This window comes from Thalassolituus sp. (genome assembly GCF_034111725.1).
Lineage (GTDB): Bacteria > Pseudomonadota > Gammaproteobacteria > Pseudomonadales > Oceanobacteraceae > Thalassolituus.
Genome location: NZ_JAWUWR010000003.1, coordinates 1 through 57,415 on the forward strand (window position 1 = coordinate 1; position 57,415 = coordinate 57,415).

General features: G+C 46.9%; 61 protein-coding genes (1 of these 61 cut by a window edge). 26 read left to right on the forward strand and 35 right to left on the reverse strand.

Annotated features, from left to right (window positions below; translation table 11 throughout):
- Positions 1-387: 387 nt before the first annotated feature.
- The 4 genes from ilvN to rluD all read right to left on the reverse strand — a co-directional run bounded on the left by ilvN (position 388) and on the right by rluD (position 4,638).
- Positions 388-879, reverse strand: coding sequence for an acetolactate synthase small subunit (gene ilvN / locus UXZ23_RS00465; protein ID WP_015487966.1), 492 nt, complete (start codon positions 877-879; stop codon positions 388-390).
- Between the two features lie 2 nt (positions 880-881).
- Complete coding sequence (locus UXZ23_RS00470; RefSeq protein WP_320818703.1) at positions 882-2,606, reverse strand: acetolactate synthase 3 large subunit; 1,725 nt, start codon at positions 2,604-2,606, stop codon at positions 882-884.
- A gap of 338 nt (positions 2,607-2,944) precedes the next feature.
- On the reverse strand, positions 2,945-3,676 hold the full coding sequence (gene pgeF / locus UXZ23_RS00475; RefSeq protein WP_320818704.1) for a peptidoglycan editing factor PgeF: 732 nt from the start codon (positions 3,674-3,676) through the stop codon (positions 2,945-2,947).
- Positions 3,676-4,638 carry a 23S rRNA pseudouridine(1911/1915/1917) synthase RluD gene (gene rluD / locus UXZ23_RS00480; protein ID WP_320818705.1) on the reverse strand — a complete coding sequence of 321 codons (963 nt, stop codon included), beginning with the start codon at positions 4,636-4,638 and terminating at the stop codon, positions 3,676-3,678. Before rluD ends, pgeF begins: the two co-directional genes overlap by 1 nt.
- 134 nt (positions 4,639-4,772) lie before the next feature.
- Between rluD and UXZ23_RS00485 the strand changes: the two genes are divergently transcribed.
- Positions 4,773-5,594 carry an outer membrane protein assembly factor BamD gene (locus tag UXZ23_RS00485; RefSeq protein ID WP_320818706.1) on the forward strand — a complete coding sequence of 274 codons (822 nt, stop codon included), beginning with the start codon at positions 4,773-4,775 and terminating at the stop codon, positions 5,592-5,594.
- A gap of 88 nt (positions 5,595-5,682) precedes the next feature.
- On the opposite strand, the gene UXZ23_RS00490 is transcribed toward UXZ23_RS00485, so the two are convergent.
- Positions 5,683-7,305, reverse strand: coding sequence for an NAD+ synthase (locus tag UXZ23_RS00490; RefSeq protein ID WP_320818707.1), 1,623 nt, complete (start codon positions 7,303-7,305; stop codon positions 5,683-5,685).
- Positions 7,306-7,390: 85 nt separating this feature from the next.
- Between UXZ23_RS00490 and UXZ23_RS00495 the strand changes: the two genes are divergently transcribed.
- The 9 genes from UXZ23_RS00495 (at position 7,391) to UXZ23_RS00535 (ending at position 17,520) form a co-directional block, all read left to right on the forward strand.
- Positions 7,391-8,908: a HAMP domain-containing sensor histidine kinase gene (locus UXZ23_RS00495; protein ID WP_320818708.1), complete on the forward strand. Its 1,518-nt coding sequence runs from the start codon at positions 7,391-7,393 to the stop codon at positions 8,906-8,908.
- Between the two features lie 158 nt (positions 8,909-9,066).
- Positions 9,067-10,428 carry a sigma-54 dependent transcriptional regulator gene (locus UXZ23_RS00500; protein ID WP_320818709.1) on the forward strand — a complete coding sequence of 454 codons (1,362 nt, stop codon included), beginning with the start codon at positions 9,067-9,069 and terminating at the stop codon, positions 10,426-10,428.
- 103 nt (positions 10,429-10,531) lie between these two features.
- Positions 10,532-11,089, forward strand: a complete 558-nt coding sequence (locus UXZ23_RS00505; RefSeq protein ID WP_015487975.1) for a GspH/FimT family pseudopilin — start codon at positions 10,532-10,534, stop codon at positions 11,087-11,089.
- 112 nt (positions 11,090-11,201) lie between these two features.
- Positions 11,202-11,723: a PilX N-terminal domain-containing pilus assembly protein gene (locus UXZ23_RS00510; protein WP_041588510.1), complete on the forward strand. Its 522-nt coding sequence runs from the start codon at positions 11,202-11,204 to the stop codon at positions 11,721-11,723.
- The gene (locus tag UXZ23_RS00515) at positions 11,720-15,130 is read left to right on the forward strand and encodes a PilC/PilY family type IV pilus protein (RefSeq protein WP_320818710.1); all 3,411 of its coding nucleotides are present in this window, start codon (positions 11,720-11,722) and stop codon (positions 15,128-15,130) included. The genes UXZ23_RS00510 and UXZ23_RS00515 overlap by 4 nt, the downstream gene beginning before the upstream one ends.
- A 16-nt stretch (positions 15,131-15,146) precedes the next feature.
- Positions 15,147-15,635, forward strand: coding sequence for a GspH/FimT family protein (locus tag UXZ23_RS00520; RefSeq protein ID WP_041588511.1), 489 nt, complete (start codon positions 15,147-15,149; stop codon positions 15,633-15,635).
- Positions 15,623-16,198 carry a type IV pilus modification protein PilV gene (pilV, locus tag UXZ23_RS00525; RefSeq protein WP_051052422.1) on the forward strand — a complete coding sequence of 192 codons (576 nt, stop codon included), beginning with the start codon at positions 15,623-15,625 and terminating at the stop codon, positions 16,196-16,198. Before UXZ23_RS00520 ends, pilV begins: the two co-directional genes overlap by 13 nt.
- A complete protein-coding gene (locus tag UXZ23_RS00530; RefSeq protein WP_041588512.1) occupies positions 16,195-17,052 on the forward strand; it encodes a PilW family protein in 858 nt (285 codons plus the stop codon). The genes pilV and UXZ23_RS00530 overlap by 4 nt, the downstream gene beginning before the upstream one ends.
- A 27-nt stretch (positions 17,053-17,079) precedes the next feature.
- Positions 17,080-17,520: a type IV pilin protein gene (locus tag UXZ23_RS00535; protein WP_015487981.1), complete on the forward strand. Its 441-nt coding sequence runs from the start codon at positions 17,080-17,082 to the stop codon at positions 17,518-17,520.
- A gap of 110 nt (positions 17,521-17,630) precedes the next feature.
- On the opposite strand, the gene ispH is transcribed toward UXZ23_RS00535, so the two are convergent.
- The 12 genes from ispH to rplU form a co-directional block, all read right to left on the reverse strand.
- Positions 17,631-18,578, reverse strand: a complete 948-nt coding sequence (ispH, locus tag UXZ23_RS00540; protein WP_320818711.1) for a 4-hydroxy-3-methylbut-2-enyl diphosphate reductase — start codon at positions 18,576-18,578, stop codon at positions 17,631-17,633.
- Positions 18,568-19,011 (reverse strand): peptidylprolyl isomerase, encoded by a 444-nt coding sequence (locus UXZ23_RS00545; protein WP_320818712.1) that lies wholly within the window; start codon positions 19,009-19,011, stop codon positions 18,568-18,570. Before UXZ23_RS00545 ends, ispH begins: the two co-directional genes overlap by 11 nt.
- A gap of 51 nt (positions 19,012-19,062) precedes the next feature.
- Positions 19,063-19,575 carry a signal peptidase II gene (gene lspA / locus UXZ23_RS00550; protein ID WP_320818713.1) on the reverse strand — a complete coding sequence of 171 codons (513 nt, stop codon included), beginning with the start codon at positions 19,573-19,575 and terminating at the stop codon, positions 19,063-19,065.
- A complete protein-coding gene (gene ileS, locus UXZ23_RS00555; protein WP_320818714.1) occupies positions 19,575-22,469 on the reverse strand; it encodes an isoleucine--tRNA ligase in 2,895 nt (964 codons plus the stop codon). Before ileS ends, lspA begins: the two co-directional genes overlap by 1 nt.
- A 23-nt stretch (positions 22,470-22,492) precedes the next feature.
- Positions 22,493-23,446 (reverse strand): bifunctional riboflavin kinase/FAD synthetase, encoded by a 954-nt coding sequence (ribF, locus tag UXZ23_RS00560; protein WP_320818715.1) that lies wholly within the window; start codon positions 23,444-23,446, stop codon positions 22,493-22,495.
- A gap of 168 nt (positions 23,447-23,614) precedes the next feature.
- Entirely contained in the window at positions 23,615-25,189 is a 1,575-nt protein-coding gene (murJ, locus tag UXZ23_RS00565; protein WP_320818716.1) for a murein biosynthesis integral membrane protein MurJ, read from the reverse strand.
- A gap of 92 nt (positions 25,190-25,281) precedes the next feature.
- Positions 25,282-25,548, reverse strand: coding sequence for a 30S ribosomal protein S20 (rpsT, locus tag UXZ23_RS00570; RefSeq protein ID WP_320818717.1), 267 nt, complete (start codon positions 25,546-25,548; stop codon positions 25,282-25,284).
- A gap of 122 nt (positions 25,549-25,670) precedes the next feature.
- Positions 25,671-26,510: a 3-deoxy-8-phosphooctulonate synthase gene (gene kdsA / locus UXZ23_RS00575; RefSeq protein ID WP_320818718.1), complete on the reverse strand. Its 840-nt coding sequence runs from the start codon at positions 26,508-26,510 to the stop codon at positions 25,671-25,673.
- Positions 26,511-26,567: 57 nt separating this feature from the next.
- Positions 26,568-27,707, reverse strand: coding sequence for a glutamate 5-kinase (gene proB / locus UXZ23_RS00580; protein WP_320818719.1), 1,140 nt, complete (start codon positions 27,705-27,707; stop codon positions 26,568-26,570).
- Positions 27,708-27,771: 64 nt separating this feature from the next.
- Positions 27,772-28,974 (reverse strand): Obg family GTPase CgtA, encoded by a 1,203-nt coding sequence (gene cgtA / locus UXZ23_RS00585; RefSeq protein WP_320818720.1) that lies wholly within the window; start codon positions 28,972-28,974, stop codon positions 27,772-27,774.
- Positions 28,975-29,051: 77 nt separating this feature from the next.
- Positions 29,052-29,312 (reverse strand): 50S ribosomal protein L27, encoded by a 261-nt coding sequence (rpmA, locus tag UXZ23_RS00590; RefSeq protein ID WP_015487992.1) that lies wholly within the window; start codon positions 29,310-29,312, stop codon positions 29,052-29,054.
- Positions 29,313-29,402: 90 nt separating this feature from the next.
- Positions 29,403-29,714 (reverse strand): 50S ribosomal protein L21, encoded by a 312-nt coding sequence (rplU, locus tag UXZ23_RS00595; protein ID WP_320818721.1) that lies wholly within the window; start codon positions 29,712-29,714, stop codon positions 29,403-29,405.
- A gap of 210 nt (positions 29,715-29,924) precedes the next feature.
- On the opposite strand from rplU, the gene UXZ23_RS00600 reads away from it, so the two are divergent.
- The 3 genes from UXZ23_RS00600 (at position 29,925) to trxC (ending at position 33,300) form a co-directional block, all read left to right on the forward strand.
- On the forward strand, positions 29,925-30,893 hold the full coding sequence (locus tag UXZ23_RS00600) for a polyprenyl synthetase family protein (RefSeq protein ID WP_320818722.1): 969 nt from the start codon (positions 29,925-29,927) through the stop codon (positions 30,891-30,893).
- Positions 30,894-30,934: 41 nt separating this feature from the next.
- The gene (gene dsbD / locus UXZ23_RS00605) at positions 30,935-32,761 is read left to right on the forward strand and encodes a protein-disulfide reductase DsbD (RefSeq protein ID WP_320818723.1); all 1,827 of its coding nucleotides are present in this window, start codon (positions 30,935-30,937) and stop codon (positions 32,759-32,761) included.
- Positions 32,762-32,856: 95 nt separating this feature from the next.
- Positions 32,857-33,300, forward strand: coding sequence for a thioredoxin TrxC (gene trxC / locus UXZ23_RS00610; protein WP_320818724.1), 444 nt, complete (start codon positions 32,857-32,859; stop codon positions 33,298-33,300).
- Here the strand turns inward: trxC and UXZ23_RS00615 are convergent.
- The gene (locus UXZ23_RS00615; protein ID WP_320818725.1) at positions 33,297-34,436 is read right to left on the reverse strand and encodes a response regulator transcription factor; all 1,140 of its coding nucleotides are present in this window, start codon (positions 34,434-34,436) and stop codon (positions 33,297-33,299) included. The two genes, trxC and UXZ23_RS00615, sit on opposite strands and share 4 nt — an antisense overlap.
- A 229-nt stretch (positions 34,437-34,665) precedes the next feature.
- On the opposite strand from UXZ23_RS00615, the gene UXZ23_RS00620 reads away from it, so the two are divergent.
- The gene (locus UXZ23_RS00620; RefSeq protein ID WP_320818726.1) at positions 34,666-34,908 is read left to right on the forward strand and encodes a YdcH family protein; all 243 of its coding nucleotides are present in this window, start codon (positions 34,666-34,668) and stop codon (positions 34,906-34,908) included.
- Positions 34,909-34,988: 80 nt separating this feature from the next.
- On the opposite strand, the gene lipA is transcribed toward UXZ23_RS00620, so the two are convergent.
- From lipA to UXZ23_RS00645, 5 genes are all read right to left on the reverse strand, one after another.
- Positions 34,989-35,954: a lipoyl synthase gene (gene lipA, locus UXZ23_RS00625; protein WP_320818727.1), complete on the reverse strand. Its 966-nt coding sequence runs from the start codon at positions 35,952-35,954 to the stop codon at positions 34,989-34,991.
- Positions 35,944-36,627, reverse strand: coding sequence for a lipoyl(octanoyl) transferase LipB (gene lipB, locus UXZ23_RS00630; RefSeq protein WP_320818728.1), 684 nt, complete (start codon positions 36,625-36,627; stop codon positions 35,944-35,946). Before lipB ends, lipA begins: the two co-directional genes overlap by 11 nt.
- Positions 36,628-36,900: a DUF493 domain-containing protein gene (locus UXZ23_RS00635; protein WP_320818729.1), complete on the reverse strand. Its 273-nt coding sequence runs from the start codon at positions 36,898-36,900 to the stop codon at positions 36,628-36,630.
- Between the two features lie 144 nt (positions 36,901-37,044).
- Positions 37,045-38,184 carry a D-alanyl-D-alanine carboxypeptidase family protein gene (locus UXZ23_RS00640; RefSeq protein ID WP_320818765.1) on the reverse strand — a complete coding sequence of 380 codons (1,140 nt, stop codon included), beginning with the start codon at positions 38,182-38,184 and terminating at the stop codon, positions 37,045-37,047.
- A gap of 219 nt (positions 38,185-38,403) precedes the next feature.
- Positions 38,404-39,588, reverse strand: a complete 1,185-nt coding sequence (locus tag UXZ23_RS00645) for a hypothetical protein (protein ID WP_320818730.1) — start codon at positions 39,586-39,588, stop codon at positions 38,404-38,406.
- A gap of 48 nt (positions 39,589-39,636) precedes the next feature.
- Here UXZ23_RS00645 and UXZ23_RS00650 point away from each other — a divergent pair, with 48 nt between their 5' ends.
- Positions 39,637-39,915, forward strand: a complete 279-nt coding sequence (locus UXZ23_RS00650; RefSeq protein WP_320818731.1) for a hypothetical protein — start codon at positions 39,637-39,639, stop codon at positions 39,913-39,915.
- A gap of 10 nt (positions 39,916-39,925) precedes the next feature.
- Here UXZ23_RS00650 and UXZ23_RS00655 read toward each other — a convergent pair whose 3' ends face one another.
- Entirely contained in the window at positions 39,926-40,381 is a 456-nt protein-coding gene (locus tag UXZ23_RS00655; protein WP_320818732.1) for a YchJ family protein, read from the reverse strand.
- Positions 40,378-41,388, reverse strand: coding sequence for a DUF3549 family protein (locus UXZ23_RS00660; RefSeq protein ID WP_320818733.1), 1,011 nt, complete (start codon positions 41,386-41,388; stop codon positions 40,378-40,380). The genes UXZ23_RS00655 and UXZ23_RS00660 overlap by 4 nt, the downstream gene beginning before the upstream one ends.
- 118 nt (positions 41,389-41,506) lie before the next feature.
- Between UXZ23_RS00660 and UXZ23_RS00665 the strand changes: the two genes are divergently transcribed.
- Complete coding sequence (locus tag UXZ23_RS00665) at positions 41,507-41,848, forward strand: YqcC family protein (protein WP_320818734.1); 342 nt, start codon at positions 41,507-41,509, stop codon at positions 41,846-41,848.
- A complete protein-coding gene (locus tag UXZ23_RS00670) occupies positions 41,839-42,093 on the forward strand; it encodes a hypothetical protein (protein WP_320818735.1) in 255 nt (84 codons plus the stop codon). The genes UXZ23_RS00665 and UXZ23_RS00670 overlap by 10 nt, the downstream gene beginning before the upstream one ends.
- On the opposite strand, the gene UXZ23_RS00675 is transcribed toward UXZ23_RS00670, so the two are convergent.
- Positions 42,074-42,700, reverse strand: coding sequence for a DedA family protein (locus tag UXZ23_RS00675; RefSeq protein WP_320818736.1), 627 nt, complete (start codon positions 42,698-42,700; stop codon positions 42,074-42,076). The genes UXZ23_RS00670 and UXZ23_RS00675 overlap by 20 nt on opposite strands.
- A 56-nt stretch (positions 42,701-42,756) precedes the next feature.
- On the opposite strand from UXZ23_RS00675, the gene UXZ23_RS00680 reads away from it, so the two are divergent.
- Positions 42,757-43,626, forward strand: a complete 870-nt coding sequence (locus tag UXZ23_RS00680; protein ID WP_320818737.1) for a class I SAM-dependent methyltransferase — start codon at positions 42,757-42,759, stop codon at positions 43,624-43,626.
- A gap of 52 nt (positions 43,627-43,678) precedes the next feature.
- Here the strand turns inward: UXZ23_RS00680 and UXZ23_RS00685 are convergent, their stop codons facing one another.
- Both UXZ23_RS00685 and UXZ23_RS00690 read right to left on the reverse strand, forming a co-directional pair.
- Entirely contained in the window at positions 43,679-44,665 is a 987-nt protein-coding gene (locus UXZ23_RS00685; protein ID WP_320818738.1) for a GGDEF domain-containing protein, read from the reverse strand.
- Positions 44,655-45,593, reverse strand: a complete 939-nt coding sequence (locus tag UXZ23_RS00690; RefSeq protein WP_320818739.1) for a GGDEF domain-containing protein — start codon at positions 45,591-45,593, stop codon at positions 44,655-44,657. The genes UXZ23_RS00685 and UXZ23_RS00690 overlap by 11 nt, the downstream gene beginning before the upstream one ends.
- Before the next feature lie 117 nt (positions 45,594-45,710).
- On the opposite strand from UXZ23_RS00690, the gene UXZ23_RS00695 reads away from it, so the two are divergent.
- The 8 genes from UXZ23_RS00695 to UXZ23_RS00730 are packed head-to-tail and all read left to right on the forward strand — an operon-like array spanning position 45,711 to position 53,167.
- The gene (locus tag UXZ23_RS00695; RefSeq protein ID WP_320818740.1) at positions 45,711-46,967 is read left to right on the forward strand and encodes a glutamate-5-semialdehyde dehydrogenase; all 1,257 of its coding nucleotides are present in this window, start codon (positions 45,711-45,713) and stop codon (positions 46,965-46,967) included.
- A complete protein-coding gene (gene nadD / locus UXZ23_RS00700; RefSeq protein ID WP_320818741.1) occupies positions 46,951-47,595 on the forward strand; it encodes a nicotinate-nucleotide adenylyltransferase in 645 nt (214 codons plus the stop codon). The genes UXZ23_RS00695 and nadD overlap by 17 nt, the downstream gene beginning before the upstream one ends.
- A gap of 6 nt (positions 47,596-47,601) precedes the next feature.
- Positions 47,602-47,952, forward strand: coding sequence for a ribosome silencing factor (gene rsfS / locus UXZ23_RS00705; protein WP_320818742.1), 351 nt, complete (start codon positions 47,602-47,604; stop codon positions 47,950-47,952).
- A complete protein-coding gene (gene rlmH, locus UXZ23_RS00710) occupies positions 47,949-48,416 on the forward strand; it encodes a 23S rRNA (pseudouridine(1915)-N(3))-methyltransferase RlmH (RefSeq protein WP_015488016.1) in 468 nt (155 codons plus the stop codon). The genes rsfS and rlmH overlap by 4 nt, the downstream gene beginning before the upstream one ends.
- Positions 48,417-48,425: 9 nt before the next feature.
- A complete protein-coding gene (mrdA, locus tag UXZ23_RS00715; protein ID WP_320818743.1) occupies positions 48,426-50,279 on the forward strand; it encodes a penicillin-binding protein 2 in 1,854 nt (617 codons plus the stop codon).
- Entirely contained in the window at positions 50,279-51,424 is a 1,146-nt protein-coding gene (gene rodA / locus UXZ23_RS00720; RefSeq protein ID WP_320818744.1) for a rod shape-determining protein RodA, read from the forward strand. The genes mrdA and rodA overlap by 1 nt, the downstream gene beginning before the upstream one ends.
- 13 nt (positions 51,425-51,437) lie before the next feature.
- On the forward strand, positions 51,438-52,400 hold the full coding sequence (gene mltB, locus UXZ23_RS00725) for a lytic murein transglycosylase B (protein ID WP_320818745.1): 963 nt from the start codon (positions 51,438-51,440) through the stop codon (positions 52,398-52,400).
- A 26-nt stretch (positions 52,401-52,426) separates the two neighbouring features.
- Positions 52,427-53,167, forward strand: coding sequence for a septal ring lytic transglycosylase RlpA family protein (locus tag UXZ23_RS00730; protein WP_320818746.1), 741 nt, complete (start codon positions 52,427-52,429; stop codon positions 53,165-53,167).
- A gap of 95 nt (positions 53,168-53,262) precedes the next feature.
- Here UXZ23_RS00730 and ccoM read toward each other — a convergent pair whose 3' ends face one another.
- The 7 genes from ccoM to UXZ23_RS00765 all read right to left on the reverse strand — a co-directional run.
- Complete coding sequence (gene ccoM, locus UXZ23_RS00735; RefSeq protein ID WP_320818747.1) at positions 53,263-53,433, reverse strand: cytochrome c oxidase subunit CcoM; 171 nt, start codon at positions 53,431-53,433, stop codon at positions 53,263-53,265.
- Between the two features lie 191 nt (positions 53,434-53,624).
- On the reverse strand, positions 53,625-53,924 hold the full coding sequence (locus UXZ23_RS00740; protein WP_320818748.1) for a hypothetical protein: 300 nt from the start codon (positions 53,922-53,924) through the stop codon (positions 53,625-53,627).
- A gap of 43 nt (positions 53,925-53,967) precedes the next feature.
- Positions 53,968-55,128 carry a glycosyltransferase family 1 protein gene (locus UXZ23_RS00745; RefSeq protein WP_320818749.1) on the reverse strand — a complete coding sequence of 387 codons (1,161 nt, stop codon included), beginning with the start codon at positions 55,126-55,128 and terminating at the stop codon, positions 53,968-53,970.
- Between the two features lie 70 nt (positions 55,129-55,198).
- Complete coding sequence (locus UXZ23_RS00750) at positions 55,199-55,897, reverse strand: GAF domain-containing protein (protein WP_320818750.1); 699 nt, start codon at positions 55,895-55,897, stop codon at positions 55,199-55,201.
- A gap of 303 nt (positions 55,898-56,200) precedes the next feature.
- Positions 56,201-56,635: an HPP family protein gene (locus UXZ23_RS00755; RefSeq protein ID WP_320818751.1), complete on the reverse strand. Its 435-nt coding sequence runs from the start codon at positions 56,633-56,635 to the stop codon at positions 56,201-56,203.
- Positions 56,636-56,669: 34 nt separating this feature from the next.
- Positions 56,670-56,921, reverse strand: a complete 252-nt coding sequence (locus tag UXZ23_RS00760) for a DUF4404 family protein (RefSeq protein WP_320818752.1) — start codon at positions 56,919-56,921, stop codon at positions 56,670-56,672.
- 93 nt (positions 56,922-57,014) lie between these two features.
- On the reverse strand, positions 57,015-57,415 hold the 3' portion of the coding sequence (locus UXZ23_RS00765) for a hypothetical protein (protein WP_320818753.1). It continues 109 nt past the right edge of the window; 401 of the gene's 510 nt are visible here — the last part of the coding sequence; its start codon lies off the right edge, out of view — the gene reads right to left on this strand; it ends in the stop codon at positions 57,015-57,017.

Here is a 57,415-nt window from a genome sequence, read left to right on the forward strand (position 1 = left end):
AAGCGATGACCAAGAGTACGTAGCGGGTTTGATGGTTTATGCGGATGACGCCGCAGTTTTCTTTCGCAAGGGACAGGCCCTAATTAATGCGAAATGTATGTTTTCTGTAGGAGGTACTCAGGGAGCATCAGCGAGCAGTGCCGAATTACGATGCAAAGCCACAATCGGGAGTACGAACAAAAAACGTTCGTTGACTCCCTCCTACAACATCCTTCGAATCCATCCGATTTAAAGCATATCGTCTCGTGCCTCTGGAAAAAGAAAACCCGCGGCGTCAGCCGCATAAACCAAAGCCAGCCTGCGCCAGCAGCTACACAAACCGAAAACCCTAAACGAAAAAACCCGCTTAGGCCAAAACCTAAACGGGTTTTTTCAATCAAGCAAAGCTTACAAGCTCAGGATCTTCTCACCACGAGAAATCCCCGACACTCCAGTGCGTACTGTTTCCAAGACACAACCAGGGCCGATGGCTTCAATAAAGCCTTCAAGCTTGTCGCTCGTGCCAGTCAATTGAATGGTGTAAACGCTGGCGGTTACATCCACAATCTGGCCACGAAAGATGTCGGCTGTACGTTTGATTTCCGCACGCTGAGCACCGACCGCTTTCACTTTAATCAACATCAGTTCGCGCTCGATATGAGCACCTTCTGATAGGTCGACCAGCTTAACCACTTCGATCAGCTTGTTCAGATGCTTAGTGATCTGTTCAATTTTGCGCTCATCACCATGGGTAGTCATGGTCAGACGCGACAGTGTCTCGTCTTCAGTTGGGGCGACAGTCAAGGTTTCGATGTTGTAGCCGCGCTGTGCGAACAAGCCAACAACACGCGACAGTGCACCCGGTTCGTTTTCTAACAGGATAGAAATAATGTGTCTCATGATCAGGTACGCTCCGTCTTGCTCAGCCACATATCGCGCATCGTACCGAGTGGTACTTGCATTGGATAAACATGTTCCTCTGGGTCAACTGCAACGTCGAGGAAGACCAGACGGTCATTGTATTTGCCAAAGGTATCTTCCAAGGCCTGTGGTAACTCATCGCGACCTTCAACCTTAATACCAACGTGTCCGTAAGCTTCTACCAACTTAACGAAATCAGGTAATGACTCCATGTAAGAATGAGAGTGACGCCCTTCATAGTTCATGTCTTGCCACTGACGAACCATGCCCAATGAGCCGTTGTTCAGACACAAGATTTTTACCGGAATACCGTACTGCAAGCAGGTCGATAGTTCCTGAATGTTCATTTGGATCGAACCCTCACCCGTAACACATACCACCATGTCGTCTGGGAAGTTCATCTTGATGCCCATTGCTGCAGGGAAACCAAAGCCCATGGTGCCCAAGCCGCCGGAGTTGATCCAACGATTTGGCTTATCGAACTTGTAATACTGCGCAGCAAACATCTGGTGCTGACCTACGTCAGAGGTCACGTAAGCATCGCCGTTGGTCTTCGCCCAAATCGCTTCAATCACTTCTTGTGGCTTCATCAACTGCGATTCGTTCTTATCGTAACGACCAGCATGACGCTCACGCCATTCGTTGATTTGCTTCCACCAAGAGGCAATCGCATCGGCATCCGGTACTTCGTTTGCTTCGTCTAGCAACGCCATCATTTCATCCAATACGTTACCTACTGGGCCAACGATTGGCACATCAGCAATAATGGTTTTGGAGATAGACGATGGATCGATATCAATATGAATGATCTTAGCGTCTGGGCAAAACTTAGAGGTCGCATTGGTTACGCGGTCGTCAAAACGTGCGCCAACCGCCAAAATTACATCGGCGTTGTGCATCGCAGTGTTTGCTTCGTACGTACCATGCATACCCAACATGCCCAAGAAACGTGCGCCAGTACCCGGGTAGCAACCAAGGCCCATCAAGGTATTGGTGCATGGAAAATCTAGACGATCAACCAAGGCTCGTAACTTGTCAGAACTGCCGTCGATAATGACACCACCGCCCGCATAAATTACCGGACGCTTAGCTTTTAACAGCAGCTCAACGGCTTTTTTGATCTGACCTGAGTGACCACGTTGCGGCGGCGTATACGAACGCAACTTAATTTTCTTCGGATACGAGTATTCATAACGCTCGTTCGGCATGGTCATATCTTTCGGGATATCGATCACAACCGGACCCGGACGACCTGTGCTGGCAATGTAAAACGCCTTAGCAACAAGCTCTGGAATATCTTCCGGACGACGAACGCTAAAGCTGTGCTTCACGATCGGACGTGACACACCTAGCATGTCGGTTTCTTGGAAAGCATCGTCGCCCACCAAATGGCTCATTACCTGTCCAGCAATGACGACCATTGGAATGGAGTCAGTGAACGCTGTAGCAATACCAGTAATGGTGTTGGTCGCGCCTGGGCCAGACGTCACCATAACAACGCCGGGCTTACCGGTCGCGCGCGCATAACCGTCGGCCATATGGGCAGCTGCCTGCTCATGACGAACCAATACGTGTTTCACGGCACTTTGTTTATAGACGGCATCGTACACGTGCAGCAAAGAGCCGCCCGGATAACCATAAATATATTCAACGCCTGCTTCGTGCAGTGCACGAACCAACATTTCTCCGCCGGAAAGTAATTCCACCGTACTATCCTCTTAGACATGCTCTAATTGAGCTTAATAACTATTGTGTGCGATACGAGCCGACACCATAAACACTTTACAGGTAGGCTATCTCAGGCTGGATGAATCACTTTTAGTTCATCATCAGATCTCTTTGCCTGGTCGAGGACGCCGAGTCTGGACTGGGCGGAGGATAGCCGCACCAGAGGCTGTAATTATCAGAGGGCAAGGCACTGGGTGGAGGCACGTGCAGCTCTGATAAAAGCGGCGGTAATTCTAGCATTACCGCAGGGATTGTCCAGACTGAAGGACTATCCTGTCATGCTTAAAAGTGAATAAATCAGAGAAACTCTGTTTTATTAAGACTCAATCCAGATAAGACTTGCCTGACGACCGCTATCGCCGTCGCGACGATAGGAGAAATAGTGCTCTGAGTCCGTCACCGTACAGTCCGAATTTGCCGAAATAGAGCACACGCCAGCGGCTAATAATTGCTCTGCAGCTAAGCGTTGCAGATTACCCAACCAACGATCTCCAGCACCGGCGATAAAGCAATCGCTACTTGCCCAGCCAAAAGCCGCTTTGACCTCTGGCCCAATTTCGAATGCAGACGGCCCAATACATGGGGCTAAATGCACCAACACTCGTTTGGGATCAGGAAACTGCGCTAATGTGTGCAGCAAAATACCATCTGCCAAGCCGCGCCAGCCGGCATGAGCGGCAGCCACTTGACGGCCATCATCACGACAAAACAACACGGGCAAACAGTCAGCGGTCAATACGGCACACGCCAACCCAGATTGCTCAGTAGATGAAGCATCCGCAACCGGCACAACAGCGCCACCATAGGCTTGAACAACCCAATTGCTATGCACTTGGGTTAACCACTGCACCGAGCGAACACCTGCTAGCTTACGCAATAAGGTACGTCGATTCGCCAATACTGAGGCTCTGTCGTCACCGACATGCGTAGCCAGATTGAAACCATCGTACGGCGCTTGCGATACGCCGCCAGCACGCGTCGTTAGTCGAGCTTGTACACCCGCGGGAAGCTCCCAATCAGGAGTAATAATTCCCGCAGTACTCGTCATTATTCGTCGTCACCTTCGCTATCGTCCGCCAAAGTATTCAGCAAAAGAACGAAATCATCGGGTAACTCAACCTCCCACTCCATAATATCGTGAGTGCGAGGGTGCATTAACGTCAGCTTTTTCGCGTGCAAGGCTTGGCGCCCAAATTTCTGCAACATATCGCGCAATACTGGGCCAATACCTTTGGTTAAACGCTGACGCGCAGCATAAACAGCATCGCCAACTAACGGATAACCAATATGAGATAGATGCACACGAATTTGATGCGTGCGGCCAGTCTCTAACTTACAACGCACATAAGTATGAGTGGCAAATTTATGCAGCACACGATAATGGGTGACTGCTTCTTTCCCCATGGGATTAACCGCCATACGCGTACGCTGTGTACCGTGGCGACCGATAGGTTCATCAACTTTACCGCCGCCGGTCATTACACCCTGCACCACGGCTTCGTATTCACGCCCCATACTGCGATCTTGCAACTGTGCCACTAAGCTGGTTTGTGCTTGTAGGGTTTTAGCAACAACCATCAAACCGGTCGTGTCTTTATCTAGGCGATGAACAATGCCAGCGCGCGGAATTTGAATAAGATTAGGGCAATGGAATAACAGGCCATTCAATAATGTCCCTTGGTAATTCCCAGCAGCAGGATGGACAACCAAACCCGCTTGCTTATTGATCACCAAAATATCGTCATCTTCGTAGACAATATCCAAATCAATTTCTTCTGGCAGCCAGGTACCTTCAGCTTCTAACTCGGCTTCCAACGCCAGCATTTCGCCGCCCGTTAGTTTGTCGCGGCCACGCCAAGTGTTGCCATCCACGGTGAGCTGACCGTCTTTAATCCACTGCTGCAAACGTGAACGAGAATAATCAGGAAATAGCTTGGCAGCGACCTGATCTAGACGCTTATTTCCGTCTTCGTATGGAACTTCTGCGGATTGTGATATCTGATTGGACATAGGTTCTCTAATACCTGACGGGGAAATCCATAACTTGTTGTTAGGATCTAACCCGAATTAATGGAGCGAACCGGCTCAGGTATGTTCTAATACGGCGCTTTGTTACAGTATATCGACATTTAGGAACGCACTCCATGAAGTCCAGCTGGCTGTTGGTGATTTTTACCCTTTTTCTGTCTGCTTGCTCGTCCAATCCAGATAAAGACCGCGAACTGACTGAGCGCGAATATTATGAACAAGCGCGCGAAGCCTTGGATGATGGCAGCTTAGTCGTCGCCGCTGATCGTTTGCAGAAATTAGAATCGCACTACCCGTTCGGGCGTTATGCTGAACAAGCTCAACTTGAGCTCATCTACATCAACTACAAGATGTCGGATCTAGACTCAGTACTGGCGACCTCAGAGCGCTTTATTCGCCTGCATCCACTGCACGAACAAGTGGATTACGCCTATTACATGCGCGGCTTAGCGACCTATGAAATGGGCTTCGCCTTTGTAGAACGCTATTTGAGTGATGACCTTCCAAAACGCGATACTCAACCGTTAGAAGATGCCTTCAACCACTTTGCCGAACTACTTGATCGTTATCCAAATAGCCGCTACGTCGATGATTCGCGCAAACGCATGATGTTTATTCGCGAGCGCCTAGCCGCTTATGAAGTGGGTGTTGCACGTTATTACATGAAACGTCACGCCTTTTTAGCCGCTGCCAACCGCTGCGAAGATATTTTGCTACATCACCAAAAAACGGCTGCCGTAGCGGATGGACTAGCCATTATGGTTGAAGCCTACGACGAACTGAAAATGACCTCAGAATCAAAACAAGCGTTAGCGCTATTAAAGCAGAATTACCCGGACCATCCACAACTGAAAAACGGCAAGTTCAAAAACAGTGGCTTAGCCATGGTTGATCGTCGTTCGTTGTTGAATGTGATTACGTTTGGGTTGTTGGATTAAGGGGTTTTAGCCGCGGGCTCTTCTCGCAAGGGGGCTCCGGGGGAAGCCCTCGGGAAAAGAAAAACTGCGGCGTCAGCCGCAAACACAGCTATACCCCAGCCTTCCAGCCATTGGTCACCGGATACCGTCGATCCCGACCAAACCCACGGCGTGTCACTCGCACACCAATCGGTGCTTGGCGACGTTTGTATTCGGTAACATCCACCAGCCGTATTACACGCATGACATCTTCGCGTTCATACCCTGCCGCAACAATGCTATCTGCACTATCATCATGCTCAATGTAGCGTTCAAGTATTGAATCCAAAACAGGGTATGGTGGTAGGCTGTCTTCGTCTTTTTGATCCGGTGCTAATTCTGCCGACGGTGGACGATCAATCACGCGCTGAGGAATAATCGGTGAAATGCTGTTGCGATAATCGGCAAGAGCGAAAACTTTGGTTTTGTAGACATCTTTTAAAGCGCCATAACCACCCGCCATGTCACCATAAAGCGTGGCGTAACCGACGGCCATTTCGCTCTTGTTACCCGTTGTCAGCACCATGTAGCCGGTCTTATTCGACAGCGCCATGAGCAATACGCCACGACAGCGCGACTGTAGGTTTTCTTCTGTGGTATCCACCGCTAATCCAGCGAAGTTATCGCTTAGTCCAGCCATAAATTCGCGATACATAGGCTCGATAGAGATAGACTCGTATCTAATCCCCATCGCTTCTGCTTGCAAGCTAGCGTCGGTTTTACTCATATCGGATGTATAAGTGAACGGCATCATGACGGCACGGACGCGTTCAGGCCCGAGCGCATCAGCCGCAATGGCTAAGGTTAACGCTGAATCTATACCGCCCGACAAACCCAACACAACGCCCGGAAAACGATTTTTATTCACATAATCGCGAACACCCAAAACTAACGCCTGATAGAGACTAGCCAGATCGTCTTCGCGTGCTAATTGTGAAGCTGAAATAGCACTTAACTGGTGATCTTTAAGTTGGACATAGCCCAGTGCCGATTGCCAAGATGGCATCTGTAATACACAGTGCGCGTCGGCAGAAATTGCGAATGAACTGCCATCAAACACCAGCTCATCTTGGCCTCCCACTTGATTCACATACAGCAAAGGTACCTGACAGCGTGTCGCGTGCCGCTGCATTAATTCAACACGCTCTTCTAATTTGCCCATATGAAATGGTGACGCATTCAAATTAAGTATGAGCGTTGCACCCGCAGCAACCGCATCATCCACCGGCCCATCAAACCAAACATCTTCACAAACCGTTAAACCCAGCTGGTGACCTCTGAATGGAATAACACAAGAATCTATGCCTTCAGCGAAATAGCGCTTTTCATCGAACACTTGATAGTTTGGCAAATACTGCTTGGCATAACGCCCTAGCGCCTCTCCCTGATACCAAACACCGGCGCAATTGTAGAGTGCACCGTTATCCATCCAAGGATAACCAATCGCAATAGCTATCTCATTGCTCGCTGCTGCTATCTGCTCTAGAGCGGAATCTATACGCCGCTGCAAACTTGGACGCAAGAGCAAATCTTCTGGCGGATAACCAGTAAGCGCCAACTCGCTAAACACAATAAGATCGGCTCCCGCAACAGCAGCTTCTGCCGCTTGCTGGCATATCAAGGCTGTATTACCCGGAATGTCGCCGACTAAAAAGTTGCATTGTGCCAGCGCGATGTTAAGTGACTGAGTCATGTGTTCAGGTTACCCTCGGTTATTTGCGCGTATTGTCGAAAAATACGGGCTTGGAAGCAAACGCAGAAGCATATTTGGTGGAACGATGTGGATTATTAAGTCGAGTGAATTCATTGTACGCGGCAATCGCCTGTTGCGCATGTACAGCTACTACTCCTTATTTTTAGCTCTACTTATGATGATTGTTGATGGTCTTGATAAGAAAGATGTCATTCTCGGTCAGCAAGCACCCTACTTATTCTTAGTGCTCGCATCTATCTATATTTTTGCGGCCAGCATTTTCGCCGCAATAGCCAGTCGTAATCCCGACCCTCAAGCCGCCACCAGCTATGTGTTTCTTGAAGTCGCCATATTGGCCGGCATGATGTATGCCTCGGGCGGATTAGATACAGGGTTCTCCAGCCTGTTACTCGTACCACTGGTCATATCTAACTTACTGGCGCCCGGCGTACTAGGATATGGCGTTGCGGCTTGGGCAAGTATTGCTGTCTTTTATTCCCAACATATATGGCCAAGCAATTTTGCACCGCAGGAAGTAGTAAACACTGGGTTATTTGGTGCACTTTGTTTTGCACTCGCATGGTTAACTCAGGCCTTATCAAAGCGCCTGCAAAGTGCGCTGAGCTTAGCTTCCGATCACGCCAAACATATTCGTCGCTTGCAACGTTTCAGCCAGCGAGCGCTGATGAATATGCCAGGGGGCATTATTGCTTGCGATCCATCTGGGCTTATTCTTTTTCATAACCCTCAAGCATATGCATGGTTTGGCATCGTCGATAATATACTGCTGCCGGCCAGCCTTATCGACATCAAAGACAGTAAGCGTGTTGATGTTAACGGAGAGCAACTATTAGTTACTCGTGTCGACATTCCTGAAAGCCAACAAGACTATCTACTCTTCATCGAAGATTCTGCACGCATTGAAGCAGAAGCCCAACAGATCAAACTCGCATCCCTCGGACGCCTAACTGCAAGTATTGCTCATGAAATTCGCAACCCTTTAAGCGCCTTGCGTCAGGCGTCACAGTTACTCGCCGAAACGCCGTATTTAAAATCAGAAGAACAACACTTAACACATATTGTCGAACAGCATTGTATGCGTATAAATCGCACCATTGAGGACATATTACAGCTCTCTCGCGGTCATCAAGCCTGTATCGAAGTGTTGCGACTCAAGCCATGGCTGGTGCATTTTCATGATCAGTTTGAGCATCTTGAACCAGCACAAGACTATTCGCTAAGAATTGAATGCGCGGATGACATTCTGGTGCCATTCGACGCCGATCACTTACAACAAATTCTGCATAATTTAGCGGCCAATGGGCTACGTTATGCGCGCAAAGCTAACCATGGCGACGCGCAATTGCAATTGCGAGTTTCGACTAATAGCACCCGAGTATTTCTTGATGTTCTCGACAATGGCTTTGGTGTTGCAGAAAGTATTCGCAAGAATTTATTCGAGCCATTTAATACCGGAGAACACAACGGAACGGGTCTAGGCCTCTATTTGTGTCGCGAATTGTGCCAAGCTAACCAGAGTCGAATCGAATATATTCAGCAGTCGCAAGGATCCTGCTTTCGCATGACTATGCGCAAAGCCTAATAATCTGAGCCCAAAAGAGACGATTAAATAAAAGATTCAAGTAAGTGCTAGTTCACACTTGCCGTTGATGACTTTCGTTATAATCCATACACTGCGTACGCGTTTATTAGTATCAAAAGGCATCACGCAAAAGACGAAACTCAAAGGAAAATACTGGTATGCAAGCTGTACACACAGCACTCATCGTCGATGATGAACCCGATATTCGTCGCTTAATTGCTATCACCCTCGAACGCATGGGCTTGGTCTGCTATCAAGCAGAAAACGTAAGTGCAGCGCTCGCCTTGCTAGAGGAGAGACAATATCACTTCTGCATAACCGATATGAAACTCCCCGATGGTGATGGTCTGGAGCTTACCCAGCTGTGCAATCGCAAATATCCCGACATGCCCATTGCTATGATTACGGCCTACGGCAATATGGATCTCGCCGTCAATGCCCTCAAGTCAGGCGCATTCGACTTTGTCGCTAAGCCGATTGATACCGAACGTCTGCGTCAGCTGGTAAAAGCTGCACTGCAATTAACGCGAGTACCAACAGCAGGCATAGTGCCAGCAACAGAACTACTAGGGTCAACCCCATGCATGCTGGCGCTAAAAGATAAAATTCGAAAAGTTGCTCGCACGCAAGCACCGGTATTTGTTTATGGCGAGTCGGGCACAGGAAAAGAACTTGTCGCACAATTAATTCATTGCCAAAGCGCCCGCGCCGATAAGCCTTTTATCGCAGTCAACTGTGGTGCCATCCCAACCGAATTAATGGAAAGCGAGTTCTTTGGGCATACAAAAGGAAGCTTCACTGGAGCAACCAGCAATAAGAGTGGTTTTTTTAAAGCTGCCGACGGCGGTACCTTATTCCTAGATGAAATTGCCGAACTGCCCTTGGATTTACAGGCTAAATTACTCCGAGTTGTGCAAGAAAAAACGGTTCGCAGCGTCGGTTCGGAAAATGAAGAACATATTGATGTCCGCATAATAACGGCCAGTCATGAAGACCTTGCCACTATGGTGAGCAACCACCAATTTCGCCAAGACTTATATTTTCGCCTTAATGTTATCCAACTAGACGTCCCCCGCCTATCCGAGCGTAAAGACGATATTGAAGAATTAACCCACCACTTTATTACCAAGTACGCCAACGAGTGGAGCATGCCCAGTACGAAGTTGAGCGAAGAAGCGCTGGCCGCATTGTTGGAATATTCGTTTCCCGGCAACGTGCGTGAACTAGAAAACATCTTGCAGCGTGCATTCACCATGATGGAAGGCGATATTATTCGCTTAGATGATTTGTATTTTCCCGCAAATATCGCCGCCGAACTGGATTCTGTTACTGACGACACACCTAAAGAGCACGCTCCCATTGCGACCAACAACCTTGAAGGTTACCTCGAAAACATTGAAAAACGCGCGATAGAAGAAGCTCTCCTAGCCACTCGCTGGAATAAAACGGCAGCGGCAGAAAAGCTTGGTATTAGCTTCCGAGCGCTGCGCTATCGTTGTAAGAAATTAGGCATAGATTAAAGCAAAGAAAGATACGATGTGCTCCTGAGTGAATTAACACAAGCAAGCTGTAGAATACTCTAGAGATTAAGGATGATCTCTAATGCCAAAAAGGAGAGTGGCAATGTGCAAAGGAGCTGTGCGTAACGGATTCACCTTACTAGAGTTGTTAACTGTGTTGGCCATCAGCTCACTACTGATGGGCATAGCGATACCCAAAACAACCCAAGTCTACCAACGATCAGTTGCACAAAATCAAATTACCCAACTGCGGCAAATACTGAACTACACTCGCAATCAAGCGATAATTTATCATACTCCAACGACATTATGCCCCCTCACTATTGAGCAAAAATGCGGTAATAATTGGAATGATGAACTAACCGTGTTTCAAGATAGAAACAGTAACAGCATTCTTGAGGACGGTGAAAACATACTATTCATACTGCCAAAAAACGAAAATAGTAACGGCCACCGTACCTACAACAATAGTCGGATCAACTTCAATGAAAAAGGATTTGCAGGCTTTGATGCAGGGTCTCTAAGCTACTGTCACACTGGTCAGCAAACATATGGCGTTTGTTTCACTATTTCAAGAATAGGTCGTGTTAGAACAGGACTCGACGCAAACAATGACGGGCTACCCGAAACGCCAAATGGTCGAAACATTCCATGCTCCTAACCGTCCAATCAATGATTGCAGCCACTTATCAGAAAGCCATAGAGTATTTCCCGCACCCGTATAATCTGTAGTATGAGAAAAAAGTCATCGGCTACTGAGCTACGGAGCATATATGCAGTCAATTCATCGACAACAAGGGTCAGCACTGATATTCAGTTTGATTATCCTGACATCCATTACCTTAGGCGTAATCGTGTCGATGCAAAATTCAACTCTGCAGCTGCGCATGGTCAATAGCATGCAACACAGTCAACAAGTGTTTAGTGCAACATATGACTATCTCAATTTAGGGGTGACTTACATGGGGAAAAATCTCAATGAAACCCGCAACACGCTGGGCGTTATTCTTCAGAACGAAGATGCACCGAGCAACTTTGTGTCTCTCGCTAGCAATACCGCTTGGGTGACGCCAAACATGCCTGCCGCCGTTTCCTCCATTTCAGATCAGATTAAGTTAAACCAACTTTCTTCTGATGCTTTCGTATCGGAAACATATCTGAAAGGCAATGGTGGTAACTCGACAGGCACGCAGAGCACGTATTACTTTGACTTTTCGGCAACCGGCACTGACCCTTCAGGGCGAGTAGCTTCTACACAACAAGTTGTATTTAGCATTACAGGGCCATCACTATGAAATATTTAAATATGAAAAAAGTAATAAATACCTTGCTGAATATGAGACATATTGCATCTTTTATAGTACTTATTTCGGCCCCTCTTTTTTCAATCGCCGACGATACAGAAATATATAGAACCGACGCAACTCAGGGAGTGCAGCCTAACGTTATTTTCGTTTTCGATACATCCGGAAGTATGGGTTTTCTTCCGGATTCCAATGACAAAGCACAAGGCACTAAAAAATCACGAATGGACATCGTGAAACAAGCTGCTATTGATGTGATAGGTGATCCAACACTAGCTAACCTAAATATAGGTATTATGAGATTTGACAGCGTAGAATCCGGAGCTTCTCCTATATCTGGTGTCAAGTACTATAAAAGCTCCGTCCAAAATAATAACAACCAGAATTATAAAGACGGTGGCGGATATGTTTTATCTCCCATATCTGACATCAATGACAGTAAACATCGCAATTCGATCTTATCAGCGATCTCCGGGCTTGAAGCCGGTGGTACTACTCCCCTTGTAGAAACATACTCCGAAGCTATTCGTTACATGCGCGGAGACGATGTCAAATTTGGCAAAAAGTACGGTAAAACTGAATATGTAGAAGGTGGAACTGTTCTCGTCCAAGGTCCTTCGCGTACCGAGGATATCAAAGAATGTCGAAAATGTAGTCAATGGACGGGATGGGGCTTCCTAGGGGCATGTTTTTTCGGACAAATTACTACCGTTAATGATAGCTACTGCAGCGACACTTACAACAATAGCTATAAATGGGTTGTTACTGGAACAAATACAATCCCAGGAGAGTTCTACGAGGAAGAAAAAACAGCAGGCTATGCTGAAACTAGCACCGCACAATACTTCTACATGAGCCATCCAGATTCATATAATAAAGATACTGGAAAATATATTTCACCAATAACAAATAGCTGCCAAAAAAATCATATATTTCTATTTACCGATGGTGTTTCTCAGTCTGATAACGAAGCGGATGACGATATTAAATCATTGCTAACGAAATTAGATTCCTCGATTTATACTAATAAAGACGGTATCAGTACAAACTGTAAGACCTATGGCGACAACTATGAAGGCGACATCACAAACAGTTGCATGGAAGAGCTAGCACTTGCCGCTTATGAAGGGGATAACATAGCCGATTCATTACTCCTAGCTGACTCAGATCCAAGTACCGAGTCGCAACAATCGATCACGACACATACTATCGGTGGTTTTTTGAATACTGACTCAAAGAGCGTGAAACCAATATTGGAAAGAGCAGCCGACTACTCTGACGGCATATATTCAGAAGCCTCGGACTCAGAAAAACTTAAATTAACATTACAAAATCTATTTGAGCGTGTTTCAGCTGATGCAACCGGAGGAAGCTCGGCGCCCGTTGTAGCGGTTAACGCTTTAAATCGCTTAGAAAGTTCAGAAGAGCTTTATTACACAACATTTGAACCTAAAGTTGTAACCGGTTGGTCTGGTAACCTAAAGCGCTACAAACTCGGCAGCGATGGTGAAATTCTCGACAAAAATGATAAGTCAGCAGTTGATGCAAATACAGGCTACTTTGCCAAAGAGGCTACCAGCATATGGTCATCAGAAGTCGATGGTAATATAGTCACTAAAGGGGGAGCGGCTAGTCATCTAACCCTCGACCGCAAGGTATACACCTATTTGGGTGGTGCATCAAAGACTATTGACGACTCTTTAGTAGACGTTAACCTTTCCGGAGTTATTGTAGCGGCAACGGGAATGACACCAGATATATTTGATACGGAACTGTCTGGCACCGACTTTTTAAACATGCTTAAGTGGGCGTCGGGTATAACAACCATTGATGGAGTAGAGGTTGCACGCCAAGAAATAGAAGATCCGTTGCACAGTCAGCCTATCATTCTAAATTATGGTACCTCTACCAACTATAATAGCACTCTATTCTTCGGTACTAACTCCGGCTATCTGCATGCAATTGATACATACAGAGATCCAAGCAAAAATCCAAAAGAGCGTTTTGCCTACGTTCCTTACGAGTTATTACCAAATATAAATATGTACTACAGTAAGAAAAATGAAATCGGTAAAACGTATGGTCTCGATGGCCCTGTTTCTTCGCTTATTTTTAATCAAACAGATGTTGATGCCGGTACTCCAAAAAGACGTTTCATAGTGGGTTCAACCGATAAAGCATACTTATATTTAACAATGAGGCGCGGCGGCAATATTAATTATGCTATCGATGTTACTGATCGCGATACTCCAAAATACTTGTGGCAAATTTCAACGGCGAGCTCAGGGTTCGAGGAATTAGGACAAACGTGGTCAGGCATGACACCTGTGTTCATTAACCCGAAAGCCATTGGCGTTGATAGCACTAAAAAATCAATACCTGTCCTAGTATTTGGTGGCGGCTATGACCCAGAAGAAGACCTTACTAGTGAATCCGTGCGTCTAGGTCAAAGTACTGGCAATGCAATTTTTATCGTCGATGCAATGACAGGCGCATTACTTTGGAAGGCATCGTCTACACTCGCTGCGGATCTTACGATCAGTCAGATGACAAACAGCATTGCTTCTGATATCACGCCAGTCGACAATAATGGTGATGGTAACGTAGACATTTTATATGCTTCTGATATTGGTGGGCGGCTATGGCGCATTGATCTATTTTCTGATGGTACGCAAAAAGGCACGCTCTTGGCCGACTTAAATACAGGCAACTCAGTAACGAATAACACTCGTTTTTATACAACTCCTGTTGTTGCTTACCAAGGCAATGAAAACAAAGGACGATATGTGATTACGCTTGGATCAGGATATAGAGCACATCCATTAGTAACCAACAACCAAGATCGATTCTTCGTGCTATTTGATCAAATAACCAGCACCGATGAAACCAGTACTAAAAATGCATTATCAACTTATAAAACAAAGAAAACATCTGATCTTGCCAACTATAGTAATATTGCGAGTGCTAGTGATGATGCGAAAAATACTGGCTTTTACTACAAACTAACGGAAACAGGCGAAAAATCACTGTCTGATAGTATCGTAGCGAATAATAGAATCTATTTTTCTACTTACTTCCCAAATTCGACCTCTAACACTAGTGATCTCGACTCTTGCAAGGCAGTAACAGGGAATGCAAGGCTTTATGAAATTAATCTTGGAGAATACAATCCAAATAAACCCCTTGAAGATTTAAGTATCGAAGTAACCGAATTAAAACAGTCTGGTATCCCTGCTGAACCTAAAATCGTATTCCCTCCCGCAGATGAGAACGGAACGGGAGGAGAAGATGGTGGTAGTGGTGACGATTGTGCAAATATGGCGATTCTAGTTGGTAGTGAAGTAATTAAATCTGATTCTTGCGGCTCTGTTTCAAAGAGTTATTGGAGCGAATTATGACGGCAAGGGTTTTTCAATGCCTAAACTAATTAATCACCGAGGCTTCACCCTCATTGAATTGATGATTGTTATATCAATTATCGCTATCACTGCGATAGCGATAAGCCCTGCGCTGAAAAGTATGACAGCTAATAGTGTTGCAGAAAGACTGTTAGGCGAGTTGAGACTTGATCTAATGTTTGCTCGCAATCAGGCAATTTCATTGTCGAGGCCCATGGTAGTAACTCCTATTTCGAATAAATGGAGTAATGGATGGCAAGTATTTGATGGCGCAACCTTGCTACGCCAACGAGGTAGCGACGCAAATCCAATAACCGAAGTTGGTTATATTGCTTCTAATGATTTTAATAACGCAACACCTGTTGGTTTTGACCGCCGGGGTAGAGCAACAGCAACAGGCGATTTTACAATTGATGTAGTTAATTGTTCAGGGTCTCGTGAATACACTATCAGCATAAACCAAATAGGCCAAATTGTTGTCGTGGAGGGTGCATGCCTCAATTAACAAAGAATATGGCAGGTTTTAGCCTGATAGAGATTCTCGTAACCGTCGCCATTACAATTATTGGTTTAGTCGGACTTGCCTCTCTACAATTGCAAGTAACAAAATCCGTTGGCGATTCTGGTAATCGCTCTCAAGTAATTTGGATGCTTGAAGATCTATCAAATCGTATGAAAGCAAACCGTATTGCTCTTGCCGATTATAATACTGATGGAGATACCATCAGCTGTGATAATGCTCCAAAAATTTGCAGCGCCTACCACGATGGCAGTGCACGAGTGGAAGCAGATCTATCTTGCAGCAACACCGAACAGGCCCAATCCGACTTGTGGGAAGTCGCCTGTGGTTTTAATCCCGATGTTGATACTTATATAACAAAGAGTAGCGCGGTCGATTTTATTGCTGCTCCCCTCTTGAGTACTCAACTCAATGGCGGAGAAATTACTGTGACAATTAGCTGGGACACTCGAACCTCCGGTGTTAATGCGGACGGCGAATTGGTTTATGCCAACACAGATAGCCTAGCGAATTCGCGCACTAGCCTAACAATGGTGTACAACCCATGATGATACTCCGACACCAAGCTGGTATGACTTTAATAGAATTAATGATTGCCGGTTTACTAGGAATCATAATTACTTTTTTCGTGGTTAATATCATGGTGAACAGTAACTCTATTGCTTTGAACTCAAATACTGCAGGTCAATCACAAGAAGGCGGCCGTTTTATTATGAGCTGGCTTCAAGCTGAAAGCCGAAGAGCGGGATACTCTTCAATACCTGGATCAACTGAACAAATAAACCCATTTGCAGATAGATGTATTGCGGGTGCCGCTATTCCTCCCGCCGATGGAGGAAACTGCACGTACGAATCGACGGTGGGTATAGGCGATAATGATAGGCTCGCCATTCAATGGGTTTATAATCCCTCATCAACAACGGCTAGAGATCAACAAGATTGCACCGGAGCTGCCATAGTATTAGCAACCGAAACGTTACTTGTTGATGTTTACTGGATAGTAACCGGTGGGGCTAATAGTGGATATGACGACACCTTAAACTGCGTAACCTACAACGCAGACACAGGGATAGCATTGAATAATTCTCAATCTATCGCGGCTGGTATTATCGGAATGCAGGTTTTATACGGTGTTTCTACCGTGGCCACTGCAACGGATGAAACCAATGTATCGAGATATGTTAACGCCAGCCAAGTCGACCCTGATGCCAACATCGATGATGATGATGTCTGGGGCAGCGTGCAGGCGGTGAGAATAGCTCTGTTGACGCGGGCCTTTAGTGATTCTGGCCTTTCCGAAGAAAAACGCAGTTATATTTTACTTGATGCTAATCCTTACAGTTATGACGATAGAATTTCTCGTTACATTCAATTGTCCACGACAGCTTTGCCAAATAATTAGTATTCATATTTAACGGACAACATCAGAATGAATCAAAAAATAGCCGGCTTCACTCTAATGGAGCTGATGATTACGCTAGCCATCATTGCTATCATTGCCACCGTTGCGATGCCAAACTATTCTCGATATGTCCAGCGGGGAGGTCGCTCTGATGCTATAGCATCTATGCACGCTATCATGGCAGCCCAAGAACGTTATTATGGTGATAATGTTTCTTACACCAATGATCTGAAAGATCTTGGATATACAGATTCGACATTTACAACACCAAAAGCGTTTTACGTTATTTCCGCGCGCGTCTGTAGTGATAGTGAGGACAACGATACCCCACTAGCCTTCCCTTTAACACAATGTGTAGAACTCATAGCCACGGCTCAAAACAACCAGGCTAGTGATGGAAATCTTGTGATTAACTCATATGGACGACAGGACAGAAGGCTACCGGATGGAAGCCTCACTGACTGGTAATAAACTAAACGCTGTATACAGAAAGGCTTACAGCCTTTCTACAACATAGCCAAGTAATAAAAAAGGACGCCTAGGCGTCCTTTTACGTATCGACAGAAAGTCTCTAAAAATTAATCAAGGCTGACCATCTTCAGCTCTTTAGGCAGAGAGAATACGACATTTTCTTCCTGGCCTTGCAGCTCTTGTGGAGAGCTTCCGCCCAGCGCAATTAGCTTATCGACTACTTCTTTTACTAACACTTCAGGGGCTGACGCACCGGCAGTGATACCCACCGATTGCTTACCTTCTAACCATTCAGGTTTAATTTCAGAAGCATTATCAATAAGATAAGCTGCAGCTCCCATACGCTCACCCAGTTCGCGCAGGCGATTAGAATTAGAGCTATTTGGCGAGCCAACGACCAACATTAAATCACAGCTTTCGGCTAACGTTTTGACTGCATCTTGACGATTTTGCGTGGCATAGCAAATATCATTTTTGCGCGGACCCGTAATCTCAGAAAATTTCGCACGCAAAGCGTCGATGACACGCGCAGTGTCGTCCATCGATAAGGTAGTTTGCGTGACATACGATAACTTGTCAGGGTTATTGACTACCAGTGCGGCAACATCTTCTTCGTCTTCCACAAGGTAAATATGACCACCATTAGCGTAATCGTACTGACCCATGGTCCCTTCAACTTCAGGATGCCCCTTGTGGCCAATGAGAATGCACTCTCGCCCTTCTGCACTATAACGACTCACCTCAAGATGAACCTTAGTTACCAGAGGACAGGTCGCATCAAAGACTTTTAGTCCGCGTTGTTCTGCATTCTGACGCACGGCTTGTGATACACCATGCGCGGAAAAAATCACAATGCTGTTGTCTGGAACTTCATCAAGCTCATCAACAAAAATAGCACCGCGGTCGCGTAAGTCGTTCACCACAAATTTATTATGCACAACTTCATGACGAACATAGATAGGTGGTTCGAACAATTCTAATGCACGATTAACAATATCAATCGCGCGATCAACCCCAGCACAAAACCCGCGAGGATTTGCTAGTTTAATCTGCATTATAAACCTCCAGAATTTGTACTTCGAATAGGAGGGTTTTACCGGCTAATGGATGATTAAAATCAACCGATACCAAATCGCCAATCACGTCACTGATCAAGCCGGGCAACTCAGCACCTTGGGCATCCGCAAACGACACCATCAGACCAGGTGCCACAGGCATATCAGCAGGAAACGTCGAGCGTTTCATTTCTTGAATATTTTGCGGATTTAGCTGCCCAAACGCTTCTTCAGGCGGAACCGTAAATACTTTGTGATCGCCCGTCGTTAAGCCGATTAAGTAGGCTTCAAAACCCGGCAATAAATTACCATCACCAATAGTAAGCATTGGCGCTTCGCGCTCAAATGTTGAATCGACGGTTTGTTCATCACTGAACTTCAATGCAAAATGCAATTTAATGCGACTACCTGCTGCAATAATACCCAGTGACATACCATGCTCTCCTACTACTAAACAGATAAGGGATTAACACTCAGCCCTTGATTATTTCTCGCCTTTAAACATGTCACGAATGACATCGACACCCATTAAAATGGCGCCTAAAGTTATGGCCGAATCAGCAATGTTAAATGCCGGAAAATACGCGTTTTCCCAATGCACTGAAATAAAATCAATAACATGGCCAAACAATATTCGATCAATTAAATTACCAATAGCTCCACCCAATATTAAAGTAAGCGCCAAAGGTAATAACACGGCAGTACGCGGTAGACGCTTCAACCAAATAACCAACATGATTGATACACCAATGGATACTGTGGTGAAAAACCAGCGCTGCCAGCCAGACTCATCGGCTAAAAAGCTAAAGGCGGCACCCCTGTTATAAAGTAAGGTGAAATCCAACACAGGCAATACAAATACCGGATTGGCATATTCCAGTAGCGCCTCTGCCGTCTGTTTGGTGATCATATCAACCACGATCACCAATACAGATAACAATAACCACACCAAAGTACTTTTTAACGGCATGGCTTCCGGCGCATTATTCATAGTCATTATGCGAAGTGACGGATTTCGCCATCACCCTCAACGTTTTCGATACAACGACCACACAAGCTTGGATGCTGCGCATTCGCACCAATATCGGCACTGTGATGCCAGCAGCGTTCGCACTTCTCGTCGACAGAAGCCAATACACCCACTCGAATACCATCCAATTCGGTCTTTTCGCCACCTTCAGATGCTAGTGGCGCCAGCGTCACTTTAGAGGTTAATAAAACAAAACGTAATTCGTTGCCCAGTTTATTAAGTGCTGTGGTCTGCTGGTCGTTTGCAAATAATGTGACCTCAGCCCCTAAGCTCGCACCAATGACTTTCTCGGTACGTGCTTTTTCCAACACACCATTAACGGCGTCTTTAACGTCCATCAGGTTACGCCAATAAGCGTCGTTAAATTCGTTCGCCGCTATCGTTGGAAAACCGGTATACCACTCGGCTAATTGTGCAGATTCTTCACGTTCACCCGGTAATACCTGCCAAATTTCTTCAGCGGTAAATGATAAAATCGGGGCAATCCAACGTGCCATGGCCTCTACCACATGATAGAGGGCGGTTTGCGCACTGCGACGTGCGAGACCATCACTCTTACAGGTGTACTGACGATCTTTAATCACATCAAGATAAAAACCGCCTAATTCTGTCACACAGAAATTCATCAGGGTTTTCGTCAGAGTTTTTAAATCGTAGCGTTGATACAGAGCAACAATTTTATCTTGCAGGCGCTGAGTGTAATCCACCATCCAAGCATCAAGTGGCAATAAGTCTTCGCCAGACACCATGTCCGTTGCTGGATTAAAGCCATTGATATTCGCCAACAAAAAACGACAGGTGTTACGCACACGGCGATAGGCATCGGCATTGCGATTTAAGATAACGTCAGATACTGACATTTCACCACTATAGTCAGTGTCTGCAACCCACCAACGTAAGATATCACCGCCGAGTTTATTCATTACAGTTTGTGGATCGACAGTATTACCAATCGATTTCGACATTTTCTTGCCGTCGCCATCCACTGTAAAGCCATGGGTTAGCGCCGTTTTATAGGGTGCTTTGCCATAAGCTGCGACGCTGGTTAACAGCGAGCTTTGGAACCAACCACGATGTTGATCTGAGCCTTCTAAATATAAATCGGCAGGCATTTGCAATTCAGCACGCTTCATCAATACCGCGGTATGGGTAACACCCGAGTCGAACCAAACATCGAGAGTATCTACGACTTTAACGTAGTCGGCAGCTTCGTCGCCCAAAAGCTCGCTAGCTTCTAGCTCGAACCAAGCTTCAATACCCGCTTGCTCAACTTTCTTGGCAACTAATTCAATTAATTCAGGCGTACGCGGATGTAATTCACTGGTGTCTTTATGCACAAATAATGCAATTGGCACGCCCCAAGTACGCTGACGCGATATACACCAATCTGGGCGATCTTTCATCATTCCTTCGATACGAGCCTTACCCCAGCTAGGACGCCACTCAACGGTATTCTCAACTTCATTCATTGCCTGATCGAGCAAGCCCGCTTGGTTCATACTGATAAACCACTGTGGGGTTGCACGGAAAATAATCGGCGTTTTATGGCGCCAGCAATGTGGGTAGCTGTGAGTAATGTTGGCTTTTTTAACCAAAGCACCACGTTCAGCCAATAAACCTAAAACTCGGAAGTTACCTTTATCGGCCGTACTTAAACCAGTCAATTCCAATGCTTCGAGTGCGGCATTTGCAATAAAATTACCACTGCCATCAACCAGCATTTCATCCGACTTAACACCGTAAACCGCAGACACCACATAATCGTCTACACCGTGCATTGGCGCGGTATGCACGGCACCCGTACCTGAATCGGCGGTAACGTGATCACCAGTAATGACGGGGACAAATTTATCACTGCCTTCAGCACTTGGCATAAAAGGATGTTTAACCACGAATGGCGCACTGGCTTGTTCCGGCAATTGACCAAACGCCGCACCACGAGCAGTCGCAAGCACTTCGACATCATCAACACCTAAGCCATAACGTTGCACAGCGTCATCGACTAAGTCGGTTGCTAACACTAGTACTTCGTCGGCTTCTTTCAACAGCACTAACGAATATTCTAAATTCGGATGAACAGAAACCGCTTCATTTGCCGGCAAGGTCCAAGGTGTCGTCGTCCAGATAACGATACTGATGGTTTTTTCTGCAACTGCAGCGTCTGCACCAAATGCCGCAACCAGCGTTGCGGTATCTTTAAATGCAAACTTCACATCAATAGCGATGGATTTTTTATCTTGGTATTCCACTTCGGCTTCAGCCAAAGCTGAACCACAGTCACTGCACCAGTTAACCGGCTTAAAGCCTTTGTGCAAATGACCGTTATCAATGATTTTGCCAAGCGTACGGATGATGTCGGCTTCGAAATTAAAATTCATAGTCAGATATGGATTTTCCCAATCACCTAACACCATTAAACGTTTAAAATCGCGACGCTGACCATCTACTTGCTCTGCGGCATACTCGCGGCAATGCTTACGGAATTCGCTGGCGGTAACGTTAACGCCCACCTTGCCCACTTTTTCTTCCACTTTTAATTCAATTGGCAAACCATGACAGTCCCAACCAGGAACATAAGGCGCATCTTTACCGCTCAAGGTTTGTGACTTAACGATAATGTCTTTCAGAATTTTATTAACGGCGTGACCAATATGAATGTTGCCATTCGCGTATGGAGGGCCATCGTGCAGAATAAACTGATCACGCCCAGCTCGTGCCTGACGAATTTTGTGATACAAGCCCATAGCTTCCCAGCGCGCTAGCATCTCCGGCTCGCGTTGTGCCAAATTACCGCGCATAGGAAACTCGGTATCTGGTAGATTCAGGGTCGCTTTGTATTGGCTTTCCACTTTATCGTTCATAATTGGTCACTTAATCTGAAATTCTAAAATCGGAATGAATTCGAGCGCGCTGCAAAAAAATGGCGCGCTGCGTTTTTATCGGCTTCAATCGCATTCTTTAATGCGGTTAAGTCAGCAAATTTTTGTTCGTCGCGAATTTTATGTTGAAATTCGACCGTCAAATGCTCTTGGTATAAATTGCCAGAAAAGCCCAATAAATGGACTTCCAACGACGGTTCTGGCACGCCCGCGACGGTTGGTTTAACACCTACATTAGCCACCGCTAAATAATGTTCACCTTTTTCTTCATGGGTCACGTGTACCGCATACACACCGTGCAAAGGTAACTTTTCGCGATGAATCATCACATTGGCTGTTGGGGTTCCTATCGTTCGCCCTAACTGGCGCCCCCAAGCAACACGACCACTCATACGATAATCACGGCCCAGTAACTGGGCAACACGACGAAGATTATTCGCTACTAGCTCACGGCGAACCCGAGTGCTACTCACACGCTCATCATCGTATTCGAACGTTGGTGTATCTTGCACACCAAAACCATGCAGCTCACCCGCACCAACTAACGCAGAGTAATCACCACTGCGATCACAACCAAAACGGAAATCATCACCAACAATAAGATGACGAATATCCAATGCCGCGAGCAAAATATCATTGATAAAGGCATCGGCGGACATTGAGCGTAGTGCTTGGTTAAATGGCAGACACAAAACGTAATCAACGCCATGCGCCGCTAAGTCTTGCAGTTTTTCGCGTAAATTCGCCAACCGAGCAGGTGCCGATTCAGGTGCAAAAAACTCGCGTGGTTGCGGCTCAAATAACATCACCAGTGTGGGCATCTGCAACCGATCGGCGACATCGCGCAACGACTGCAAAATATTTTGGTGGCCAAGATGCAAACCATCGAAATTGCCAATGGTGGCAACGCAGCCACCAAAGTCTGAAGGTATGTTGTGTAGGCCACGTAAAAGGCGCATCGGCGCTCCCAGACCAGTGAAAATTACGGGTTAAAACAAAGGGCCGAATTATAGCCAACCTAAGCGGCTGGGGACAGTCGTTTCGACCTTTCTAGATGCCGCAACAATGACATCCGAAGGGCATCTTAGGCCATACAGAAAGACGACGCCCCAGAACAGTAGGTGAACTTAGAACAACTGCCCGCGAAGGTGACGCATACGCATGCCGGCACCAATTAATACGGCGAAATAAACCGCCACACCGGCTCCAACCACCGCCGACATCCACCCAATACGCTGCCATGTGCCCCATACTAGCCACTGTTCAGCATCACCCATCATCCACCAAACCGGCGCTCTCAATAAGCCATTCGAAGCGACCAGCAAGGCAATGAACTTCTTCCAACCCGGTTGTAAGGTATATGCTCCCTGCTTGCGCAAGCCGCGATAGAGCATGTAGACGTTGTAATACGCCGACAAAGACGTCGCCAACGCCAAACCGGCGTGCTGAAAGGGGCCAACTAAGGCAAGGTTGAGGACCATATTCACCACCATCGCCTGAATACCGATTTTAACTGGAGTCTTAGTATCCTGACGGGCGTAGTAGCCGGGGGCTAAAATCTTAATCATCATAAAAGCGAGCAAACCAACAGCGTAAGCTTGCAAGCTCAAGGTCATTTTACCGACGTCGTAAGCAGTCACTTCTCCATGATAAAAAATGGTCGACATCAATGGCATCGCGAGTACAACAAGCGCTAAAGCCGCCGGAGTAGCCAGCAAAAAGACCATGCGTACCGCCCAATCTAAGGTACGAGAAAAAGCTTGCTGATTATTATCAGCATGACGCCCCGACAGAGCCGGTAAAATCACCACGCCGATCGCGATGGCAAAAATCCCCAACGGCAAATTATTTAAGCGGTCGGAGTAGTACAACCAGCTCACACTACCGTCTTCCAGAAAGGACGCCAGCAAGGTATCGAGCAGCAAGTTGATCTGACTTACTGATACGCCAAACAAGGCCGGAATCATCAGAGTAATAATCCGCCCGACCCCTTCGGCCTTGGGCTCGTAACGCGGCGCCACCAATAACCCCAAACGCGCAACGAACGGTAATTGAAATACCAACTGCATAAGGCCTGCTATAAACACCCCCCACGCCAACGCATAAAGCGGCTCAGCAAACCAATCCGTCATGACTAAAGTCGAAAAAATCAAACAGAGATTGAGTAGCACCGGCGTAAACGCAGGAATAGCAAAGCGCCCGTAGGCATTCAATACGCTGCTGGCGAACGCCGTCAGCGAGATAAAGAGCAAGTAAGGGAAAGTAATACGCAGCAAATCGGCCGTTAAGGCGAACTTTTCCGGATCGGAGCGAAAACCGGGAGCGAAAATCCAAGGCAGATAATCCGACAACGCCAGAGCTGCGACAGTCACACCCAGTAAGGCTAAACCTAAAACACCAGACACTTGGGCAATCAGCAAGCGTACTTCATCAAGGGTGCGCTGCTTACGATATTCACTCAGCACAGGAACGAAGGCAACTGAAAAGGCGCCCTCGGCGAATAAACGGCGAAAGAAATTAGGGATTTTAAAAGCGACAAAAAAAGCATCGGCGCGCGCACCAAAATACTGGGCAACCACCACATCACGAACCAAACCTAAAACTCGACTTAATAGCGTCATCACGCTGACGATAGACGAAGAGCGCAATAAGCTTCGACCCGCTACCTTATCCGTACTTTTTTCCGAACTGTTTTCTGTCATGCCAATCTCCGTTACAACACGCCGCCCCAGCGCTTTAGCACGCAAACAAAAAAACCCGCCATTGGCGGGTTTTTGCTTCGAACTGAAAAAAATTAACCTTTCAGTGCGAAAACCTTAGCATTCAAACGGCTTTTGATGCGACCAGCGGTGTTCTTATGAAGAATACCTTTGTTCACCATCTTGTCGATGTAAGGTTGTGCTTTAGTAAACGAAGCTTGTGCTTGATCGTAATCAGAAGTTGCAACAGCTGAATGTACTTTCTTGATGTAAGTACGAACCATTGTACGGAATGCTACGGTACGAGCGCGACGATTGATAGCCTGACGGGCGCGTTTACGAGAACCAGCGGAATTTGCCACAGTCGGCTCCTCAAATTGGGTTGATGTTAAATCTCAGAGGGCCGAGATTATCCAGACATACGGCGCAACTGTCAACAGCAGTTACCACATCGAATGACGAATAGCTCAAGCCCAGGTGTTTATTAGTCAATAATGACTTTTTCAAATGACTTCACTAGATCATCCACTGCTTTCATTTGAGCTAAGTAAGGCTCTAATTTATCAAGTGGCAATGCACAAGGTCCGTCACATTTAGCCTCTGCAGGGTTTGGATGAGCTTCAAGGAACAAACCACCAATACCTAACGCCATACCAGAACGCGCTAATTCAAACGCTTGCTGGCGACGACCATCAGCAGAATCGGTACGACCACCCGGACGCTGCAACGCATGCGTTGCATCGAAAATAACCGGAGCCATGGCTTTCATATCATTCATACCCAACATATCAACAACTAAGTTGTTGTAGCCGAACGACGAGCCACGCTCACATAACATCACACGCTGATTACCGGCTTCGGCGAACTTGGTGATGATATGACGCATTTCATGCGGCGCTAAAAATTGTGGTTTTTTTACATTGATGGCAGCGCCAGTTTTGGCCATCGCGACTACAAGATCCGTTTGACGGGCCAAAAACGCCGGCAACTGAATCACATCGACGATTTCTGCAACCGGAGCAGCCTGATAAGGTTCATGTACGTCGGTAATAATCGGCACATTAAAGGTCTTTTTGATTTCTTCAAAAATCTTTAAACCTTCATCCATACCAGGACCGCGATATGAGTTGATCGAAGAGCGATTCGCCTTATCAAACGAGGCTTTAAATACGTACGGAATACCTAATTTCTCGGTAATTTTGACGTATTGCTCGCATATACTCATCGCCAAATCGCGGCTTTCTAAAACGTTCATGCCGCCAAATAATACGAATGGCGCGTCGTTACCGACTTCAATTCCGCCAACGTTAACTGTTTCGATCATGAGAAACTAGCTCCCTTTATCCTATAGGCTTGGTCACACCAAGCAGTAAAAAATTAATTACAGAACCACCAAATTGTCGCGGTGAATCATTTCCGGTTCTGCCACAAAACCTAACGCTTGCTCTAAACCAGACGTCGGCGTGCGTAAAATTTTCAGCGCCTCGTCACGGCTGTAGTTTACCAGACCCTTGGCTACAAGTTCGCCCTGCTGATTGCGACATGCGACAACCTGCCCACGACTAAAACGCCCGTTAGCCGCAACAACGCCAATCGGCAGCAAACTGCGGCCACCGTCACGCAGCGCTTTAATCGCGCCGTCATCAAGCACCAGCTCGCCGTGAGTCTGCAAATGACCAGCAATCCACTGCTTACGCGCAACAACAGGTTCTTTGTCCGCCAACAACAGGGTACCCAATACTTCACCGGCGCGTAAACGTGTGAGCACATTCTCAATGCGACCACCTACGATCAAGGTATCGGCACCCGAACGCGCTGCCAGTGTCGCGGCTCGCACTTTAGTCACCATGCCACCACGACCCAATGCACCACCACCGCCAGCCATAGCGGCAAATTGCGGATTCGAGGCTTGGCCTTCGGCGATTAACTCTGCATCTGGGTTACTACGTGGATCAGCGGTGAACAAGCCTTGCTGGTCAGTCAAAATAACCAACAAATCGGCTTCAATTAAATTTGCAACGAGTGCGCCCAGCGTATCATTGTCACCAAAGCAAATTTCGTCAGTCACAACCGTGTCGTTTTCATTGATCACAGGCACAACGCCAAGATCCAACAAGGTACGCAGCGTAGAACGGGCATTGAGATAACGCTTACGATCACTTAAATCGTCATGCGTAAGAAGAATTTGCGCGGTGTGGCGCTTATGCCTGGAAAATGCAGTTTCATAGGCGTGCACCAACCCCATCTGCCCAACGGCTGCAGCGGCCTGCAATTGATGGATTTGCTCTGGGCGTTTTTTCCAGCCTAGGCGCGTCATACCTTCGGCAACAGAGCCCGATGATACCAGCACGACCTCATGCCCTTGCGCCAGCAAGGCGGCAATTTGATCCACCCAGCTTTGCATACCGGAACGATTCAGACCCTGACCATCGTTTGTCAAAAGGGCACTGCCGATTTTAATAACCCAGCGTTTAGCGCCTGCAAGACGCTTGCGGGATTCTTGCCACTGCTCCGCGCTCATCTATGTGATCTGCTCATTGATGGAGTAAAAAAGACGTATTTTCTCGCGACCGATAACAAATTTGTTATTCGGTCATCCACACCACTTCAACATCATGATCATCATCGTCGTCATCATCGCGTTTAGCCGCTTTACGCGCTTCACGTTCAAGACGATGCTTTTCATACAAGGCTTCAATATGTTCACGCGCTTCAATCTCAACCTGCTCGCGCTCAGCCAGCATTCTTTCTGCGAATTCTTCATCTTCTTCAGCACGTACTTTACGCGCTTCGATGTATTCCATAATGTCGCAGCTTAACGGGAATGTACCCTCTTTGATAATCGCAGCAATGCGATATACCGGACCTTCCCACTGCAACTTATCAACCACGGCCTGACAGCGAGCTTCACGCTCTTCTTCTGGCACCATATCGAGTTTATTCAATACCAACCAACGATCACGTTGAGCTAAACCCGGTGAGAATTGTTGCAACTCATTAGAAATCGCCATGACATTATCAGCCGGATCAGAATCATCAAACGGTGCCATATCAACAATATGCAGCAGTAAGTGAGTACGCACTAAGTGCTTCAAGAAACGCGTACCCAGACCTGCACCTTCCGATGCACCTGGAATTAATCCCGGAATATCGGCAATCACAAAACTGCGATGTTGCTCGATAGATACCACACCTAAGTTTGGTACCAACGTGGTAAATGGATAATCAGCGACTTTCGGCGTAGCAGCGGATACTGAACGAATAAAGGTCGACTTACCGGCATTCGGCAAGCCCAACAAGCCAACATCAGCGAGCACTTTTAGCTCAAGCTTAACGTTACGTGACTCACCAGTCTGACCCGGTTTCGTTTGACGCGGCGCTTGGTTGGTACTGGATTTATAACGGGTATTACCCAAACCATGGAAACCGCCGCGCACAATCATTAGGCGCTGACCAATTTCGGTTAGATCCCCAAGTGTCTCACCAGTATCTTCGTCAATCGCAGTCGTACCGACAGGCACAGGCAAAATCAAATCTTCGCCTTTAAAACCAGTACAGTTACGACTTGAACCATTTTTACCGTTTTGAGCACGATGGCGACGCGCATAGCGATAGTCGATCAAAGTGTTCATGCTGTCATCGGCTTCTAGAAAGACCGAGCCACCATCACCACCATCACCACCGTCTGGTCCACCCTTTGGGATGAATTTCTCACGACGGAAGCTCATACAGCCATTGCCGCCATCACCCGCTTCAACGGTAATACGTGCCTCATCGACGAATTTCATGCCTTTCCTCTCTTAAAATGCAAACAAAAACGCCCCAACTGCGCGCAGTCAGGGCGTTTGAACAAGGTTCTTACAACTTACGCTGCTGGAACGATGCTTACAGTCTTACGTCCGTTCGCACCTTTCACTTCGAATTTCACTGCGCCAGCGGCGGTAGCGAATAAAGTGTGGTCACGACCGATTTTTACGTTCTCTCCAGCGTGGAAACGAGTGCCACGTTGACGAACGATAATGCTACCTGCTTTAGCAGCTTGACCACCAAACAGTTTGACACCTAAGCGTTTACTTTCGGAATCACGACCGTTACGGGTACTACCACCAGCCTTCTTGTGAGCCATAATCTTTCTCCTTCTGTGGGGTCACTGCAACACTGCGGATGCGGCGGTTTGGCCAACCAACACGGGCCCCGGAATTCAAATTAAATGATATTAGCCAGCGATGCTGGTGATTTTCAACTCTGTGAACCACTGACGGTGGCCCATTTGCTTCATGTGGTGCTTACGACGCTTGAACTTCAAGATCTTCACTTTTTTGTGACGACCATGGTTGATGATCTCAGCAATCACTTTCGCACCTTCAACAACCGGAGCACCGATCTTAACGTCATCGCCGTTACCGATCAGCAGAACTTTTTCTAGCTCAATGCTTTCACCAGTTGCAACTTCCAGTTTTTCAACTTTCAGTGTTTGCCCTTCTTCTACACGGGATTGCTTACCGCCAGTTACTACGACTGCGTACATTGTACGTATCTCCGCTTCATTACTTGGCTGCTACTTTAACGGCCTGCTTCTACTGGTAACGCTCTGGTTTCCATATGGCAGGGAGCAGAATTTCGGGGCGCGAGACTATACCGCAGCCTACAATTCCTTGCAACCCTAACTAAGATACTTTCTTGACACCGGCGACGCCTCTCCCTAGCATTTGCGACATTATTACTCAGGCTCTCCAACATGCAGATAAAAGATGTGCTGGCCGTCGTCAATGACGAGTTCAAATCGGTAGACCAATTAATCAACGAACAGCTCGCTTCTCGCGTCCCCTTGGTTGAAAAAATTGCCGACTACATCGTCTCTAGTGGTGGCAAACGTATTCGTCCGCTTTTGGTGCTAATGAGCGCCAAAGCATTAGGAAATTGCGACGCTCAGGCCGTTAAGCTAGCCACGGTTATTGAGTTTCTGCACACCGCAACACTGCTGCACGATGATGTCGTAGATACCTCAGATATGCGCCGCGGCAATCCGACTGCCAATGCGAAATGGGGCAATGCACCGAGTGTATTGGTCGGCGACTTTTTATACAGCCGCGCGTTTCAAATGATGGTTGAACTAGGCTCGTTGCCGGTGATGAATATTTTATCCAGCGCTACCTGCATTATCGCTGAAGGTGAAGTTTTGCAGCTCACCAATGTGAAAAATCCAGATCTAACCGAAGCTCAGTACATGGACGTTATTCATGGCAAGACCGCCATGTTATTTGAAGCATCGACGCATTCTGCTGCCGCCCTACTCAATTGCCCAGCTGCGCAAGCCAAGGCGCTGCAAGAATATGGCAAAGAACTCGGCATGGCGTTTCAATTGGTTGATGACCTACTTGATTACGAAGGCGATGCAGTCGCTATGGGGAAAAACGTCGGCGACGATTTAGCTGAAGGTAAAGTTACCCTGCCACTGATTCACGCCATGGCCAATGCAACAGAAGACGAGTCTCGCCTTATTCGCCAAGCGATTCGTAAAGGTGGTTTAGACGATATGCAATCTGTTTTCGCTATCATCCAAAAGACAAAATCACTCGACTATACTCGCCAAAAAGCCTACGAATGCGCAGATCGTGCACAGCAACATTTGGAACTTCTAGCTGACTCCGAAGCCAAACAAGCGCTTAATGCTTTGGCAATGATTGCCGTACAACGCAATACCTAATTCAAAAAACTCAGTCATCCCGATGTACATAGGACGCGATAATGAAGTTGAAGTCAGGTCGTTCAAGAATCAAACTTTGGGGATGGCATCTACTGGCGGTGCTTTGCTTGGCAATGACAAGCTCGCTCGGCCATGCGGGATTACTTGATGCATTTACCGACAAAAACGCCGATGCAGAATTTCTTCCTGTGGGGCAAGCCTTTCCACTATCCACCAGCAGCAGTAACGGTACAGTCACTGCCGAGTGGCGCAATGCCGATGGCTATTATCTGTACAAGCATCGTATTTATTTACAGCAAGGCGACATCAAGTTAGAGCCTGCGAGCTATTCCCAAGCCGGCAAAGCGAAACAAGATGAAGCCTTTGGAGACGTGATCGCGTTTTATCATGATCTAGAGGTCATATTCGATACGCGATCACTCAACTCAGGAACCGCAGTTCTGCACTATCAAGGGTGTGCCGATGCCGGCCTGTGCTATCCGCCACAACGAGAGAATGTCGAAGTTATTGCGCCTCAAAATACGCCTACGCAAGCAATCACTGCCAAGACACCCCAATCAATAACGCCCACCGAACCCAACACATCTAGCTGGTTTAGTGGCCGCTCATGGGGCGCGGTTGTCGGTATATTTTTCATACTAGGCCTAGGGCTGACGTTTACGCCCTGCGTGTTACCTATGGTGCCGATATTAACCAGTGTTGTGCTTGGCCAAGGTAATACCTCAGGTAAGCGCGGCTTTTTACTGTCGAGTACTTATGTTTTAGGCATGGCACTCACCTACGCCGGCGCAGGTTTAACTGTTGGGCTGTTAGGCGCCGGTGCCAATGTTCAAGCTTGGATGCAAACACCTTGGGTATTGATCGTCTTTGCCGGTTTATTTAGCTTGCTCGCATTAGCTATGTTTGGTGTGTACGAGTTGCAATTACCATCTGGGCTTCGCAATCGTTTAAATAACCTAAACCAAGGACAAAAAGGTGGCCGTTGGTTCAGTGTTTTCATCATGGGGATTTTATCAGCGCTCGTGGTTTCACCTTGTGTTTCTGCACCACTGGCGGGTGCACTAGTCTACTTGAGCACGACGGGTGACGCCTTACTGGGCGGTAGCGCTTTATTGGCGCTCGGATTGGGCATGGGTGCTCCATTGATTGTTTTAGGCACGACGGGCGCTTCTGTGCTGCCAAAAGCGGGCGCTTGGATGAATCAAATCAAAGCACTGTTCGGCATCCTCTTACTCGGCGTGGCCATCTGGCTACTAAGCCGCATCATACCCGCGACTTGGGTGCTATTACTGTGGGGCTTACTAGCCTTGGTGTATGGCATAAGCCTAGGTGCTCTTGAGCAAGCGAACAATGGTAGCCAACGGGTAATTAAAGGCTTTGCTTTAGTTTTAGTATTGTACGGTGCCTGCGCTCTAATAGGCGCCTTACAAGGTAACGACGACCCTCTACAGCCACTAGCGTCGCAATATCAGTCGGCACAATCCGTGGCCGAACAAGCGGCGACACATGCACCTTTTACTCGACTCACATCTGTTACCGAGCTTGAACGCATCATAGCCAACGAAGCCAAACCGGTTATGGTCGATTTTTATGCCGACTGGTGTATTAGCTGTAAAGTGATGGAGAAGGAAGTATTCGAACAAGCGGACGTCATTCAGGCTCTGTCGCATATACGCTGGGTACAATTGGATGTCACCGATCAAACCGCCGAACACATTGCGTTTATGCAGCAACATGCTGTCTTTGGTCCGCCATCTATGCTGTTTTTCAGCGCCGGTAACGAGCAAAGCAATGCGCGTCTAATCGGAGAGGCGACTAAATCCGAATTTACTCAACATGTGCTAATGCACCTCCCCAAAAGTCAGTAAATTATCGACATAGCTGACAACAATGCTTACCGGCACTTGAAATAACATAACCGATACCGCATATAGTGACTGTTCGCCATTTTCCGGAGCTTTCCATGCATTACACTTGTCCTTACTGTGCCGCTATTAACCGCTTACCTGCCGATAAAGCAGCACAAGAGGCACAATGCGGCCGATGCAAAAAGTTATTATTCGACGGCAAGCCAGTCGAATTGAGCGACACCAACTTTAATCGCTTCCTGGCCAAAAACGATCTCCCTATCGTTGTCGACTTTTGGGCTAGTTGGTGCGGACCATGTCAGATGATGGGGCCGATATTCAAACAAGTATGTGGTCAAATGCAGTATCAACTACGTTTTGCCAAGGTGAACACAGAACACGCTCAGGCTACTAGTGCGCAACTTGGCATTCGCAGCATTCCAACACTGATTATGTTTCAAGGTGGAAAAGAGATAGACCGCTTAGCTGGAGCATTACCAGCCCCGCAGCTAACGCAGTGGATTCAACAAGCACTGGTGAAAGCTCAGCAAAACCACTAACTCATGCGGCGCTGTACGATGTCCTCTAAGGTTTTAACAATTGGCTGCAAGGCATCAGACCAACGCAAAGCCTCGCGATAATTATCATCAACTTGGGCAACATAATGCTCGATTAACTCAAACAAGCTCCCTTCTTGGCTTGGATTAAGATTAAGCAGAAGGAGCTGATCTTGCAGATCAATGACCATGTCTTGACGCATATGAGCAGCGCTGCGGGTTTGCTCGGCTTGGCTATCGCGAATATGTGCTAACGCTGCCCGCACATCCGTTACGGTGAGCAATAGTACTTGCTGAAGCTTCATCTTAGCCTCTGTTTTCATCATGCGAACACGCGCTTCAGTGGCACTTAACAACACGCACAAATGATCTTTAATACGCCCATAACGCGACAAATCTTGATCTGGAATATTCTTGATCAGTAGCGAGGCATTGGGGTAATTAACAATCATGCGTCGCCCAAACTCCATGATGCGCCGCTCATGCTGTGCCGACAGTAAAAGCTCGATTTCTAATTCACTGACTTCGGAATTCAAAACAAAATACGCGGCTTTGTCGCTGACCTCTTCCGTATTCGGCCAAAAAGCGACCACAGCTTTTAAGCCAAAACTCGACAGCAAGGTTAATAAAGCATCGGCCAGAGTCGCTTGCGAGTTACTAAAAGAAATCTGTTCCATAAAACGCACAATTTCGCCCTGCTCTGCAGAGTGAGTCATCGCTTCAAATGCCGCTTGGCGCGATTCTTCAACGGTAGATATCAATTCTCGGCGATAGCCTTGCTGCGTCAAAATGCGCAGCACCTTAGCTTGTAGCTCATTCATATCAAAAGGCTTTGTTATGAAGTCGTCGCCACCAGCCTCATATCCGGCAATGCGTCCCGTCAAGGTAGTATCACCGGATATAAAAATAACAGGGACATTCTGTGTTTGTGGCTGCGCACGCAATTGCCGACAGATTTCATAACCGCTAATTTCATCAATTTGCACGTCGAGCAAAATACAATCGTACGCTGTATCCAAAGAATTCAAGAACTCGTCCGATGTTGTAAAGCCAGATACATCAAATTCGCTCAATGTACGCTTTACTAAAAATACTGCTCCGGGCTCATCATCCAGCACCGCCACCTTTCCAAGCCCCATTGCATTCCCCAACATCGAATACGATTAATACCAGTCATACTAGGGATAGCACAGAATTTATAGTTAACGTTCGATCATTAATAACTTTGACACTATTCCTCCCTTCACATACCCATTAACACCTTAGTATTTTCTAGTGAAATGATTGCGACTAGCGGAAAGCTGACTTGTATCAATTCACTCGGCGAACATATGGGTAAGCTGAAGGCAGATAACAAGGAGATACTATATGACTACTGTTGAACACCACGACTTACACCACGACTTCCCAGAAATGAGCGAGCAAATTCGTAGCTTGAAAATGAAGGATCGCCATTTTGCTCGTTTGTTTGATGAGTACCACGAGCTTGATCGTGAAGTACGTAAAATCGAAGAAGATGTTGAGCCAACATCAGATGACCACTTGGAGCAATTAAAAATGCGCCGCGTGCATTTAAAAGACGACCTGTACACCATGCTCAAGCAAGCCTAATACGGTCAGTCGCTATAATCGAGCTACAAGAAAAAAGGGAGGCGAAAGCCTCCCTTTTTTATTCGTACTCTTTAACTATATCAGTCTAGACCGCCTACGTTCTCACCCTGCGCTTGCAGGTCAGCATGGTAAGAAGAGCGCACCATAGGACCGCTATTCACACGCACAAAGCCTAAACTCTTGGCTATTTCACCTAGTTCACGAAATTCTTCCGGTGTCGCAAAACGCTTCACTGGCGAGTGATTTCGACTCGGCTGCAAATATTGACCTAAGGTAATGTGATCAATATCGTGCGCGCGCATATCGTGCATCACTTCAATCACCTCTTCGTTGGTTTCACCCAACCCCAACATCAAGCCCGACTTAGTAATAACATTCGGTTGACGTTGCTTGTACTGCTTAAGCAAATCCAATGACCACTGATAATCCGAACCCGGACGACATTCTTTGTATAAGCGCGGCACGGTTTCTAAATTATGGTTAAAAACATCCGGCGGCGTAGCACTAAGAATATCCAACGCCACGTCCATACGACCACGAAAATCCGGAACTAATGTTTCGATCTGAATACTTGGGCTATGCTCACGAGTTAAACGAATACAATCGGCAAAATGCTGAGCGCCACCATCACGTAAATCGTCGCGATCCACTGAAGTAATCACCACATAACGCAATGCCATATCGGCAATCGCAGTGGCCAAATTTAGAGGTTCATCGACATCCAATGGATTCGGTCGACCGTGACCCACATCGCAAAACGGGCAACGACGAGTACAGATATCGCCCATAATCATAAAGGTTGCAGTACCACCACCAAAACACTCGCCGAGATTAGGGCAGCTGGCTTCTTCGCATACCGTATGCAGCTTATGCTTACGTAACTTTTGCTTTATCTCATTAATCTTTGGTGTTGCCGGAATACGCACACGAATCCAATCAGGTTTACGTGGCATATCATCGGTAGGGATAACCTTAATTGGTATGCGCGCAACTTTATCGGCACCTCGCAGCTTTTCGCCCTGCACTACTTTTGGCTTATCGCTCATGTTCTTCTCCGGGCTCTTCTGCACTAGTTACGGCAATACCGTTAGACGATGTTAGTTCACGCAACAAATGACGCTGTAAATTTTCAGATACGGTATCAAAATCAAATCCAATGTCATCGCTACCATTAGAGGATGCAGCAATTTCATCAACGATTTGAGTCATTTCCATCCCAGCATAACCGCATGGGTTAATACGCTGAAATGGCTGTAAATCCATATTGATGTTCAAAGATAGCCCATGAAAAGAGCAGCCATTACGAATTCTTAAACCAAGTGAGGCTATTTTTTTAGCCCCGACATAAACACCAGGTGCGTCCTCTCGCGGAGCAGACTGAATCCCCATATCTCCCAAGCAAGCTACAAGAGCACGCTCAATCGCCGCTACAAGCTGCCTCGGGCCCCAGACCTTACGTTTGAGATCAATTAACAGATAAACAACCAGCTGGCCAGGACCGTGGTACGTAACTTGGCCACCGCGATCAGTTTGAATAACTGGAATATCACCAGCCATAAGAACGTGTTCTGCTTTTCCGGCCTGACCTTGAGTGAACACGGGAAAGTGCTGTAAAAACCATAGTTCGTCGGCGCTATTTGCATCGCGTGACTCTGTCGTTGCGACCATATCGTCGTATACGCTTTGATAATCACACAAACCTAACTGACGAATCCGCAATTACATCACCATATGAACGTGTTCGCACGAGGACAAATCGCGGTGAATATTCTCAAGCTGCTGCACGCCAGTTGCCGTTATATAAACAGTGATTGAACGAAAACGTCCATTGCTGCTTTCTTTCACTTTAATGATCTCTAAATCAAGATCGGGTGCATGCACTCGAATAATATCGGCAACAATCTGCTCGTAGCCGTCTACTCCTTTGCCCACGATCTTAATCGGATAGTTTGGACAAGGGAATTCTATTTTAGGAGCGTCTGGCTGGCTCACGGGGATACCTCAGAGTGCGATAATGAGGGCTTTATATGGTATCTAAGTGCAAATAATTCAAGTAGAACATTCACACTCATCAGAACTCAAATTAAAGGGCAAGAAGCGCTGCGCCAATTGCCCTTTGATCTGTCTAGTTTATTACTAACCTAGCAAACGCGTGAAAAAGAGCTTAATTCGACCAATAAAACGGCCAAAGAAGCTAGCCTCGTCAACATTAGCAGCGGCTACCAGTGGTAACTCTGCTACTACTTCATCTTCCATGCGGATAGTTAACTTACCAAGTTGAGCACCGGCAGCAATGGGCGCTTCTGGATAATCGTTAGTCGACATTTCAACTTGAAGCTCGCCTTTACTGCCGCGCGGTAGCGTTAGATACAGATCATTTTCAAGAGTCAGATTAACGCTGTCTTGCATACCTAACCACACGGCTTGGGTTTGCAGGGTATCACCCGCGCTATAAAGCTTATGAGTTTCGAAATAACGGAAACCATAACCAAATAATTTTTGTGTTTCACGGGCACGAGATTCTTCGCTACGAGTTCCCATCACCACAGCAATTAGGCGAGTTTCTTCGCGCTTCGCTGAAGCGGTTAAACAATAACCGGCTTCTTCGGTATGACCTGTTTTTAAACCATCAACACTAGGGTCACGCCATAACAATTTATTGCGATTGGGCTGACGAATATCGTTGTACTCATAATATTTCTCTGCGTACAGCTCATAGTAAGTCGGATGATCATTAATAATATGCAGAGCCAACGTTGCCATATCGCGAGCCGTTGAATGGTGTCCTTCGGCAGGCCAGCCAGTGGCGTTTAAAAACTGCGTATTGGTCATACCGAAGGTTTTAGCATACTGATTCATCCAACCTGCGAAGGCATCTTCAGAGCCTGCGAGGTATTCCGCGACGGCAATTGAAGCATCATTCCCTGACTGCACTATAATGCCACGCAACAGATCCATCAGCGCAACATCAGTACCTTCACGCACCCACATCTTCGATCCGCCTTTCTTCCATGCGTTAACACTGATAGGCACTTGGGTGTTTTCCTGCACTTTACCCTCGACCAACTCGTGCACAGCGATATAACTGGTCATCATTTTGGTCATACTGGCAGGAGGCAATTTCTGATCAGCATTGTGTTCAACAATGATTCGACCGCTATCAGCATCCATCAAAATGTATGCTGACGCATCAAGAACAGGTGGTTTGGGAATAATTACCGCTGCGGTAGCGGAAGAAGAAAAAACAACAAAGAGGCAAAGCTGTAAAAAACGCATCATATTCCTGAACGCCGGATGGGAAATTCGGGGCAGCATTGTAACATGCTAACCAATTTTTGCAGTGATAACTGCGACTAGATAAAAACTAAGTGACTAGCGGCTCTCTGCGGCCACTTAAATTTCTAAAATATACTGACAAGCAAATACTGCAGAATATCCCTAAACGAATAGCACAGGCTGTCAGCACAGGCTGTCAGCACAGCCTGTGCTATGCAATTACTGACGAATCAAAGCCGTATCGCGTGGCGGGTGCAATGTCAGGAATGGTGCACCGCCAGATAGAACTTCATGACTATGGCGTAAACGATAGCTACGATCTATTCGACGAGTACATAAAGTTAAACGCACCGCTAACCAACGATAATCTGACTTATCCGCGGTATGAATAACCACAGATGCATCGCTATCAATCATCGCCTGACAAGCACCGTTCATATTTTCCGCAATATCACGCGACCGACTCGCTAAATCTTCGTTAGGAATGTCGTAGCGTGCGATTGGCTCACTATCTTCTTTAGCATCGGCCCAAGCAGCTGCCACACTCGCGGCGCTGGCAATTATTGTAACTTCAGATTTTGCTGCAACTTGAGGGACAACCACTGGCGCAGTCTTCACCGGTGAAGATTTCGATTTAGTGTTAAGTAATTCATCTTCGATATCATCGACTACAACTTTAGACGACGCACTGGCGGCTTTCGCTTTAGTCGCTTGCTGGGCCAAACGCTGCTCTTTCAATTTTTGTTCGTTGGCTGCACGGCGTTCTCGCTCTAACTGCTGCTGACGTTGTTGCTCAGCCAATTCTTTACGTGCTTTTTCTTCTGCAGCTTTTTGTTCTTCACGTTTCTTGCGTTCGTAATCGGCCTGTAGACGTTGTTTCTCTCTCTCTGCCGCCTCAGCCAATTGACGCTGATGCTCTAATTCCGCTTTGGTAGGAGCCGATACCGCCGCAACAGCAGCAGGCATTGCCATACCACTAGCAATAGCATCGTCAATTACACGCTGTGCTTCTTCCAAGCCAGGTGTCAAAGATGCTACGGGCCAAACTTTATCCAAATATCCCTGAGCTTTATCGAACTGGCCACCGGCAATCGCACGATTAGCCAACTCAACGTAAGATTCACCCCAGCGATACGTTAGCGGCACAACGCGAAAATCGAACGGTGCGTCGCCACGGAAGGCCTCAATTTTTTCTAACGCATTATTACCGACAGGCGCACTTAAACGCTGGGCAGCAATATCTTGATCAATCTCATTTAAGAGTGAATCGAGTTGCTCTGGGGATGCAGCATTTACCTGCAAACCTATGAAGAACGTAGTAACGAATAGCGCAATTTTATTCATGTGGGAATTAACTTTGTTATCATTGTGATGGCTAGGCATTGACGGGTAAGATGAAGACATTCAGCCCCCGATGTCAAGTTCCATATTAATTATCCGGAGTTCTCTTTGATGTTATTGCGACTTGGTTCCCTTCTTTTTGCCTTACCAGCGCTTATTTTGCTAGTGCTTTACGGGCTAGAAATGTCAGCAGTATCAGATTGCACTCAACTCGGCGGTATCTACAACTTCGATACCGCGGAATGCGGTACTGAAGCTATTGCACAAACAAGTTATTACATGCGCCATAGCGGTCTGGTCAACGGCATGATGTTGCTTTCAGTTGGCGGCGCCTTAGCAATGTCGATCGGCATGCTGATCAAAGGCATGGCACAACAAGCCAAATCATAATAACGAATTATTATCCGCAGCACTTTTTCCATTTGCTGCCGCTCCCACAAGGGCATGGGTCATTCCTGCCCAGTTTCATTGGCTTGAACGACGCATTGCCATCGACGTAATACCACTGACCATCAAGGCGTTTGAATATCGAACGCTCGTCGAGTTCGCACCACTCGCCATCTTCACAAAAACGAGCATTAAAACTGACAACAGCGTCATCCCCCAGCTCTTCACTACTCTGAATCGTTAAACCGAACCATTGTGTTTTACCGTCCATCGGTAGGGATGGCGGCCGTGTATCCGCGTGCCAAGTACGTAAAAGATAGGCCGCATCTTGCTTAACAAAGGCACTATAACGGGAGCGCATTAAGGCCTCAGCGGAGGGAGCAACGCCCTCATGGCAAGGCTGACAGCAGTTCGCGTAGGCGAGTCCACTTTGGCACGGGCAAGGCTGCTCGATGCTGGTAACTGTCATTGCATATTCTCGCGCGCTAAGTTCATCAGTTTGCCAATCGCTGACGATAAGGTGTCGCTGCGCTCTGGATTACGAAACGCCAACAGTATCCGCTCACGCATGCTTGGTAAGGTCATTAGGTCTGCAATCAGGGTAATAAAAGAATCTTGGCCGAAAGCCGCCAAGTGTTCGAGATATATTTGTAAGCGCTCTTCGCTGAGATCTAACCAGCAACGACTGCCTATAGCACTCAACACTTCGATTGATCGCGCTTCAGGATGAGCCAGAATAGCACCTAGGAGGAGTTGTCGTTGCGGCACACTAGAGCTACCCGATAATCCTCGCGCAAAGGCGGCCAAGTCAGCAGCACTGGCGCTACCAGCAACAACCTGAGCCAGTGCATCGCTAATTGCTAGGGTCAAATTGAGGCCCGGTGTCGCATTCTCCAGAAAGCCAAGTAGCACATTACGAGGGACTGCTGCCATTTTCGTCATGGCTTGGCATAGCAATACATCGTTATTGTCTTCATCAATCCGTGCAACGACTTCTGCTAAGCCTTGCAAACCCAACTGCTGCCAGTTCTCCCAGCCATTATCACCGGATAAATAAGCACGGGCGGTAGCGTAATATTGGGTTGCCGGCTGATCTAACGTGCGCAAGGCCAAAGCATGAAAATACGCCATACGATTACCATCTGGTTTATAGCTGCAGGGCGCATCACCATGCTGCTTGGTTGGCGCTTGGACGACTCGTAACCAATGTTCTAGAAACGCATCACGCGGCCCAGGCAAAAGGACGTTCCGTTCATCAAGAGGGAGCTTTAAAAACCAAATATTGTGTTGCCCCGGCTTATCTGGATTCCAGCTAAAAATACCCAACCATGCGTGTTTCAAATATGGTGCCGGATAAGGCTTCGCCAGCTCTTCAATGGCGTCAAAATCCGTTGTTGAGATTTCCCCAATACGACGTCCCAAATCAAACACACGCATTTGCGCGCCGCTGCGTTGCACTAATTGACTGATGGTCATATTGCTTCTCCAACAAACACACTAAAAAACCGAAGCTTAACAGTTTGCGCAGAGTGATTCAGTCCTATAACGAATTCGGCTATCATCCAAGGCGTTCAAACCGCAATCGGAGACAGCCATGTCGACTCAGCACAGTTTGCTCGCCAGTTATCTGCTCAAACTTGAGACTGCTCTCCAACAACACGAGTTATGGTCGACCAATTCGCCTTCTAAACAGCAATTGGCTAGCCTACAACCCTTTTGCCTTGATACCCTGACGATTGAACAGTGGCTACAATTTGTTTTGATTCCACGGTTCTCTAAATTGGTCGCAAGCGGCGCTGAGCTGCCCGTTATCCCCGCTGATAATGGTATGGCAGGCATGGCTGACATTGCTTTCAACCAACGTAACATTCGCGCGAATGAAGTTGTGGACCTCATTCGCTCCATTGATTTTTTATTGGAGACACCATGGCCTTAATTTTTGCTGTACTCGCTAGCGTATTACTTGGCGCAGGTATCACCGCCTACTTTTTGATCTCACGCTGGAAGCAAATTATTGCTGATGCCAAGCATGATTTAACCGAAATGGCCGAACAGTACAAAGCCACCCAAGAAGAAAATCGCGAATTAAAACAAAAGGTTGCCGATTTACAATATCAGTTCAATAGCGTGCAAAAAGATTTAAACTTCGCGCGTGAACAAGCTAAAAACGACGACGTTTGAGCCATAGCATAAACAACACAGCTAAAACGAAGCCGCCCAGCACCAGCATCACGACGCTGGCGTGGCTAAAATGCAGCGCAGCTCGCTCACCGAGCCAATAGATAGGCAGTAAGTAAGCGGCAGCCCACGCCGGAGAAGAAAGTGTATTGGCGAGCAAAAAAGACGATGTCGGCATGGCACTGGCTCCAGCGACGGCAGGGACAAGCGGACGCAAAGGGCCAATAAAACGCCCAAACGCAATACTCCAAACTCCATACCGCGTGAAAAACTCATGACTATGCGCCAACCAATCAGGATGTTTTTGAAAAAAGCGCCAATGATGCAATCGTCCTTGGGCACAACGACCTAACCAAAAACTGGTGCTATCGCCCAAAAATGCACCCATTGTTCCAACCACCCACCACGTCCACGGAGAGATACCTAGCTCCGGCGCTAGCACCGTTAGCCCAATCAGAATTGCGATGCCTGGCACCAGCAATCCCACGACAGCCAGCGACTCAGCAAAAGTCGTCAATAACAATAGAAATAACAACCCTCCGGCACTAGTGGTCATATCCCCCAGAATAAGATTTAACTCAGTTAAATACGGTTCAAGCATGGCAGGCATCGTTTATTCCCTGTATCCTCAAAAAATCCTGACCACTAATAATCAAGAAAAATCGAATGAAGTCAGCTAATCAATCTCCCGATCTGGATACGTCACGGATCAGCGTTAGCGCCCACTATACGGGCTATATCTGGTACAAGCATGGACTTTCAGCTGCAGGATTTGCAACTGGAACTGGACGCTTTGCCAATGCCGCACTTACTCCCATTAACGCGTTCCTGCGCTTAGTTGCCGGTGCGGACATCGATATATTTTTACTGCAGCGCCACTCGGTCATCGACCATCAAGTTCGTGAACTTATCGAGCAACACGGTATTGAACAAATTGTCGAGTTAGCTTCCGGCCTGTCGCCTCGAGGCTATCGCATCAAGCAGCAATATCCGCATATTCGTTATATTGAAGGTGATCTGCCTGGAATGGCAGCTCGTAAGCGTGAATTACTAGGCCGTGTTGGTTTAGCCGCTGGCCACGACGTGGTTGAATGCAATATATTGCAAGAAGACGGCCCAACATCTATTGCGGCTGTGCTTGCGGGACTTGACACCAGTAAACCAACGTTAATCATTACCGAAGGCCTCGTTAACTACTTTGACTTACCGGTGATCCGCTCCGTATGGGCGCGCATGGCCCAAGGATTAAAACAGTTTCCACAAGGTTATTACATCACAGATTTGTACCCAGACTTCGCCGATCACCCATCGTACCGTTACGTTAAAATGGCGCAAAAGCTGGTTGGTTTATTCACTCGTGGACAATGGCCATTGCACTACTCTAACGACGGCGCTATTCGCAAGGGCTTTAGTGAAGACGGGTTCGAACAAGTCGACGTACTTGATCCCGCCTCATTTTATGGACTATTAAACTTGCCTGAAGTGAAAATCAAAACTCTGGTTCGTATCATACGTTGCAAAGTATCGAGCGAATAAGCGAAGCAACACATACAAAGAAGGCCTGCTAAGCAGGCCTTCTTTGTCGGTTCTATTCACTAAATGCGGCCAGTTGCAAACTGGTGCGTTTCTGCTTTTTCAGCCGCCCCATTAAGCGCCGCTCTAATGCTTCACCCGTTTCGTTCGGTTGACGGGTCACCGCAGCCGCTCCCAAAGATAGCTCCGCAAATGGTCGCCAAGTCTGATCTTCTAATTTACGCTTAATGCGTTCCATCAATACGATGGCACCTTCTTCGGCACAATTCGGTAATACCAGAACAAACAAATCGTCGTTCAAGCGAAACATTTCATCTTCGGCACGTACCTGCTGCTGAGTGGTTGTCACAAATCGTGGTAAAAATTGCAGCACTGAGCGATTACCGTGTAAGTCAGCTAACTGGCTATATTCCTCCAACACGAGACCGATCAAGCTAACATTTTGCCGAGCGCTCTCACCACGCGCAATTTCGCGCTCCAATACATGATGGAAATGACTGCGATTATAAGCCCCCGAAATTTGATCAGTAAGCGCTAAGCGCATCAGCGACCAGCCTTTCAATTGCGTGAGATAGGCATAACACCATGCAGAACCAACCAGCAACGAGTAGTTTGTGCCACTGCGAATTGCGTTTAGAGTACCTTCATCAACCCAGACCAGTACCGTCATTACTAATGCAACCGCAACGTTAAACCAAGTACCGTGATTGATCGGCAAACAAAAATAGCTGAATAATGGCAATGCATATAAATAATGAGTCATCAGTACCGGATAATCTGGCAACTGATACAAACCAAGCCCTGCCAACAAACTGATCAGTGGGTAATTAATCCAGGCGTAGACGTCCCGATCACGATTGATATAGATGAAAATCGCACTAAAGAACAGGGCCGGTATGCATATAGAATTCGACAGAACTAACGGATACAAGCCCTGACGATATTGATCATAAATAAGGATCGAAATCGCAACCGCCGCTAGCGAATAAACTAACACCTGCAATCGCGGCAGCAACTGTTCTTGCGATAGTTCACTGAACATTCGACAGCACCTCTTGTATTCGTTTGAACATGCTAGGAATGTCATCCTCGGGCCGATAGACATCTTGTACGACTTTCACCTGGGTTAAGCCTTCAAAGCGATCACTGCCTGCCAAATCATCCAGTAAATCTTCTTGCAAACGCTCAGCATCGTCACTCGAGCTATGCGGCATCAGAATAATGAAGTTATCCGAATTCAAACGATAGCAAGTGTCGTATTTCCGCAGGCAACGCTTTAATTTTTTGCCAAAGAAGCTTAAACGCTGTTCGTAATCTTCGGCTTTTAATGTATGCCAGCGCGGCGGAATGGCGACCCCAACCAAAATCAATTCACTACTTTGGCGATCAGCGCGTGTCATTTCTTTATTCAAATCCAACTTTAGCTGATATTCGTTGTACACCTGAGTCACTGGGTCTGTATTAATAATTTCAATCAAACCGCGATTGTTACGTTCATTCAACATGGCGTACATCACCGCAAAGAGATAGCAGGCGCCATAGGTAAACAAAATTTGTAACCGCAAGAAGCTATCGTATTCTTGTACGATCAGTAGTAACAAAGCAGTGCTGTATACCAAGGCTACATAAGTAGCGACATGAAATGGGAATAAAAAGTAAATATACCCCGGCACAAAGTAGATCCAATGAGTGGCTTGATCGCTTTGCTGCATCCCGAATAAAGTGAATAGACATAACAAAAACACCAAAGCCCACTCAGGGTAGGGTGACGCACGTTTATGACCACGCATCAGCAGATACACTGCGTAAAGCAAGAGCAATACTGAAAAGCCAGCGGCGACCGCGGCATACACGTTGGTCGACTCGATCAAATCCAGTACAGCAATAACGCTCAAACCGAGCGCCGCAAATAAGCAGTACAGAACCTTAACCTGCAGAACGACTAAGGTATGAAATTGTGCTTTTTCCATAAATCAGGGAATCCAGAGCATTTCAGCGGTCATTCAATACGACCATCGCTTAACAGTGTAGTAGTTCGTGTATACTAGCGCACTTTATGACAGACCGACGCTTCAGGTATTCACACAATGAACGTTCTCGATTACATGCAAACACTGGGTAACCAAGCACGCGTAGCTTCACGAGCCATCGCCCGTGCGAGTACCCAAGATAAAAATGCCGCCCTAGTGGCCATTGCCACCGCCATCAGCGAACACCGTGATGCGCTAAAAGCAGCCAATGCATTAGATATGACGCGAGGCCAAGAAAACGGCCTAGATCCAGCTTTGCTCGACCGTCTCGAACTCACTGACGGCCGCATCGACGGCATGTTAGAAGGCCTACAACAAGTGGCCACATTAGCCGATCCGGTGGGTGAAATTACCGACCTTAAATATCGCCCAAGCGGCATTCAAGTCGGCAAGATGCGGGTGCCTTTAGGCGTTATCGGCATTATCTATGAAAGTCGCCCAAACGTGACGATTGAAGCGGCCAGTCTATGTTTAAAATCAGGTAACGCTGCAATTTTGCGTGGAGGCTCTGAAGCCATTGAGTCAAACCAAGCATTAGCGGCCTGTATCCGTACAGGCCTAGCTGCAGCAGGTTTACCCGCCGAGACAGTACAAGTGGTCGAAACCACTGACCGTGAAGCCGTTGGCGCACTCATTACTATGCCTGAGTTTGTCGATGTGATCGTACCACGCGGCGGCAAAGGCCTAATCGAGCGTATTAGTCGTGATGCTAAAGTTGCCGTTATTAAGCACCTCGACGGTATTTGCCATGTCTACATTGACGAATTCGCCGATAAAACCAAGGCGATTAACATCGCGATCAATTCCAAGACGCATCGCTATGGCACCTGCAACACCATGGAAACCTTATTGGTTCATGCCTCGCGTGCAGCAGACATACTGCCCGAGCTAGCGGAAGCTTACGCTAATATCGGCGTTGAACTACGCGGTTGCGAACGTACCCGCGAACTGTTAGTCGATATCAACGAGGCCACAGCGGAAGATTGGGATACCGAATATCTAGCGCCAATTTTGTCGATTCGTATCGTCGATACGCTTGATGACGCTATTGAGCACATCAATCGCCACGGTTCGCACCATACCGACAGCATCATCAGTGAGAACTACACCTTATCGCGTCGTTTTATCAATGAAGTGGATTCTAGTTCAGTGATGATTAATGCCTCAACGCGCTTCGCCGATGGCTTTGAATACGGTTTAGGTGCTGAAATCGGCATTTCGACGGATAAAATTCACGCCCGCGGCCCTGTTGGCCTTGAAGGTTTAACGTCGCAAAAATACGTAGTGCTGGGTAACGGTGAAATCCGTCAGTAACCCTAAGTCTCTAGCGATACTGGGCGGGACATTCGATCCCGTTCATATCGGACATCTGCGTATTGCCTTGCAGTTACGCCAACTCGGTTTTGCGGCCGTATGGCTTATGCCCAATTCCACGCCGCCGCATCGACCACAGCCGCAAGCGACAGCGGAACAGCGTTTGGCAATGCTGACACTAGCCACTCAGGAGCTCGACGGCATTGATGTCTGTGATATTGAACTGCAACGAGAATCTCCTAGTTACAGCGCCGAAACACTCACTCTGCTACGTCAACGTTATGCCGATTGTGCCATTACGTGGGTGATGGGAACGGATGCATGGAATGGCTTCGATCAGTGGCAAAAACCAGAGGTAGTACTGGAATGCGCAAATGTATTGGTCATTAGCCGCCCAGGAGACGAAATAAAAACCACGGGTTGGCAACATCAGCAAGCAGTGGTTCGACGGGCTGAGAGCCGCGATTTACTTGACTCTCACCACGGTTCGATTGCCTTTCAGGCGTGGCCAGAACTCGATATATCCGCATCCGACTTGCGTCGGGCTATCAAGCAGGGCGACAATGTCACCTTTCTAACGCCGGACGCGGTATTGGAATACATAAATCAACATAAACTCTATCGATAGAAATGCATGCAAATTGAGCAAATAAAATCGTTGGTGATCGAAGCGCTGGAAGACATGAAAGCGCAAAATATCACCGTGCTGGACGTCCGCGGACGCACCTCAGTCACTGATTGGATGGTCATCGCCAATGGTACGTCCAACCGTCACGTTGGGGCTGTTGCCTCGAATGTAGAAGAAAAAGCTAAGCATGCGGGTTTACGCCCAAATGGTATGGAAGGCCGCGCCGCGGCAGATTGGGTTCTTATCGACCTAATTGATGTGGTTGTTCATGTTATGACAGAGCAAGCACGCCACTTCTACGATTTGGAACGCCTTTGGGGCGAACCAAAAGCTGAAGCAGGAAAGCGCGACGCATGAAGCTACGTCTGCTCGCGGTCGGCACTAAAATGCCGGCCTGGGTAGAACAAGGCTATGCAGAATACGCTAAACGCCTACCGGCTGACTGTGCATTGGAATTAGTTGAGATTGCTCCTGGCCATCGCGCTAAAAACACCAGTAAAGAAAAAGCCATGCAGCAAGAAGCTGAAGCACTCATCAAGGCCATTCGCCCATCGGATCATGTGGTTGCGCTCGCTGTTGAAGGGAAACCTTGGACAACGCCCCAACTCGCGTCCGAATTGGAAAACTGGCGCATGCAAGGCGGTGATGTTGCTTTGTTGATTGGCGGCCCAGACGGCATGACCGATGAGATCATGCGCTTAGCAAAACAGCGCTGGTCACTCTCAAATCTTACCCTGCCGCATCCCTTGGTGCGGGTTCTGCTTGCCGAACAATTGTATCGAGCATGGACCATATTGCAGGGTCATCCTTACCATAAGTGAGGTTCGGATATGTGGGAGCACTCGTTCAGGGATAAGACAGCAGAACGACGTCTGTTCCGCGCGCGCGCCATCACTTTAGGTCTGTTTATCTTTATCATGCTGTGCGGCTTAGCTTGGCGCATGTCGTACCTGCAGATCGAACTGCACGAAAAATACAAAAACCTTTCAGAAAACAATCGCGTTCAATTACGGCCTCTCGCACCGAATCGAGGTCTTATCTACGATCGTAATGGCGTGTTGTTAGCAGAAAACATCCCATCGTACAGCCTCACCCTTGTTGCCGAACGCGTAAAGGATCTGGATAAAACCTTAATATTCCTAAACGATCTGATTGAAATATCCGAACGCGACCGCGAACAATTCGATAAGCGGCTAAAATTTCGTCGTCGCCCTTTTGAACCTGTCGTCTTGCGCTATCGCCTTAGCGAAGAAGAAATTGCCAAGGTACTGGTGAATCGTTTTTATCTACCGGGCGTCGATGTAGAAGCACAACTCGTACGTCACTATCCCAATGGCAATGCCTTTGCCCACGTACTTGGATACGTCGGACGTATCAACGAAAAGGACCAAGCTCTACTCGATACAGATACCGAAGTTAAGCGCCGCTACAGTGCCACTCAGTACATTGGTAAAACTGGTATTGAACGCCGCTATGAAGAAGATCTGCATGGCGAAGTGGGCTATCAAAAAGTCGAAACCAATGCACGCGGACGAATCCTGAGTGTCATCGAGCAGCAAGATCCGATCCCGGGTAAAGATCTAACACTGCATCTAGATGCCCGTTTGCAAAAGCTGGCGGAAAACGAAATGACTGGACGGCGAGGAGCCGTTGTTGCTATCGAGGTCGCCACTGGAGGCATCGTCGCGCTTTATAGCAATCCTGCCTTCGACCCCAATTCCTTCGTCACTGGTATCTCTCACAAAGATTACTCTGATTTGCGCGATGATCCTGATCAGCCACTATTTGATCGAGCAACCCGAGGACAATATCCACCGGCCTCGACGCTCAAACCTTTTATTGGTTTAGCCGCACTAAATGCCGGAACAACCAATTGGACGAATAGTATTCGCGACCAAGGTTGGTACAAGCTCGATAACGATGAACGTTTATATCGCGACTGGAAAAGAGGTGGCCATGGTCGAGTCGATCTTGAAAGGGCCGTAGTGGAATCATGTGATACCTACTTCTATGACGTGGCAGTGCGTACTGGAATCGACGGGATCACACCCTTTCTTGCTCAATTTGGTTTTGGTCGCGATATGACTCTAGACGTTATCTCTGCCCTCCCCGGATTGCTGCCAGATCGAGACTGGAAGAAAGCGCATAGACGCGGTTCTTGGTATGCCGGCGATACAGTTAACCTAGGCATTGGTCAAGGCTTTATGTTAACCACACCTCTGCAACTAGCGACTGCCACAGCGGTTCTCGCAAACCGTGGTAAGTGGCAAATACCACGACTAATTTATGCGCATAACGAAGTCGAAGACGTTATTGAACACGGTGATATTCCCGACATTCAATTACGCAGCCCTGACAACTGGAATCGCATGTTCAATGCCATGGCTAATGTCGTTTCAGGACAGCACGGTACGGCACGACGCTTGCTCAGCAATATGCAATTTCCGATGGCAGCAAAGACAGGCACAGCACAGGTGGTTGGAATTAAGCAGGATGAAGAATACGATTCCGACGCTTTACGCGAACGTTTGCGCGACCACGCTCTGTTCATTGCCTTTGCACCGGTAGACAATCCGCAAATTGCTATTGCGGTGATCGTTGAGAATGGCGAATCCGCAGGTAAAACTGCAGGGCCAGTTGCACAAATTATTATTAACGAATATCTGGGAGGCGCGGAGGGTTAATGGCAAGTGTTGATTTTAGCCGCACGGTATCAACCCCTGCGCATCACCATACCTTCGATAGAAGTGGTGTTTTTTACAAACGCCTACACATTGATCTGTTTCTATTTTTACTCATCATAGCTCTATGTGCCGTCGGCTTACTGATACTTTACAGCGGCAGTGGTCAGGATATGGAAATGGTTAAACGCCAAGCCTTGCATTTTAGTATTGGTATCGGCTTGATGTTATTTACGGCGCAAATACCACCAAGAGTCTACCAATTATTGGCACCTTGGGCCTACGTTGCCGGCGTATTAGCATTAATCGGCGTACTCGTCATGGGCGTAGGAGCAAAAGGCGCACAACGTTGGTTAGAGCTGCCGGGGTTACCCCGCTTTCAGCCATCAGAACTGGTTAAGTTAGCACTGCCACTTACTGTTGCTTGGTTTATGGCTAAGCGCCCTGTTCCGCCGCGATTTATCGATTTGTTCTCGGCCTTAATCATTGTCATAGTGCCAACGGTTCTGATTTTACGGCAGCCCGATTTAGGTACTTCGATTTTAATCAGTGCCTCAGGCCTATTGGTACTATTTTTTGCCGGCATGTCGTGGAGGTTGATCATTAGCATGATCACGTTGGTAGCTGCCAGTGCACCTGCAATGTGGTTTTTTGTGATGCATGATTACCAAAAACAGCGTGTACTCACCTTTCTCAATCCAGAGAGCGATCCTCTTGGCACCGGTTGGAATATCATTCAATCAAAAACGGCCATTGGCTCAGGTGGCATTCATGGTAAGGGCTATTTACTCGGAACTCAGTCACAATTAGAGTTTTTGCCTGAAAGCCACACCGATTTTATTATTGCCGTACTCGCAGAGGAATTAGGCCTAATTGGTGTCATGCTGTTACTGGTGCTCTATTTCCTAATCATTATGCGTTGCCTATATTTATCCACCCAGTGTGAAACCCTTTTTGGGCGTTTGCTGTCTGGTAGTATAGCCGTGACATTTTTTATTTACGTTTTCGTAAATATCGGCATGGTGAGCGGTATTTTACCAATCGTGGGTGTACCTCTACCGTTAGTTAGTTACGGCGGTACCTCGGTGGTAAGCTTATTGCTCGCGTTTGGTCTCATTATGTCGATGTATACTCATCGCCAAGATTAATAGGATGTATTTTATGCGGATTCACCGAATTGCCCTTACATTGTCGCTGTTAGGTTTGGCTAGCGCTGCAACCGCTGGTTATGACACTCATCCTCGTTTTGCCGAGTTTGCAGCCGAGTTGCAAAGTGAATATAAAATCCCTGAAGCCGAAACACGTGCTTGGCTACAAAATGCAGAAAAAATGCAGTCAGTTCTCGATGCAATTCAGCGCCCTGCAGAAAAGGTTTTAGAGTGGGATAAATACCAAGATATTTTCCTAACAAAAAAACGTATTGAATCCGGCAAGGTATTTATGGAAACCCATAAAGTCTTGCTAGAAAAAGCCGAAAAAGAATACGGTGTTCCAAAAGAAATTATTACCGCCATTATCGGTGTTGAAACATTTTACGGCACACGACAAGGCACTTATCGCGTGCTCGACTCGCTATCTACATTAGCCTTCGATTACCCAGATCGCCCGCTATTTTGGCGTGAACTAAAAGCCTTTTTTGCACTCTCTGAAAAAGAAAAGCTCGATCCCGCAGTGATCAAAGGTTCCTATGCTGGCGCCATGGGCTACGGACAATTCATTCCTACCAGCTATTTAGAATATGCCGTCGATGGCGACAATGATGGTAAACGTGATTTATGGGCTAACCCCGCGGATGCCATCTTTAGCGTTGCTAACTACTTTAATCGTCATGGCTGGATAACCGGAGACCCCGTAGCACAACGTGTAAAAGTAACTGGCGATGCGTACGAGCCAATTGTGAACGCTACACGTAAACCAGAAATGACCGCCGGCAGCATCAAAGCTCTAGGTGTGACGCCATCGATGAAAATTGCCGATGACAAACCCGCTACCTTAGTATATTTATTAGGTAAAGAAGGCCCAGAATACTGGCTAGGTGAATTCAACTTTTACGTTATTACTCGTTACAACCATAGCCGCATGTACGCAATGGCCGTTTATCAATTGAGTGAGAACTTTAAGTGATACGACTGCTCGTACTCTTGTGCGCCATGAGTTATTTGAGCGGTTGTGCGACATCGCGCTATCAGCATAAGGATGATTTTACACCTCAGCCGATTACTGATATCGAAGCCCTAAAAGAACCCACGCCAGTTGCAGAACCGCGCAGCACAATGGGCAACCCCGCTAAGTACAAAGTGCGTGGCAAAGAATACAGCGTGATGAAGGATGCCACTGATTACCACGATAGCGGTACAGCTTCGTGGTATGGCATGAAGTTTCACGGACATCAAACCTCAAATGGCGAGATTTTTGATGTCTATAAATTTTCTGCCGCCCATAAAACTTTACCGCTTCCCTGTTATGTAAAAGTAACCCGAGAAGATAATGGTAAATCAGTTGTTGTGCGCGTTAACGACCGAGGTCCTTTTCATGAGGATCGTATTATCGACTTATCTTATGCCGCCGCCGTTAAACTCGGTATGCACAAACAAGGGACAGTCAAGGTACGTATTGACGTCATTCAAGCACCGCTAAGTGGTAGCGTGCGCTGGATACAAGTTAGTGCATTAAGCGATGCCAATGCCGCTGAAAAGCAACGTCAGGAATTAGAAAATCTAGTCGATAAACGCTGGCCAGTTACCATTACCTCAAGAGAAAGTGGTAATCGCATGATACATCGCGTACGTATTGGTCCAATTGCCGAAGGAGCCGATTTAGACGCGGTATTGGATACGTTAAAAACGGCTAATATCCAACAACCCTTGTTATTGGCCCGCCATCAACTGTAAAGATACTGCTCAATAGAAAAAGGGCCTAAGTCAAAACGACTGGCCCAAATGTCTAGCATTCAAAGATACCTTTATTTAGCTTAAGCTATGGACGATTACTCACCCGTACCATGCTTAGAAATATCGTTTTTAATGGCCAAGTAAAAGCCAACAAAAAATAAACACGTTAAACCCACAATTGCTAATCCAGCAAATACGACCTCATCCATAAACATAGTCATCACCTCATTTTGAACATCGACGACGTTGCTCGTCTTTATGCTCATACTTTAGCAATTCAAACTATGCTTCTATTGATCTATATCAAACCCTACCTGTGCAAAGAATAGCCACCCCTAGCACACTTGATGCAAATCAATTTTTATAACAATAGCGACGTAACCTTATCGTAAGCAAAGGCGGAAATATGCGCTAATACAGGACATCAATAAAATCCTATGCCCAATATCTATGCAAATCAGGCACTGACAACTTGGCCGCGATAAATACGCTGAGACTTCTGGGTGCGCTCGACATCATCGAGCAAACGCTGACTACCGCGATACACACGTACCGATGGTATGTGTTCTGGTGGCTCTTGGGTGGGTAAAAAGGACTCGACTAAGCGCAATAGCTCAATACTCACGCCACTACGCACTAATTCACGCAAATCGTACTCAAGTGAGACAGAATCGAAATGAATTTCACAGCCTTGTTCATCTTTCGCTAGACGCTTAATTTGTCGTAACAACGCAATACTATGGCGATTGAATTCCACAAGCAGCCTCCAAAAAAAAATTCTATTGGTGGCTTTGCAAGCCTCATACCAGAGACTGAAGTTCCACCTGTAGATATTCCGATTTACCTCGAATGGCCACTTCCGCAAGCCCGGCAAAACGTTCTGCAACGGCCTGCCAACTTGCGTCTTCAGCCTGCGCGCGAGCATCGATTCCCGCTAAGGTTAAATCCATCGCCAACGCATCAAAAACCGCTTGAATAAATCCGGCTTCATCATTTTCTTCGGCTAAAAATCCATCAATTCCTGGGCGAACATGGGTAGCCGCTGCCGCCATATTGTAGGCAACCACCGGTAGTGCACTCGCCATCGCTTCTAGGGTTACTAAGCCAAAGGTTTCGGTCATGCTGGGAAATACAAAGAGATCAGCAGAAGCATAATATTCAGCCAGCTCTCTTCCGGTTTTCACACCCGAAAAAATAACTTCCGGATATTTTAACTGCATCTCCTTACGCATAGGGCCATCGCCCACCATAACTAAGCGGATATCAGGAAATTGCTGGCTCGCCTGCTGCCACGCTTTAATTGCGAGCGGAATATTCTTTTCCGCAGCGATACGACCAACGTATAAAAGCACTCGTTCGTCTGCTGTGACGCCCCAAGAATTACGTAATGCAAGATTGCGATATTCAGGATGAAAATGCTGGCAATCAACCCCATGAGGGAGTAATTCGACGTTATTAAAGTACTGCTGTTTTAACATTGTCTGTACTTCTGTAGTAGGAACTAGAGTCATTAACGTGCGATTGTGAAAGCGCCGCAACCAAGCTAAGGTCGCATTCCGAATCCAGCTTAGGCCATAGTAGCTGCTGTATCGATGAAAATTGGTATGAAAAGCACTGAGTACGGGGAAATCCCATTTTCTGGCAAGACTTAATGCCGAATTGCCAAGAGGCCCTTCGGTTGCGATATAAACAAGGTCTGGTTGAAATGCACTCCATGCCTTTCGCAACGCTCGTGGCGCTGGCAAGCCAAGCTGCAAATCGGGGTACATCGGAATAGTAACACCGCGGCACCCTACCTCCTCATGAACTGGTGTATATTCTGATCGTGGACGAGTCCTAACGATCTGTACCAAAAAACGTTCAGGATCCAACGAAGAAATGAGATGCTGCAAAGAAATTGCAACACCATTCACATCGGGAACATACGTTTCAGTCACAACACTAATACGGATCTGAGCCATGGTGATGCCGGCACTCTGATATAAAGATATCAGTGTGCCAGTACACCTATGACAATTTTATGAATACCGCTTAGGCTTCCACTTCCGTTAGTTTCGACAAGCGATAACGTAATTGACGTGGTGTCAAACCTAAGACTTTGGCAGCCATCGTTTTATTGCCATTACACTTATCAATCGCCGCGTTAATATCGCCAAGTTCATCTTCATGAACTCGCTGATATGGGCGGGCGTACAACGTCTTAAAATTAGGAACAACCTGAGTTGCAAGGATGTTGGCAATCTGAGCTCCTAGGAAACTCGTGATGCTTAAATCCAGCAACTCAGGATGATTACCACGCAGATCCATTACCATGACCGCCAGCACCGATTGACGCAACATCAAAGGCACTAACAAACAGCGAACGGACCCTGACAGGGTGTCTAATATCGGGTCAAAACGTTCTGGACGTTCGCTATTTTCATAAATCACTAACCACTCACGCGATTCGAACTGACGGCACAGTGCATGCTGAACAGCAAAACTATAGATGCCATTCGTTACACCGGTTGAGCAGTATTGGGCTTTAAATCGACTTGGTGAATCGGGCAATGCGATAGAGATATTATTCAGTCCGGTTAATTCCGTTGCTAATGATAGCAACTGCTGAATACTTTCCTCGTCGTGATAACGACTTTCAAGGATATGAGTCAAACTCGTTAACCAATCGAAAGAATGGGTCACGGGTACTAGGTTGTGACGGTAGTCTTGGATATCGGCAATTTTTAACATAAGCAGCTCCTCCTGATCTAATTTATACATGGCAAAACCCGTACCAGCTTTTAAAGGCTTGTTACCAAGTGCCAAAATTGATCCGAATCGCCATGCAAATGCTCTAAACGAACCAATAAATTGCTTAGCAAGAAGACTAACCTACAGATAATTAAGTAATTTTTGCAGATTTGTGACAATTACAATCGGAATATCTAACCAGCGTCAGAGGCAAGACTGACACTGGATCGAAAGAAATGTGCGCCATAAGAAAGCAGCGGTGATTTTAGTAGAGCCGAGATGGTGCACTTTGTAAGAAAATTATTAAGCAACGCTAGGATCATCGTCAGGCAGGTATTCTTTTTTTAACCAGTGTGCAAAACCACGACAAGCATCCTGAGCGGTTAAAATTCCAGCTAAGCGATTTTGTCGCATGATAAGCACAGCATCTAGATCATCATCAGCCATCATATCCAACACAACATCCAAGCGAATATGCAGATCCACCTGCGGCACCGAGCGTTGACACATGTCGCCGACCGTTAATTCAGTGATATCTCGCGCTGAATGCCCTGGTTGGCGTGCTAGTTCGATATCCGCAAGGGTGAGTAAACCGACCACATCATGATGATTCAATACTGGGAGGTGATGGCATCTATGCTCTTTCATCAAGTGCAAGGCGTCATCCAAACTGATCGCCTCTTCAACATGTACAGGAAAGGCTGTCATCATTTCGGTCACGGTCGGCATATGACGCATACCAATATCTCCCAGTGCTGTTAATTAATTTAAGTTACACACCGATGCGACCAAGAACATCAACAATTTCATGCAAAATACGCGATAAAGTCGGATGCTCTTGTTCAAATTCCACTGCTTGTTGCTGAATACGGTCGCTGAGATCACCGCTATCTTTATCGCCGAGTGATTCGATATCCACTGCAATCTGCTCAAGTAAGCTTAATGTGTCCTCATCTAATGCTGGTGACTGTTGAAGTTGCTGGTGAAGTTGTTGTAACTGCTGTTTTAAGGGATTATCAGTCATGGCATTCTCCTAATTTTGTATAAACATTGACTATGAGTCTAACCCTAGCCAATAGGATTACCATAATCTGAATCAAGCAACAGGAGGATTTATTTAGTAGAGAGCTTGAAAGTAGAAAGGCATTTTACACATATCAGCCATCGTCTTGAGAGAGTGGCGATTGGCGTTATCGCCCACATAGAGCATTGGCACTGACGCTAAATGTAAATATTTCAGCTCTGGAAGAATATTACGAAACGCATGCAAGATCATGCGGTGACTGGTAGAAACCGGTACCCAAATGTGATCTGTCATAGAAAGCCCCTCAAGTAACTCAAGCAAGCGCTCACTATTTAACTGCAACGACTCTTTGGGGTTGGCATAAAACAAATGCACGACACGGTCACTACCCAATCGCTGCTTATCAATAAGATGCCAGGTTATCGGCAGTGCGTCCGTAATCAGTTCTTGAAGCTGGGGGGTATAGCCAACCAGACCTGCGGTTGCAGAATGAT

What these genes read in the sequence shown, in the direction of transcription:
- ilvN (WP_015487966.1), bottom strand. Translation starts at nt 879, where the DNA reads ATGAGACACATTATTTCTATCCTGTTAGAAAACGAACCGGGTGCACTG.
- pgeF (WP_320818704.1), bottom strand. Translation starts at nt 3,676, where the DNA reads ATGACGAGTACTGCGGGAATTATTACTCCTGATTGGGAGCTTCCCGCG.
- rluD (WP_320818705.1), bottom strand. Translation starts at nt 4,638, where the DNA reads ATGTCCAATCAGATATCACAATCCGCAGAAGTTCCATACGAAGACGGA.
- UXZ23_RS00485 (WP_320818706.1), top strand. Translation starts at nt 4,773, where the DNA reads ATGAAGTCCAGCTGGCTGTTGGTGATTTTTACCCTTTTTCTGTCTGCT.
- UXZ23_RS00490 (WP_320818707.1), bottom strand. Translation starts at nt 7,305, where the DNA reads ATGACTCAGTCACTTAACATCGCGCTGGCACAATGCAACTTTTTAGTC.
- UXZ23_RS00495 (WP_320818708.1), top strand. Translation starts at nt 7,391, where the DNA reads ATGTGGATTATTAAGTCGAGTGAATTCATTGTACGCGGCAATCGCCTG.
- UXZ23_RS00500 (WP_320818709.1), top strand. Translation starts at nt 9,067, where the DNA reads ATGCAAGCTGTACACACAGCACTCATCGTCGATGATGAACCCGATATT.
- UXZ23_RS00505 (WP_015487975.1), top strand. Translation starts at nt 10,532, where the DNA reads ATGTGCAAAGGAGCTGTGCGTAACGGATTCACCTTACTAGAGTTGTTA.
- UXZ23_RS00510 (WP_041588510.1), top strand. Translation starts at nt 11,202, where the DNA reads ATGCAGTCAATTCATCGACAACAAGGGTCAGCACTGATATTCAGTTTG.
- UXZ23_RS00515 (WP_320818710.1), top strand. Translation starts at nt 11,720, where the DNA reads ATGAAATATTTAAATATGAAAAAAGTAATAAATACCTTGCTGAATATG.
- UXZ23_RS00520 (WP_041588511.1), top strand. Translation starts at nt 15,147, where the DNA reads ATGCCTAAACTAATTAATCACCGAGGCTTCACCCTCATTGAATTGATG.
- pilV (WP_051052422.1), top strand. Translation starts at nt 15,623, where the DNA reads ATGCCTCAATTAACAAAGAATATGGCAGGTTTTAGCCTGATAGAGATT.
- UXZ23_RS00530 (WP_041588512.1), top strand. Translation starts at nt 16,195, where the DNA reads ATGATGATACTCCGACACCAAGCTGGTATGACTTTAATAGAATTAATG.
- UXZ23_RS00535 (WP_015487981.1), top strand. Translation starts at nt 17,080, where the DNA reads ATGAATCAAAAAATAGCCGGCTTCACTCTAATGGAGCTGATGATTACG.
- ispH (WP_320818711.1), bottom strand. Translation starts at nt 18,578, where the DNA reads ATGCAGATTAAACTAGCAAATCCTCGCGGGTTTTGTGCTGGGGTTGAT.
- UXZ23_RS00545 (WP_320818712.1), bottom strand. Translation starts at nt 19,011, where the DNA reads ATGTCACTGGGTATTATTGCAGCAGGTAGTCGCATTAAATTGCATTTT.
- lspA (WP_320818713.1), bottom strand. Translation starts at nt 19,575, where the DNA reads ATGACTATGAATAATGCGCCGGAAGCCATGCCGTTAAAAAGTACTTTG.
- ileS (WP_320818714.1), bottom strand. Translation starts at nt 22,469, where the DNA reads ATGAACGATAAAGTGGAAAGCCAATACAAAGCGACCCTGAATCTACCA.
- ribF (WP_320818715.1), bottom strand. Translation starts at nt 23,446, where the DNA reads ATGCGCCTTTTACGTGGCCTACACAACATACCTTCAGACTTTGGTGGC.
- murJ (WP_320818716.1), bottom strand. Translation starts at nt 25,189, where the DNA reads ATGACAGAAAACAGTTCGGAAAAAAGTACGGATAAGGTAGCGGGTCGA.
- kdsA (WP_320818718.1), bottom strand. Translation starts at nt 26,510, where the DNA reads ATGATCGAAACAGTTAACGTTGGCGGAATTGAAGTCGGTAACGACGCG.
- proB (WP_320818719.1), bottom strand. Translation starts at nt 27,707, where the DNA reads ATGAGCGCGGAGCAGTGGCAAGAATCCCGCAAGCGTCTTGCAGGCGCT.
- cgtA (WP_320818720.1), bottom strand. Translation starts at nt 28,974, where the DNA reads ATGAAATTCGTCGATGAGGCACGTATTACCGTTGAAGCGGGTGATGGC.
- rpmA (WP_015487992.1), bottom strand. Translation starts at nt 29,312, where the DNA reads ATGGCTCACAAGAAGGCTGGTGGTAGTACCCGTAACGGTCGTGATTCC.
- rplU (WP_320818721.1), bottom strand. Translation starts at nt 29,714, where the DNA reads ATGTACGCAGTCGTAGTAACTGGCGGTAAGCAATCCCGTGTAGAAGAA.
- UXZ23_RS00600 (WP_320818722.1), top strand. Translation starts at nt 29,925, where the DNA reads ATGCAGATAAAAGATGTGCTGGCCGTCGTCAATGACGAGTTCAAATCG.
- dsbD (WP_320818723.1), top strand. Translation starts at nt 30,935, where the DNA reads ATGAAGTTGAAGTCAGGTCGTTCAAGAATCAAACTTTGGGGATGGCAT.
- trxC (WP_320818724.1), top strand. Translation starts at nt 32,857, where the DNA reads ATGCATTACACTTGTCCTTACTGTGCCGCTATTAACCGCTTACCTGCC.
- UXZ23_RS00615 (WP_320818725.1), bottom strand. Translation starts at nt 34,436, where the DNA reads ATGGGGCTTGGAAAGGTGGCGGTGCTGGATGATGAGCCCGGAGCAGTA.
- UXZ23_RS00620 (WP_320818726.1), top strand. Translation starts at nt 34,666, where the DNA reads ATGACTACTGTTGAACACCACGACTTACACCACGACTTCCCAGAAATG.
- lipA (WP_320818727.1), bottom strand. Translation starts at nt 35,954, where the DNA reads ATGAGCGATAAGCCAAAAGTAGTGCAGGGCGAAAAGCTGCGAGGTGCC.
- UXZ23_RS00640 (WP_320818765.1), bottom strand. Translation starts at nt 38,184, where the DNA reads ATGCGTTTTTTACAGCTTTGCCTCTTTGTTGTTTTTTCTTCTTCCGCT.
- UXZ23_RS00645 (WP_320818730.1), bottom strand. Translation starts at nt 39,588, where the DNA reads ATGTCTTCATCTTACCCGTCAATGCCTAGCCATCACAATGATAACAAA.
- UXZ23_RS00650 (WP_320818731.1), top strand. Translation starts at nt 39,637, where the DNA reads ATGTTATTGCGACTTGGTTCCCTTCTTTTTGCCTTACCAGCGCTTATT.
- UXZ23_RS00655 (WP_320818732.1), bottom strand. Translation starts at nt 40,381, where the DNA reads ATGACAGTTACCAGCATCGAGCAGCCTTGCCCGTGCCAAAGTGGACTC.
- UXZ23_RS00660 (WP_320818733.1), bottom strand. Translation starts at nt 41,388, where the DNA reads ATGACCATCAGTCAATTAGTGCAACGCAGCGGCGCGCAAATGCGTGTG.
- UXZ23_RS00665 (WP_320818734.1), top strand. Translation starts at nt 41,507, where the DNA reads ATGTCGACTCAGCACAGTTTGCTCGCCAGTTATCTGCTCAAACTTGAG.
- UXZ23_RS00670 (WP_320818735.1), top strand. Translation starts at nt 41,839, where the DNA reads ATGGCCTTAATTTTTGCTGTACTCGCTAGCGTATTACTTGGCGCAGGT.
- UXZ23_RS00675 (WP_320818736.1), bottom strand. Translation starts at nt 42,700, where the DNA reads ATGCCTGCCATGCTTGAACCGTATTTAACTGAGTTAAATCTTATTCTG.
- UXZ23_RS00680 (WP_320818737.1), top strand. Translation starts at nt 42,757, where the DNA reads ATGAAGTCAGCTAATCAATCTCCCGATCTGGATACGTCACGGATCAGC.
- UXZ23_RS00685 (WP_320818738.1), bottom strand. Translation starts at nt 44,665, where the DNA reads ATGTTCAGTGAACTATCGCAAGAACAGTTGCTGCCGCGATTGCAGGTG.
- UXZ23_RS00690 (WP_320818739.1), bottom strand. Translation starts at nt 45,593, where the DNA reads ATGGAAAAAGCACAATTTCATACCTTAGTCGTTCTGCAGGTTAAGGTT.
- UXZ23_RS00695 (WP_320818740.1), top strand. Translation starts at nt 45,711, where the DNA reads ATGAACGTTCTCGATTACATGCAAACACTGGGTAACCAAGCACGCGTA.
- rsfS (WP_320818742.1), top strand. Translation starts at nt 47,602, where the DNA reads ATGCAAATTGAGCAAATAAAATCGTTGGTGATCGAAGCGCTGGAAGAC.
- rlmH (WP_015488016.1), top strand. Translation starts at nt 47,949, where the DNA reads ATGAAGCTACGTCTGCTCGCGGTCGGCACTAAAATGCCGGCCTGGGTA.
- mrdA (WP_320818743.1), top strand. Translation starts at nt 48,426, where the DNA reads ATGTGGGAGCACTCGTTCAGGGATAAGACAGCAGAACGACGTCTGTTC.
- rodA (WP_320818744.1), top strand. Translation starts at nt 50,279, where the DNA reads ATGGCAAGTGTTGATTTTAGCCGCACGGTATCAACCCCTGCGCATCAC.
- mltB (WP_320818745.1), top strand. Translation starts at nt 51,438, where the DNA reads ATGCGGATTCACCGAATTGCCCTTACATTGTCGCTGTTAGGTTTGGCT.
- UXZ23_RS00730 (WP_320818746.1), top strand. Translation starts at nt 52,427, where the DNA reads ATGAGTTATTTGAGCGGTTGTGCGACATCGCGCTATCAGCATAAGGAT.
- ccoM (WP_320818747.1), bottom strand. Translation starts at nt 53,433, where the DNA reads ATGAGCATAAAGACGAGCAACGTCGTCGATGTTCAAAATGAGGTGATG.
- UXZ23_RS00745 (WP_320818749.1), bottom strand. Translation starts at nt 55,128, where the DNA reads ATGGCTCAGATCCGTATTAGTGTTGTGACTGAAACGTATGTTCCCGAT.
- UXZ23_RS00750 (WP_320818750.1), bottom strand. Translation starts at nt 55,897, where the DNA reads ATGTTAAAAATTGCCGATATCCAAGACTACCGTCACAACCTAGTACCC.
- UXZ23_RS00755 (WP_320818751.1), bottom strand. Translation starts at nt 56,635, where the DNA reads ATGCGTCATATGCCGACCGTGACCGAAATGATGACAGCCTTTCCTGTA.
- UXZ23_RS00760 (WP_320818752.1), bottom strand. Translation starts at nt 56,921, where the DNA reads ATGACTGATAATCCCTTAAAACAGCAGTTACAACAACTTCACCAGCAA.